This is a genomic window from Caballeronia sp. J97 (genome assembly GCF_905220305.1).
In the GTDB taxonomy this organism is placed as follows: Bacteria; Pseudomonadota; Gammaproteobacteria; order Burkholderiales; family Burkholderiaceae; genus Caballeronia.
Window position 1 is genome coordinate 1 of record NZ_CAJMZL010000018.1, and the last position, 57,671, is coordinate 57,671.

Annotated in this window: 48 protein-coding genes and 1 pseudogene; 22 read left to right on the plus strand and 27 right to left on the minus strand. The window is 62.7% G+C overall.

What is annotated here, in order from left to right:
* The first annotated feature begins 4 nt into the window (after positions 1 to 4).
* The 4 genes from U4Y90_RS21765 to citF all read left to right on the plus strand — a co-directional run bounded on the left by U4Y90_RS21765 (position 5) and on the right by citF (position 4,883).
* Positions 5 to 847 (plus strand): FAS1-like dehydratase domain-containing protein, encoded by an 843-nt coding sequence (locus tag U4Y90_RS21765; protein ID WP_321797817.1) that lies wholly within the window; start codon positions 5 to 7, stop codon positions 845 to 847.
* Positions 848 to 868: 21 nt separating this feature from the next.
* Entirely contained in the window at positions 869 to 2,032 is a 1,164-nt protein-coding gene (locus U4Y90_RS21770) for an acyl-CoA dehydrogenase family protein (protein ID WP_321797625.1), read from the plus strand.
* 12 nt (positions 2,033 to 2,044) lie between these two features.
* Complete coding sequence (locus U4Y90_RS21775) at positions 2,045 to 3,223, plus strand: CaiB/BaiF CoA-transferase family protein (RefSeq protein WP_321797627.1); 1,179 nt, start codon at positions 2,045 to 2,047, stop codon at positions 3,221 to 3,223.
* A 130-nt stretch (positions 3,224 to 3,353) separates the two neighbouring features.
* Positions 3,354 to 4,883, plus strand: coding sequence for a citrate lyase subunit alpha (citF, locus tag U4Y90_RS21780; RefSeq protein WP_321797629.1), 1,530 nt, complete (start codon positions 3,354 to 3,356; stop codon positions 4,881 to 4,883).
* On the opposite strand, the gene U4Y90_RS21785 is transcribed toward citF, so the two are convergent.
* The 5 genes from U4Y90_RS21785 to aspT (U4Y90_RS21805) all read right to left on the minus strand — a co-directional run bounded on the left by U4Y90_RS21785 (position 4,877) and on the right by aspT (U4Y90_RS21805) (position 13,495).
* Positions 4,877 to 5,827, minus strand: a complete 951-nt coding sequence (locus tag U4Y90_RS21785) for a LysR substrate-binding domain-containing protein (protein ID WP_321797631.1) — start codon at positions 5,825 to 5,827, stop codon at positions 4,877 to 4,879. The two genes, citF and U4Y90_RS21785, sit on opposite strands and share 7 nt — an antisense overlap.
* Before the next feature lie 241 nt (positions 5,828 to 6,068).
* On the minus strand, positions 6,069 to 7,427 hold the full coding sequence (locus tag U4Y90_RS21790) for an MFS family transporter (protein ID WP_321797633.1): 1,359 nt from the start codon (positions 7,425 to 7,427) through the stop codon (positions 6,069 to 6,071).
* Between the two features lie 789 nt (positions 7,428 to 8,216).
* Entirely contained in the window at positions 8,217 to 9,878 is a 1,662-nt protein-coding gene (locus tag U4Y90_RS21795; RefSeq protein WP_321797634.1) for a bifunctional aspartate transaminase/aspartate 4-decarboxylase, read from the minus strand.
* 112 nt (positions 9,879 to 9,990) lie between these two features.
* A complete protein-coding gene (aspT, locus tag U4Y90_RS21800) occupies positions 9,991 to 11,676 on the minus strand; it encodes an aspartate-alanine antiporter (protein WP_321797636.1) in 1,686 nt (561 codons plus the stop codon).
* 127 nt (positions 11,677 to 11,803) lie between these two features.
* Positions 11,804 to 13,495 (minus strand): aspartate-alanine antiporter, encoded by a 1,692-nt coding sequence (gene aspT / locus U4Y90_RS21805; protein WP_321797637.1) that lies wholly within the window; start codon positions 13,493 to 13,495, stop codon positions 11,804 to 11,806.
* A 931-nt stretch (positions 13,496 to 14,426) separates the two neighbouring features.
* On the opposite strand from aspT (U4Y90_RS21805), the gene U4Y90_RS21810 reads away from it, so the two are divergent.
* The 3 genes from U4Y90_RS21810 to U4Y90_RS21820 are packed head-to-tail and all read left to right on the plus strand — an operon-like array spanning position 14,427 to position 16,648.
* A complete protein-coding gene (locus U4Y90_RS21810; RefSeq protein ID WP_321797639.1) occupies positions 14,427 to 14,939 on the plus strand; it encodes a hypothetical protein in 513 nt (170 codons plus the stop codon).
* A gap of 12 nt (positions 14,940 to 14,951) precedes the next feature.
* Entirely contained in the window at positions 14,952 to 15,257 is a 306-nt protein-coding gene (locus U4Y90_RS21815; RefSeq protein WP_321797640.1) for a hypothetical protein, read from the plus strand.
* Positions 15,236 to 16,648: a DUF2252 domain-containing protein gene (locus tag U4Y90_RS21820; protein ID WP_321797641.1), complete on the plus strand. Its 1,413-nt coding sequence runs from the start codon at positions 15,236 to 15,238 to the stop codon at positions 16,646 to 16,648. The genes U4Y90_RS21815 and U4Y90_RS21820 overlap by 22 nt, the downstream gene beginning before the upstream one ends.
* Before the next feature lie 69 nt (positions 16,649 to 16,717).
* On the opposite strand, the gene U4Y90_RS21825 is transcribed toward U4Y90_RS21820, so the two are convergent.
* The gene (locus tag U4Y90_RS21825; RefSeq protein ID WP_321797643.1) at positions 16,718 to 17,566 is read right to left on the minus strand and encodes an IclR family transcriptional regulator; all 849 of its coding nucleotides are present in this window, start codon (positions 17,564 to 17,566) and stop codon (positions 16,718 to 16,720) included.
* A gap of 145 nt (positions 17,567 to 17,711) precedes the next feature.
* Between U4Y90_RS21825 and U4Y90_RS21830 the strand changes: the two genes are divergently transcribed.
* From U4Y90_RS21830 to U4Y90_RS21840, 3 genes are all read left to right on the plus strand, one after another.
* Positions 17,712 to 18,908, plus strand: a complete 1,197-nt coding sequence (locus U4Y90_RS21830) for an acyl-CoA dehydrogenase family protein (protein WP_321797645.1) — start codon at positions 17,712 to 17,714, stop codon at positions 18,906 to 18,908.
* 8 nt (positions 18,909 to 18,916) lie between these two features.
* Entirely contained in the window at positions 18,917 to 21,115 is a 2,199-nt protein-coding gene (locus tag U4Y90_RS21835) for an acetate--CoA ligase family protein (RefSeq protein ID WP_321797647.1), read from the plus strand.
* Positions 21,116 to 21,200: 85 nt separating this feature from the next.
* Positions 21,201 to 22,544 (plus strand): MFS transporter, encoded by a 1,344-nt coding sequence (locus U4Y90_RS21840; RefSeq protein ID WP_321797648.1) that lies wholly within the window; start codon positions 21,201 to 21,203, stop codon positions 22,542 to 22,544.
* 184 nt (positions 22,545 to 22,728) lie between these two features.
* On the opposite strand, the gene U4Y90_RS21845 is transcribed toward U4Y90_RS21840, so the two are convergent.
* The 14 genes from U4Y90_RS21845 to U4Y90_RS21910 form a co-directional block, all read right to left on the minus strand.
* Positions 22,729 to 23,799 carry an ABC transporter ATP-binding protein gene (locus tag U4Y90_RS21845; RefSeq protein WP_321797649.1) on the minus strand — a complete coding sequence of 357 codons (1,071 nt, stop codon included), beginning with the start codon at positions 23,797 to 23,799 and terminating at the stop codon, positions 22,729 to 22,731.
* Positions 23,800 to 23,818: 19 nt separating this feature from the next.
* Positions 23,819 to 24,610 (minus strand): ABC transporter permease, encoded by a 792-nt coding sequence (locus U4Y90_RS21850; RefSeq protein WP_321797650.1) that lies wholly within the window; start codon positions 24,608 to 24,610, stop codon positions 23,819 to 23,821.
* Positions 24,607 to 25,545 (minus strand): ABC transporter permease subunit, encoded by a 939-nt coding sequence (locus U4Y90_RS21855; RefSeq protein ID WP_321797651.1) that lies wholly within the window; start codon positions 25,543 to 25,545, stop codon positions 24,607 to 24,609. The genes U4Y90_RS21850 and U4Y90_RS21855 overlap by 4 nt, the downstream gene beginning before the upstream one ends.
* 18 nt (positions 25,546 to 25,563) lie before the next feature.
* The gene (locus U4Y90_RS21860; protein ID WP_321797653.1) at positions 25,564 to 26,682 is read right to left on the minus strand and encodes an ABC transporter substrate-binding protein; all 1,119 of its coding nucleotides are present in this window, start codon (positions 26,680 to 26,682) and stop codon (positions 25,564 to 25,566) included.
* 189 nt (positions 26,683 to 26,871) lie between these two features.
* Positions 26,872 to 27,906 carry a branched-chain amino acid ABC transporter permease gene (locus tag U4Y90_RS21865; RefSeq protein WP_321797655.1) on the minus strand — a complete coding sequence of 345 codons (1,035 nt, stop codon included), beginning with the start codon at positions 27,904 to 27,906 and terminating at the stop codon, positions 26,872 to 26,874.
* Positions 27,907 to 27,914: 8 nt separating this feature from the next.
* Positions 27,915 to 28,799, minus strand: a complete 885-nt coding sequence (locus tag U4Y90_RS21870) for a branched-chain amino acid ABC transporter permease (protein ID WP_321797658.1) — start codon at positions 28,797 to 28,799, stop codon at positions 27,915 to 27,917.
* 14 nt (positions 28,800 to 28,813) lie between these two features.
* A complete protein-coding gene (locus U4Y90_RS21875) occupies positions 28,814 to 29,578 on the minus strand; it encodes an ABC transporter ATP-binding protein (RefSeq protein ID WP_321797659.1) in 765 nt (254 codons plus the stop codon).
* Positions 29,559 to 30,329 (minus strand): ABC transporter ATP-binding protein, encoded by a 771-nt coding sequence (locus U4Y90_RS21880; protein ID WP_321797661.1) that lies wholly within the window; start codon positions 30,327 to 30,329, stop codon positions 29,559 to 29,561. Before U4Y90_RS21880 ends, U4Y90_RS21875 begins: the two co-directional genes overlap by 20 nt.
* A gap of 49 nt (positions 30,330 to 30,378) precedes the next feature.
* Complete coding sequence (locus U4Y90_RS21885; protein WP_321797663.1) at positions 30,379 to 31,068, minus strand: DUF2848 domain-containing protein; 690 nt, start codon at positions 31,066 to 31,068, stop codon at positions 30,379 to 30,381.
* A gap of 11 nt (positions 31,069 to 31,079) precedes the next feature.
* Positions 31,080 to 32,303 carry an ABC transporter substrate-binding protein gene (locus U4Y90_RS21890; RefSeq protein ID WP_321797664.1) on the minus strand — a complete coding sequence of 408 codons (1,224 nt, stop codon included), beginning with the start codon at positions 32,301 to 32,303 and terminating at the stop codon, positions 31,080 to 31,082.
* Positions 32,304 to 32,339: 36 nt separating this feature from the next.
* The gene (locus tag U4Y90_RS21895) at positions 32,340 to 33,683 is read right to left on the minus strand and encodes an amidase (protein WP_321797666.1); all 1,344 of its coding nucleotides are present in this window, start codon (positions 33,681 to 33,683) and stop codon (positions 32,340 to 32,342) included.
* A 2-nt stretch (positions 33,684 to 33,685) separates the two neighbouring features.
* Entirely contained in the window at positions 33,686 to 34,072 is a 387-nt protein-coding gene (locus U4Y90_RS21900) for a cupin (RefSeq protein ID WP_321797668.1), read from the minus strand.
* A 42-nt stretch (positions 34,073 to 34,114) separates the two neighbouring features.
* Positions 34,115 to 35,596, minus strand: coding sequence for a 4-hydroxyphenylacetate 3-hydroxylase family protein (locus tag U4Y90_RS21905; RefSeq protein WP_321797669.1), 1,482 nt, complete (start codon positions 35,594 to 35,596; stop codon positions 34,115 to 34,117).
* 32 nt (positions 35,597 to 35,628) lie between these two features.
* Entirely contained in the window at positions 35,629 to 36,159 is a 531-nt protein-coding gene (locus tag U4Y90_RS21910) for a flavin reductase family protein (protein WP_321797671.1), read from the minus strand.
* A gap of 271 nt (positions 36,160 to 36,430) precedes the next feature.
* Here U4Y90_RS21910 and U4Y90_RS21915 point away from each other — a divergent pair, with 271 nt between their 5' ends.
* Positions 36,431 to 37,642 (plus strand): IscS subfamily cysteine desulfurase, encoded by a 1,212-nt coding sequence (locus tag U4Y90_RS21915; RefSeq protein WP_321797672.1) that lies wholly within the window; start codon positions 36,431 to 36,433, stop codon positions 37,640 to 37,642.
* A gap of 20 nt (positions 37,643 to 37,662) precedes the next feature.
* Here the strand turns inward: U4Y90_RS21915 and U4Y90_RS21920 are convergent, their stop codons facing one another.
* Positions 37,663 to 38,205, minus strand: a complete 543-nt coding sequence (locus U4Y90_RS21920) for a MarR family winged helix-turn-helix transcriptional regulator (protein WP_321797674.1) — start codon at positions 38,203 to 38,205, stop codon at positions 37,663 to 37,665.
* Between the two features lie 80 nt (positions 38,206 to 38,285).
* On the opposite strand from U4Y90_RS21920, the gene U4Y90_RS21925 reads away from it, so the two are divergent.
* Positions 38,286 to 38,861, plus strand: coding sequence for a nuclear transport factor 2 family protein (locus U4Y90_RS21925; protein ID WP_321797676.1), 576 nt, complete (start codon positions 38,286 to 38,288; stop codon positions 38,859 to 38,861).
* Positions 38,862 to 38,919: 58 nt separating this feature from the next.
* Here the strand turns inward: U4Y90_RS21925 and U4Y90_RS21930 are convergent, their stop codons facing one another.
* Positions 38,920 to 39,684, minus strand: a complete 765-nt coding sequence (locus U4Y90_RS21930) for a Fic family protein (protein WP_321797677.1) — start codon at positions 39,682 to 39,684, stop codon at positions 38,920 to 38,922.
* Between the two features lie 170 nt (positions 39,685 to 39,854).
* Here U4Y90_RS21930 and U4Y90_RS21935 point away from each other — a divergent pair.
* Positions 39,855 to 40,076, plus strand: a pseudogene (locus tag U4Y90_RS21935) (YbhB/YbcL family Raf kinase inhibitor-like protein); the annotation flags it as partial.
* Between the two features lie 108 nt (positions 40,077 to 40,184).
* On the opposite strand, the gene U4Y90_RS21940 reads toward U4Y90_RS21935, so the two are convergent.
* Positions 40,185 to 41,765: an isocitrate lyase gene (locus tag U4Y90_RS21940; protein ID WP_321797679.1), complete on the minus strand. Its 1,581-nt coding sequence runs from the start codon at positions 41,763 to 41,765 to the stop codon at positions 40,185 to 40,187.
* 422 nt (positions 41,766 to 42,187) lie between these two features.
* On the opposite strand from U4Y90_RS21940, the gene U4Y90_RS21945 reads away from it, so the two are divergent.
* Positions 42,188 to 43,315 carry an aminotransferase class V-fold PLP-dependent enzyme gene (locus tag U4Y90_RS21945; RefSeq protein WP_321797819.1) on the plus strand — a complete coding sequence of 376 codons (1,128 nt, stop codon included), beginning with the start codon at positions 42,188 to 42,190 and terminating at the stop codon, positions 43,313 to 43,315.
* A gap of 77 nt (positions 43,316 to 43,392) precedes the next feature.
* On the opposite strand, the gene U4Y90_RS21950 is transcribed toward U4Y90_RS21945, so the two are convergent.
* The gene (locus tag U4Y90_RS21950) at positions 43,393 to 44,685 is read right to left on the minus strand and encodes an MFS transporter (protein WP_321797821.1); all 1,293 of its coding nucleotides are present in this window, start codon (positions 44,683 to 44,685) and stop codon (positions 43,393 to 43,395) included.
* A gap of 302 nt (positions 44,686 to 44,987) precedes the next feature.
* On the opposite strand from U4Y90_RS21950, the gene U4Y90_RS21955 reads away from it, so the two are divergent.
* Positions 44,988 to 46,025 carry a LacI family DNA-binding transcriptional regulator gene (locus tag U4Y90_RS21955; protein ID WP_321797681.1) on the plus strand — a complete coding sequence of 346 codons (1,038 nt, stop codon included), beginning with the start codon at positions 44,988 to 44,990 and terminating at the stop codon, positions 46,023 to 46,025.
* On the opposite strand, the gene U4Y90_RS21960 is transcribed toward U4Y90_RS21955, so the two are convergent.
* Complete coding sequence (locus tag U4Y90_RS21960; protein ID WP_321797682.1) at positions 46,003 to 46,980, minus strand: LysR family transcriptional regulator; 978 nt, start codon at positions 46,978 to 46,980, stop codon at positions 46,003 to 46,005. The two genes, U4Y90_RS21955 and U4Y90_RS21960, sit on opposite strands and share 23 nt — an antisense overlap.
* Positions 46,981 to 47,127: 147 nt before the next feature.
* Here U4Y90_RS21960 and U4Y90_RS21965 point away from each other — a divergent pair, with 147 nt between their 5' ends.
* The 5 genes from U4Y90_RS21965 to U4Y90_RS21985 all read left to right on the plus strand — a co-directional run bounded on the left by U4Y90_RS21965 (position 47,128) and on the right by U4Y90_RS21985 (position 54,023).
* Positions 47,128 to 48,069, plus strand: coding sequence for a hydroxymethylglutaryl-CoA lyase (locus tag U4Y90_RS21965; RefSeq protein WP_321797684.1), 942 nt, complete (start codon positions 47,128 to 47,130; stop codon positions 48,067 to 48,069).
* Between the two features lie 7 nt (positions 48,070 to 48,076).
* Positions 48,077 to 49,228: a CaiB/BaiF CoA-transferase family protein gene (locus tag U4Y90_RS21970; protein WP_321797686.1), complete on the plus strand. Its 1,152-nt coding sequence runs from the start codon at positions 48,077 to 48,079 to the stop codon at positions 49,226 to 49,228.
* 54 nt (positions 49,229 to 49,282) lie between these two features.
* Positions 49,283 to 50,359 carry a 4-hydroxyphenylpyruvate dioxygenase gene (gene hppD, locus U4Y90_RS21975; RefSeq protein WP_321797687.1) on the plus strand — a complete coding sequence of 359 codons (1,077 nt, stop codon included), beginning with the start codon at positions 49,283 to 49,285 and terminating at the stop codon, positions 50,357 to 50,359.
* A gap of 84 nt (positions 50,360 to 50,443) precedes the next feature.
* Entirely contained in the window at positions 50,444 to 51,883 is a 1,440-nt protein-coding gene (locus U4Y90_RS21980; RefSeq protein ID WP_321797688.1) for an MFS transporter, read from the plus strand.
* Positions 51,884 to 52,118: 235 nt separating this feature from the next.
* Positions 52,119 to 54,023, plus strand: coding sequence for a tetratricopeptide repeat protein (locus tag U4Y90_RS21985; protein WP_321797690.1), 1,905 nt, complete (start codon positions 52,119 to 52,121; stop codon positions 54,021 to 54,023).
* On the opposite strand, the gene U4Y90_RS21990 is transcribed toward U4Y90_RS21985, so the two are convergent.
* Positions 54,020 to 54,817, minus strand: coding sequence for a glycosyltransferase family 2 protein (locus U4Y90_RS21990; RefSeq protein ID WP_321797692.1), 798 nt, complete (start codon positions 54,815 to 54,817; stop codon positions 54,020 to 54,022). The genes U4Y90_RS21985 and U4Y90_RS21990 overlap by 4 nt on opposite strands.
* Before the next feature lie 337 nt (positions 54,818 to 55,154).
* On the opposite strand from U4Y90_RS21990, the gene U4Y90_RS21995 reads away from it, so the two are divergent.
* Positions 55,155 to 55,361, plus strand: a complete 207-nt coding sequence (locus tag U4Y90_RS21995) for a hypothetical protein (RefSeq protein ID WP_321797694.1) — start codon at positions 55,155 to 55,157, stop codon at positions 55,359 to 55,361.
* Positions 55,362 to 55,569: 208 nt separating this feature from the next.
* Here the strand turns inward: U4Y90_RS21995 and U4Y90_RS36180 are convergent, their stop codons facing one another.
* A complete protein-coding gene (locus U4Y90_RS36180) occupies positions 55,570 to 55,965 on the minus strand; it encodes a hypothetical protein (RefSeq protein WP_415749398.1) in 396 nt (131 codons plus the stop codon).
* A gap of 400 nt (positions 55,966 to 56,365) precedes the next feature.
* Between U4Y90_RS36180 and U4Y90_RS22000 the strand changes: the two genes are divergently transcribed.
* On the plus strand, positions 56,366 to 57,661 hold the full coding sequence (locus tag U4Y90_RS22000) for a sugar efflux transporter (protein WP_321797695.1): 1,296 nt from the start codon (positions 56,366 to 56,368) through the stop codon (positions 57,659 to 57,661).
* The last annotated feature ends 10 nt before the right edge of the window (positions 57,662 to 57,671 follow it).

Consider the following 57,671-nt stretch of genomic DNA (forward strand, 5'->3'; position numbering starts at 1 on the left):
AAGCATGAACAGCCGGTCCGACGCCGATCAGGAACGTACCGAAACCGCCGCAGATTTCGCGGCGCCCGCACACGCAGCGGGGCTCAGCGCCACGCTCGATTACCCGACGCCGCCGCTCGACGGCGAAGCCCTTCCGCCCTTGTGGCACTGGATTTTCTTCCGTCCGCTCGTCGCGCAGTCGCTGATCGCGGAGGACGGTCATCCGCGCAAGGGCGATTTCCTTCCTGATCTGGGCCTGCCGCGCCGAATGTGGGCAGGCGGACGGCTTCGCTTCAAATCGCCGATCGTCGTCGGCAAGCCGATCGTGCGCGAGTCGCGCATTCTCGATGTTACGGAGAAGCAAGGAAGAACCGGCAGGCTCGGTTTCGTGACGGTCGCGCATCACATTGCCTGCGACGGCGTGCCTTGCATCGAAGAAGAGCACGATATCGTCTATCGCGAGCCGGCCGCGCCCGGCGCACCTGCACCCGCGCCGACGGCCGCGCCAGATGACGCCGAGTGGCAACGAACCGTCGTACCCGACGAGGTGCTGCTCTTTCGCTACTCCGCCCTGACGTTCAACGGTCATCGCATCCACTACGACAAACCGTATGTCACCGGGGTCGAAGGCTATCCCGGTCTCGTCGTGCACGGCCCGCTGATCGCAACGCTCCTTCTCGATCTCGTGCGCAGGCAGCGTCCCGATGGCCGCATCATCGAATTTGCCTTCAAGGCCATGCGCCCGTGCTTCGCCGGAAACGCCCTTCATCTTTGTGGCAAACCCTCAGCCGATGGAAAGACGGTCGAGTTGTGGTCGATGGACCACGAAGGGTGGATCGGCATGACCGCCCGCGCCACGCTTGCCTGACACGCCCTGGAAGATTTCATCATGTTCAATACCTCCGCCGACGCTTATCAGGACATTCGCGATGCCGTGCGCGATCTCTGTCAGCAATTTCCATCCGAATACTTTCGCAAGGTCGATGAAGAACGCGCCTATCCGGAAGCCTTCGTCGATGCGCTCACTCAAGCCGGCTGGCTCGCCGCACTGATTCCGCAGGAATACGGAGGCTCGGGCCTCGGCCTGACGGAAGCGTCGGTCATCATGGAAGAAATCAACCGTTCCGGCGGCAACTCGGGCGCATGCCACGGTCAGATGTACAACATGGGAACGTTGCTCCGGCATGGCTCGAAAGCGCAAAAGGAACGCTATCTGCCGAAGATCGCTTCGGGCGCATTGCGCCTGCAATCGATGGGCGTGACAGAGCCGACGACAGGCACCGACACGACGAAGATCAAGACGACCGCACAACGCAAGGGCGACCGATACGTCATCAACGGCCAGAAGGTCTGGATCTCGCGCATCCAGCATTCAGACCTGATGATTCTGCTTGCACGCACCACGCCGCTCTCCGACGTCAAGAAGAAGAGTGAAGGCATGTCGATCTTCCTCGTCGATCTGCACGAAGCGATCGGTCACGGCATGACGGTTCGGCCGATCCCGAACATGGTCAATCACGAGACCAACGAGCTGTTCTTCGATAACCTGGAGATTCCGGCCGAAAACCTGATCGGCGAGGAAGGCATGGGTTTCAAGTACATCCTCGACGGCCTCAATGCGGAGCGCACGCTGATCGCGGCGGAATGCATCGGCGATGGTTACTGGTTCATCGACAAGGTCTCGCAGTACGTCAAGGAACGCGTCGTCTTCGGTCGGCCGATCGGTCAGAACCAGGGCGTTCAATTCCCGATCGCACGGGCGCTGGTCAACGTCGAAGCGGCGAATCTGATGCGCTATAAAGCATGCGAGCTTTTCGACGCGCATCAGCACTGCGGCGCTCAGGCGAACATGGCGAAGCTGCTTGCTGCCGATGCGTCCTGGGAAGCCGCGAACGCGTGTCTGCAATTTCACGGCGGTTTTGGATTCGCGTCCGAATACGATGTCGAACGCAAGTTCCGCGAAACGCGTCTCTACCAGGTGGCGCCGATTTCGACGAATCTCATCTTGTCCTACGTCGCCGAGCACATCCTCGGTCTGCCGCGTTCCTTCTGACGAGGTACTGACATGCGTCCGCTTCAAGGCATCAAGGTCGTCACATTCGAGCATGCGATCGCCGCCCCGTTTTGCACGCGCCAGCTCGCGGATCTGGGCGCGCGCGTCATCAAGGTCGAGCGGCCTGGAACGGGAGACTTCGCGCGCAACTACGACGAGCGCGTTTCAGGCCTCGCGTCGCACTTCGTCTGGACGAACCGCTCGAAGGAAAGCATCACGCTGGACGTGAAGCAGGCAGCCGCGATCGAAGTCGTCCATGCGCTGCTCGCCGACGCGGACGTGTTCGTTCAGAACCTTGCTCCCGGCGCGACGCAACGTCTCGGGCTCGACTTCGAGACATTGAGCAAGCGGTATCCGCGCCTGATCGTGTGCGACATATCCGGTTATGGTCTCGACGGTCCGTATCGGGACAAGAAGGCGTATGACTTGCTCATCCAGAGCGAATCGGGATTCCTGAGCATCACAGGCTCGAAGGGCCAACCTGCGAAAGCAGGATGCTCGATCGCGGACATTGCCGCGGGCATGTACGGCTACACGAACATTCTCGCCGCACTGATCGAACGTGGCCGAACAGGGCTCGGCAAGCACATCGACATATCGATGCTCGAAAGCATGGTCGAGTGGATGAGCTATCCGCTCTATTACTCGATCGACGACCAGCCCGCGCCGGCACTCGCAGGCGCGTCTCATGCGACGATCTTCCCATACGGCCCCTTCCCTGCCGGCGATGGCAAAACCGTGATGCTCGGCCTGCAGAACGAGCGCGAATGGAAGAGCTTCTGCACTATCGTAATCGCGCGCCCCGAGCTTGCGGAAGACGAGCGCTTCTCGTCGAATAGCCGACGCACGAAGAACCGCGATGCGCTCACGCAGATCATCGTCGATGCGTTCTCGATTTGCTCGGCGGAAGTCGTCATCGCGCGGCTCGAAGAAGCGAGCATCGCCAATGCGCGTATGAATGACATGCACGCTGTCTGGAAGCATCCGCAACTCGATGCCCGGAGCCGTTGGACGCGCGTGAAAACCGCGGCGGGCGATATGCCCGCGCTCTATCCGCCGGGCGTCTCCGCGAAGGATGGGCCGCGCATGGACGCAGTGCCCGCTTTGGGCGAGCACACGGTCTCGATCCTGAACGAACTCGGATTCGACGGCCGCGCGATAGCGCAAATGCGGAGCGCCGCCGCGATCTGAGGTCCATCACTCCGGGGCGACGAATCAAGGTGTAACTTCTCGAGCGGCCAAGAGAGAATGGTCGTATCGTTGCACAACCTTCCGGTAAGGCGCGCAATCCCGCGTCTCATGCCCGCAACGGAGACGCAATATGCGCAATGTGCCTGGACGCGAGCTTCCGAATTTCATCGACGGAATCGGTGACCTGCGCCCATACGGCTCACCGTCGATGGCGCGCGGCGGCGGTAGCAAATCGGCGAGCGACGGCAATCCGAAACGGCTCGCCGACATTCGCGGCGCGCTTGCCGCATGCGATGTTCGCGATGGCGCGACGCTGTCATTCCATCACCATCTGCGCAACGGCGATCATGTGATGAACCTCGTTCTGACCGAGGCCGCGCGCATGGGCCTTCGCGATCTTCGGATCGCGCCAAGCTCGATCTTTCCGGTGCATGAGCCGCTCGTCGCGCTCATCGAAGCCGGCGTCATTCGGAGCATTCACACCGCTTACGTGTCGGGGCCGGTCGCCGACGCCATCGGCCGGGGCTCGCTGTGCGTGCCCGCCGTGCTGCAAACGCACGGGGGGCGGGCCCGTGCCATCGAGAGCGGCGAGCTTGCGATCGACGTTGCGTTCATCGCGGCCCCGGCTTCCGACGACCGCGGCAACATCAACGGCGTTTCAGGGCCGAACGCGTGCGGCACGCTCGGTTACGCGATGGTCGATGCTCGCCATGCCAAACGGGTTGTCGCCGTAACCGACCATCTGGTGAAGTATCCTGCCTGCCCCATCGACATCGCCCAAGATTGCGTGGATTTCGTCGTCACGGTGGAGAGCATCGGCGACGCGGCGCGCATCGTTTCGGGCACGACGCGCATTACGGAAGATCCCGTCGGCCTCGATATCGCGAAGTCCGCTGCGCGAGTCATCGAAGCTGCGGGCTTGCTCGACGACGGCTTTTCGTTCCAGACAGGCGCGGGAGGCGTTTCGTTGGCGGTGGCCAGGTTCGTCGAGGACGGCATGCGCCGCCGCCGTGTAAAGGGAAGCTTCGCATCGGGCGGCATCACCGGGCAAATCGTCGGGATGCTGGAAGCCGGGCTTTTCGATGCCCTGTTCGACGTACAGTGCTTCGATCTGCGCGCGGTCGAGTCTTATCGCAGGAATCACAGACACCAGGCGATGTCGGCTTCGATGTATGCGAGCCCTTCGACGCGCGGTTCGGTCTCTGAAAGCCTCGACGCGATGATTCTCGGCGCCGCGCAAGTCGATCTCGACTTCAACGTGAATGTCACGACGACCGCTGACGGACGCATCATCGGCGGTTCCGGCGGGCACAGCGACACCGCCGCGGGCGCCAGGCTCGCCATCGTCACGACGCGTCTTCGCGCGGGCGTCAATCCGAAAATCGTCGAGTCGGTGCGTACGATAACGACGCCGGGCGCATCGGTCGATGTCGTCGTGACCGAGGCGGGCATCGCGGTCAATCCGGCGCGCGACGATCTTGCAGACATGCTGAAAAGCGCCGGGATCGATACGGTATCGATCGCGCGTCTTCACGATCTGGCGATCGAAGCCAGCGGCGAAGACAGACGGCCCACGCGTGCAATCGACGATGCGCCTGTCATAGCACTTCAGCAATATCGCGATGGATCGATCATCGACATAGTGCGCCGCACTTACTGAGCGTTGCCCTGAACGCGCAGCGACACTCCCTTCCACGCCTCATCTCGCGTTACCAGCTCGGCGATCAGTTCGAGCAAGGTCTGCCGCACGGCGACCGTGGCGGCATGCATCGGCATGCTGTTCGGCCAGCAGATACTGGCCGGCCGGCGAATGATCGGATCGACTATCTTGCGCATGCGCGGCAGACGCGATGAATCGAGCTGCGCGACGGCGGAAGCCGGCAAGATCGTGCACGCTTTCCCCGACTGTGCAATGAGCAGCAGGGACGGCAAGGAGTCGATATCCGCGATGATGTTCAACTCGACGTTCTCGCTGGAGAACGTGCGCTCGAGCAACAGGCGCAATCCGTTCGCGACGCCAGGTGCGACCAGCTTGACGCCCGCGAGCCGCGCCAGCGGACATGTGCTGGAACGCGGCGGAAGATCGATGTCCGGCTCTCCCAGCAAGTACAGCGTTTCGTCCAGAACAGGCAGCGCGCCGATACCCGGCGTGTCCGACTCGCGAAAAAGTATGCAGAGATCGAGTCTGCCGTTTGCGAGCAACTCATTGAGGTAGCCGCTCATGCTCTCGAAGAACTGCAGACGGATGCCGGGATACTTGTCCTGCACTCTCTCGAAGAGCGGCACGGCGAGAACGGAAACCATCGTGGTAGGCAGACCGAGCGCGACAGTGCCCGACTCCGGCCCGCCACCTTTGCTTACTTCTTGTTTGAGCTGCTCCATCTGGCGCAAAACGAGCCGTGCGTGCCGATAGAGCGAGTTGCCTTCCGCAGTCGGCGTGACGCCATGATTGCTGCGCAGCAGAAGCGGAACGCCGAGTTCCTCTTCGAGGCGCGCCATTTGCTGGCTCAACGAAGGCTGGGCGACGTATAACTTCTCCGCGGCCCTGCCGAGGCTGCCGTAATCGACGATGTTGACGAAATAGCGCAGCTGGCGGACGTCCATAAGCTATAAGGCTGATCAGTCAGCGCCTCGGCCGTTGAAATGAAAGGCATTGTACGCCGCGGACATTGGTCTGTGGCCTGCTACGTGGTCGGATAATTCGGCCCGCCGCAGCCTTCCGGATGGACGATCGGCTTGCACTGCGACGCCGGTGCCAACATCTCGTGATCCTATCCAGCACGCCGCATTGCGAAGGCCGACTCTGTCCTGATTCACGTTGTCCGATGCGGACCTTCGCCGCTTGTTAGCGTTGTTTCCTCATCCCGGTGTTGGCCTCGATCTCTCCGTTACCATCCAGATAACCGTGCTTGCCAAGGTCCGGCATCAGCATCGAGGCCACGAAGGTGATTGCCGTGAGCGCCGCGACATAATAGAAAAAAGTCGATTCGGCGTTCACCGAGCGCAAGGTGAGCGCCACATACTCGGCCGTTCCTCCAAAAGTCGCATTTGCCAGCGCATAGGGGAATCCGACACCGAGCGCCCGCACCGTCGGCGGAAAAAGGTCGGCTTTCACGAGGCCGGAAATCGGCGTGTAAAACGATGCGATCAACAAGCCCGCTGCAACGAGCATGAAGGCGACATAGGGGCTCGTGACCGACTTCAACGCGAACAGGATCGGCACAACCAGTAAAGTCGCGAGCCCTGAGAAAAGCAGCATATGCGTTTTGACTCCGATCCTGTCTGCAACCAAACCGAGAATCGGCTGGCAAATCATGAAGCAGATGAGCGAGCCAGTCATGACAAAGCTGACGACCTGTGGCGACATGCCGGCTGAAACAACCAGGAATTTTTGCATGTAGGTCGTGAACGTATAGAAATACAGCGAGCCGCCTCCGGTGAACGCAAGCACAAGAAGCACGGCGCGTTTGTGCTGCAGCAATCCGGAAAGGGAGCCTGCTTCCTTACGCTTCATATCCTGCCTCGATGCGGTCTCCACCATTGAGCGCCGAAGATAGACAACCACAATCGAACTTGCCGCGCCCAGGAAAAACGGGATTCGCCATCCCCACTCCTTCAATTCCGCAAGCGAGAGGGTGTGCTGAAGAATGGCGATCGTGAGCAAGGCAAGCAACTGCCCAAAGATGATCGTGAAATACTGGAAAGAACCGAAGAAGCCCCGGCGCCCGGTAACAGACGCCTCACTGAGATATGTCGCTCCAGTCCCGTACTCCGCACCCACGGACAAGCCCTGGATCAGACGGGCCACCACGAGGAGCACCGGTGCGGCAAATCCGATCGTCTGATAGGTCGGCAATAGAGCGATCAGCAACGAGCCGCCGCACATCATGAAGACGGAGATGATCATCGACACTTTTCGGCCTTTGGTATCCGCAATCCATCCGAATATCCAGCCTCCAAGCGGCCTCATGAAAAATCCCACGGCAAACACACCGGCAGTCGCCAGAAGTTGACTCACCTGGTTGCCGGACGGGAAAAATGCAGCGGCGAAATAGATTGATGTGTACGCGTAGACGAAGAAGTCGAACCATTCGACGAGGTTACCGGAGCAGGCTCCGATGATTCCCCTCACTCGAATGGAAAACGGAGTGGACGCGACCGACGAATCGCTTTTGATTCCAATATGGCCTAAATCCTTTTGCATTCGTGTCTCCTGAAATTCTAATTAGACGGCGGATCCATTTTTTAAGGATCGTCCGCCCCATGCATCTCAGAGCAAGCTCTACCGCTCGCGCGTCCGAACCGATTCGAATCGGATTTTTTAAAACACCGGATGACTTATTTGATTGACGTTGTCACCGTGTCGACTTGCTCGACACGCACGCGCCAGCGGCGTCGAAGTCGTCGCCGGGCATCAGGCGAAGACAGACGACGCGTTCCTCGGGTCGTTAGCCGACGGGACAGCGCGCCAGTCGCTGCGGTGAATTGAGCAAACAGGACCCCGTTCCGAGGTTCTCGCGCCTGCCCTGCCGGATGTCGCTCACTGATGCCTCCACTTTGCCCGACCCGCAAATGGCTTCGGGTTACGTGGACTCTATTGGAAAGCGCGGCACGGCGGAAATACGAGTTTCATTTGACGCACATAGGTCGAACCTATGCCCGGAAACTCTCTTACTGGTAAACCCGTCTGAGTTTGCTCGCGAGCGCCTGAAGGCGCGCGAGCGCGAACGGTCTCGACGACCGCGATGGGATGGTGACGCGGCGGCTATTGCATGCGGCGGATTGCACGGTCAGCCCGTGTGCATGGCATTTTCGCACCGCATAGCGACGACAGGAGGCGACGCACTCGCCTATCGCGTGCCCGACGCTCCGGCCGCGCAAACCACATTCAACACATTGCGCGGCCTTTCGCATACTTGACCGTTAGCGTCCCGCCGCTCGCGGCGAATGCCGGAGCAGTGGGACGTCCTTCATTCGATAGCGCACTGCGCGCTCACTTGACCTCCTTTCTCTCGATCTTCTTGCCAGTCTCCTTGTTGTAGCGCGCGACATACTCGTCGGTGAGCTTGCGGATCGCACGCCCGATCGTCCGATAGTCCGACTCGTTCAGATTCGCGAGCGACACGCGCCCGGAAGGATGCTTCGTGCCGAATCCCATGCCCGGCAGCAGCACGACGCGCGCCTCCGCCGCGAGCCGGAACAGCAGCTCCGACGACTTGGTGTGCTTCAGCAACCAGTCGACGAACTCGCGACCATACGCGCGCTCACCGAAATACTCCATGTCGATGATCGTGTAGTAGTCGACCTGGTTCGCATCCTTCTCGTCGAACGCGATGCCGATTTCCTCGAACAGCGCGCGCTTGCGATTGCGGATCAGACGCTTCAGCGCATCCTTGTATGCATCGGGCGTGTCCATCAGCGAGAAGAGCGAGAACAGCACCATCTGCACCTGTTGCGGCGTCGACAGGCCTGCCGTGTGATTCAGCGCGACGGTGCGGCTGTCCGCGACCAGCCGGTCGATGAACTTGAGCTTGTCCGGCTCCGTCGTGATCGACTCGTAGCGCTTGTGCAGAATCTTCTTCACGTCCTTCGGCAGCTCGGCGATCAGCTTGTCGAGAATATTGTCCTTGTGCGTCGCGATCGTGCCGAGACGCCAGCCGGTCGCGCCGAAATACTTCGAATACGAGTACACGAGAATCGTGTTCTTCGGCGCGAGCGCGAACAGCGATACGAAATCGTCGGCGAATGTGCCGTACACGTCGTCCGTCAGCAGGATCAGATCGGGCCGCTCCTTCACGATCTCGGCGATATATTCGAGGCTCTCGTCGCTGATCTTCACGGAAGGCGGATTGCTCGGATTCACGAGAAAGAACGCCTTCACCTTCGGATCGCGCAGCTTGTCGAGCTCCGCCTTCGAGTATTGCCAGTTGTTCTCGACATCGGCATCCAGGTTGACGACGTTCAATTCGTAGTCGTTGAGCGTCGGAATCTCGATATACGGCGTGAAGATCGGGCGGCCGAGCGCGATGGTATCGCCTGCATTGATCAAGTGATTCTGCTTCATCGTGTTGAAGATGTACGTCATCGCGGCGGTGCCGCCTTCGACGGCGAAGATGTCGAACTCGCCGACGAACGGATATTTGCCGATCATCTCGCGCCGCAGATACTGCCCGACGATGACTTCCGACAGCTTCAACATCCGGTCCGGCACCGGATAGTTCGACGCGAGAATGCCTTCGCACATTTCGTAGAGGAAGTCGGTACCCGATAGTCCCAGCTGATCGCGCACATACGAGACCGCGCCCGCGAGGAATGCGATGCCGGGCACGCCCTTGTTCTCGCGCAGGAACAACTCGAAGCGCTCGGTCAGCCCTTCGCGCTTCGGAAAGCCGCCGACACCTTCGGGCATATACGCGAACGAGCGCTCCGACTCGCGCATCGCGAAGAGCCCGAGCTGCCAGAAGCCATGACGCGGAATCGTCGCCAGGAAGTTCGGATTGCCGCGCCCTGCGTTCAGCATCGAAACGTTCGCAGGCCGCTCGACGGCGCCACCGCCCGCGGCCTTGATCAGTTCGTCCTTCAGTTCGAACGGGCTCAGCGTCTGCAGTGCCGACTTGTCGCCGCCTTGTCCGTTGCCCTGTTTTTCCTTTGCCATGATGCGTTCTCCAGTGAAAGAGGGATGCCCGGGCGCGGGCACGTTCATGCGAGCTGCCCGGCGGACGCCCCGGTTTTTGGTCCTTGCGCGCGCTGCCGTTGCATCGGCGGTTTCAGACCAGCCCGACGACGAGCGGTCCCAGCAACGTCAGCAGCACGTTTGCAATCGCATAGGTGATCGCGAACGGCACGGTCGGCACGGCGCTTTCGGCCTTGTCCAGCACGCCGCCGAATGCGGGATTCGCACTGCGCGAGCCGGACAGCGCGCCCGCCAGAATCGCCGCGTTGTCGTAACGCAGCACGTAGCGGCCGAACAGCATCGTGAGCAGCAGCGGCACCATCGTCACGACCACGCCGAGCAGGAAGATCGTGAGACCGAGCTCCTTGATCGTCGTGACCGCCTGCAGTCCCGAATTCAAGCCGACCACCGCGACGAACGCCGCCAGCCCGAAGTCCTGCAACAGGCGCGACGCGGCGGGCGGCATGACGCCGTACATCGGGTGCTTGCCGCGCATCCAGCCGAACACGAGACCCGCGAGCAGGCAGCCGCCGCCCGAGCCGAGGGTGAGCGGCACGCCGCCGACATTGACCACGATCAGCCCGATCAGGAGGCCGACGACCATGCCGACGCCCATATAGATGAAGTCGGTCTTGATCGAGTACGGCAGCTCGTAGCCCGTTGCCTCCACCGCGCGCTTCGTGTCCTTCGCGGAGCCGAAATAGGTGAGCACGTCGCCGTGTTCGAGCTGGGTTTCGGGCAGGATCGGCACCGGCTGCCCCACACGCGTGATGCTTTCGAGGAAGACGCCGTGGCGCAGATCGCGGTCGACGGTCTCGCGCACTTTCTGGATCGTCGTGTGATTCAGGCCCTTCGCCGTGAAGACGGCCTGGCGCGTCTGCATGACCGCGCTGACATCGGTCACGTCGGAAATCTCGATGCCGATTTTCGGCGCGACGGGCACCATGCCTTCGCGCCGTCCGACCACGAGCACGACGTCGTCGGCCGCGAGCACGACGTCCGGCCCCGGCTCGATCTCCTTGCCGGCACGCCGGATCTTCTCGACCGACACGAAATCCTGCGCCGACATTTCGATTTCGGAGACCTTGCGCCCCGCCGCCGGCCCGACCCTGAACGCTCGCCCGACCAGTTCCGGCAGCGCCGCCAGTTGCCCCGGCGCGCGCGACGGCGTGCCGCCCGCGAGCTTCGCCTCGGCATCGAGCGCGGCCGAGCGCAGGTCGCGCCCCATGAACTTCGGCAGGATGTTTACGCATACGATGATCGCCCCGAGCGAGCCGAACACGTAGGTCACCGCATACGCAATCGCGACATCCGACTGCAGCGACTTGACCTGCTCGGGCGGCAGCCCGAGACGCGCGATCGCATCGCCCGCCGTGCCGATGATCGCCGACTGCGTGAGCGCCCCGCCCGCGAGGCCGGCGGCCAGCCCCTTGTTCAAATGGAAGATCTTCGCGCAGATGATGACGGTCACGAGCGCCGACACCGCGAGAAACACCGCCATCGCGATTTCCCGCAGCGTCCTGCGATTCAGCGAGTTGAAGAAGCCCGGCCCCGAGTCGTAGCCGACCGCGTAGATGAACACGGCGAACATCACGGCTTTCACGCCGTTGTCGATCGATACGCCCGCCTGGCTGATCACCACGGCCGCCAGCAGCGAGCCGCCGACGCCGCCCAGCTGGAACTTGCCGAAATTGATCTGGCCGACGTAATAGCCCACGGCCAGCGACAGAAACAACGCTATCTCGGGTGACTTGTGAAAGATGTTGTGTATCCAGTCCATCGTGCCCTCTCGATGAAAACGCGCGGATCTCCCGCGACGAAACGCGGCGGACGAGGTGGCACTACCGTCCGCAGCCCCTGCCCTCGTGACTCTTTCCGGCTCACGCGGTCATTCGATGCTGATTCCTTCATCGCCCGGAAAACTGCGCCGCCAGTCCGACGACCACGGGACCCATCAGCGGCAACAGGATGTTCGACAGCGCGTAGGTAATCGTGTAGCCGATGACGGGCGTCGAATTGCCCGTCACCCCGACGAGCGCGCTGATCGCGGGCGTGCTGCACTGCTGGCCGGCGATCGCGCCGAGCAGCATCGGCGGGTCGAGCTTCAGGAACATCCGGCCGATCCATAGCGACAGCAGGCCCGGCACCAGCACCATCAGAATGCCGGCGACCGGCAGCGCGAGACCGTACTGGTGCACGAGCTTGATCGCGTCCGGCCCGGCCGAGAGGCCGACGGCGGCGATGAAGGTCGCGAGCCCGAAGTCCTTGAGGATTTGCGCCGCTGCCGGTGGCAGCGAACCGACCATCGGATGGAATGAGCGCGCCCAGCCGAACAGCAGGCCCGACAACAGGCATCCGCCGCCGGTGCCGAGCGCGAGCGTGACGCCGCCGAACGTGCCCGAGAGCCGGCCGATCGCCATGCCGGCCAGCACGCCGAGACCGAGATAGACGAAGTCGGTCTTCAAAGTGGCCGGCAGCAGGTAGCCGAGCCGCTGCGCACCGCGCAGCACGTCGGCCTTCGCACCGACCAGCGTCAGCACGTCGCCGCGATTGAGCTCGGTGCCGGGCAGCGCGGGCACGCGGTTCTCCAGCCGCGTCACGGCCGCGATGTAGATGCCGCGTCCCTGCACGGGATCGGCGCGTTCGCGCAACTGACGGATCGTTGCGCCGTGGGCGTCCTTGCGCGTGAGCACAACGTCGACCGTGTCGGCGAGCGCCGTCGAAAAATGGCGGCCCGACGCGACTTCCTCGCCGAGCGCGGGCGCGGCCTCGATCAGCGCCTCGCGCCGCCCGTTTATCAACACGAGATCGCCCGCGGCGAGGGTCAGGCCGGGCGCGACGGCGAGCGGCGCGCCGTCGCGCTCGATCTGCTCGATGGTCAGGTTCTGGCCGTAGCGCGCCTCGAATGCGCCGACGCTCACGCCCGCCGCCTCGCGGACACGGAACGCGCGCCCCACCAGCGCGGGCGCGGCGAGCCGCTCGCCTTCGCCCAGCGAATCGCCGCCGCCGAGTTTGCGCCACACGCGCTCGGCTTCTTCGCGCAGATTCACGCGCATGAGCAGCGCCGCGAACTGGCTCGTGAAAAGTACGATGGTGATAAGCCCGAACAGATAGCTGACGCTGTACGCGGTGACGATGTTCGCTTGCAGGCGCAACGTGTCGGCGTCGGACAGGCCAAGCTTCGCCACGGCTTCGGACGCCGTGCCGATCACGGCCGATTCCGTCGCCGCGCCCGCGAGCAGCCCGGCCGCCGTGCCCGGATCGAGATGCAGCACCGCGACGGCGAGCAATACGAGCGCGAGCACCGAAACGATTTCGACCACCGACAGCAAGCCATAGCGCCAGCCGCGTCCGACATTGGCGAAGAACTGCGGGCCGCCTGTGAAGCCGAGCGCGAAGATGAAGAGCGCAAACGCGATGTTCTTGAGATCGGGCGCCAGGCGCGCGCCCGTCTGCCCGAGCAGCAGCGACACGATCAGCGTGCCGCACACGCCGCCGAGCTGGATCGGACCGATCTTGAAGGAACCAATCAGATATCCGAGTGCAAGACTCGCGAACAGCGCAATCTCCGGTTGAGACTTGAGCAACTCGGTGATCATTTAGGGATGGTCCTTGTTGATTGCGTCCTTACTCGTACTTTGCGTCGTTCCGCGCGCGCGGGTCCCGGACACAATGCGAACCTGTGCCAGTTCCTCGCAGATGGCATTGCTCGCTCCGCGTCGACCATCGGCCATTACTCGAGGGAGTTCATCAGTCTTGTCGGATCATCAGGAGCGGCGCGAATGATTCGGTCCCACGGACTGTCGATGTCCGCGTCGAATGCGAGTGACAGCGCGATGATGATCGCCCGATACCTCTGTTCCCCCCGTGAAGAGGACGTCGTCCATTCAACTCGCGCAGAAATGGAACCAGAAAATCGGCGCGATGCTTCGAGGCTTCGAAGCGCATCGCAACAGACTTCGCTCTATGCCTTGCGTGTCGGATATTCATGTACGTCTGCGTTTTCACCCCCGGATGTCGACTGACGCAGGCGCCTTGAAAGCCTGCAATCACATCGATTGGAATCGATATCGAAAAAGCTCGGGCTTTGCTTTGGCAAGTAGTCGAATCGATATAGATTTCGGCGGCGCTTGGCAAGAAGTTTTTGACGAAACAATCCGAGCCAGAAGCCGCTCCCACACGCGACGGCGACATGGACCGCGAGCACTGTTGCGGCGGCGTGATGCTCCGCTACCAGCGCATTGCGCGCAACGCCGCGAATAGCCCTATCGTGACTCGGCGCGAAACGCGTAATCAGCTCAGCTGCAGAGTCGCAGTCGCCTATGCTTTCCGCTAGCCGGGCGTCGCGCAAGACATGTAAAGTGTTCGAACGCGGAAATTCATGCTCGACGGAAAACGAAGGCCCGCGCAACTATTACTACAGCGCTTCTTCATTCCCTGGAGATGCAGCATGAAGATAAAGGCATTCGCCGCTGCCACGCTCGCCGGAGCGTTGATCGCAACAGACGCGCAACACGGGAGTCTCACATCATGAGCACGATCCCAGCAAAGCTCAAACACGAACTCATGAAGGCGCTTCCGCCTACGATCTTCTTCTTCGTGATCCTGCATATCGTCGCGCTGATTCGTGCGCTGATGATCCGCGGCACCGGAGTTTCGGTCGAGTCGTCGGCGTCGGTTCTGATTGCGTCGCTCATTCTTGGCAAATCGGTGCTGGTCGCCGACATGCTTCCGTTCATCAATCGTTTCCCGGACAAGCCGCTGATCTGGAACGTCGCCTGGAAGACGTTGATGTATGCGCTCGTCGCACTTTTCGTCCATTTTCTGGAGCGGCTTTACGACTACTGGAAAGAAGCGCCGAGTGTTATCGCGGCGAATCACGCACTGTGGACCGAAATCAATTGGCCGCGCTTCTGGGCCGTGCAGATTCTGCTCGTCACCCTGATATTCAACTATTGCGTGATCGCCGAACTGGCCCGCGTGATCGGCCGCGGGAAACTCAAGGCGATATTCTTCGGACCGCTTCCGCCCCCGCGCGATTGACCCGATGCTGCAATGCGGCTCGACGATCCGAAGAATATTCGAGCCTGGCTGTTCACGCCGGCCACGCCGATCGTCGTCGCGCGCGTGCTCCGGCAAAGGGATATCGACGGCATGTCGAGCTTCGCGCCGATACTCAATGTCATTCGTCGGCGGGCTGAAAACAAGCAAAGAGTGCATGGCAGCATGAAACCCATGTCCTGGACTGAGTTCGAACTGACACTCGAGAAAGTCCAGTCCGATGTCATGCAGCATGGCTCTCACGCGTCAACGCAGCCAATCACAGAAGGTGCGCAGAAATGGCAGTTGTCCAGAGCTTGAAGGAGCGGCAGGCGGCGGGCCGCGATGCCCGGCGGCACGCGAAGCGATCGCTGCACGCGGCCATCGGCAATACCGACCGCGATCCTGTGCAGCTCCTGCAAGAGAACAGCAAAGGACGCGTGGAAGCGCTGGTTCCCTTGCGTTACGGCCGCATGTCCGTGTCGCCCTTCACGTTCTATCGCGGCAGCGCGATTCTTCAGGCTCACGATCTGGCCGGTACGGTGAACAGCGGCATCGCGTTTCCTGTCTGCGGCGACGCTCATCTCTTGAATTTCGGAGGCTTCGCGACGCCAGAACGGCAACTCGTGTTCGACCTCAACGATTTCGACGAAGTCGCGACCGGCCCGTGGGAATGGGACGTCAAACGGCTGGCGGCCAGCTTTGCGATAGCCGGCGAGCATATGGGATTCAACCGCGGCGCTCTGGCGGATATCGTCGCGACGGCCTTGCACGAGTATCGGGACCGCATGAGCCAGTACGCTGAATACAGCGCACTCGAACTCTGGCACGAGATTGTCACTTTCGAGCGGATGATCGAGGCCGCGGTGACCGCCGAAGGCCGACAGCACATCAACCGGACGATGGAAAAGGCAGCGAGCCGCACGCACGAAAGCCTGCTGGGCAAGATGGCCACGCTGACCGACGGCCGCTGGATCATTCGGGATGCGCCGCCGGCGTTGTTTCATCCCGGCGGCCCGAATTCGCTGCTCGGCCACGAGCAGAAATGGTCCGACACCGACGAATGGAAAGGCAAGCTCTCCGCCGCGTTCGACAACTACCTTCGGACGCTGTCCTCCGAGCGCCGCAAACTGATCGCGCAGTACGCGCTGCATGACGTCGCATTCAAGGTGGTGGGCGTCGGAAGTGTCGGCACTTTCTGTCTGGTGATGCTTTTCATCGACAGCCACGGCAAGCCGCTATTCCTTCAGGTCAAGGAAGCGCGTCAGTCGGTGATATCGCGCTTCTTTCACGGCGAAGGTACGCCTCATCAGGGGGATCGCGTCGTGAGCGGACAACGCCTGCTCCAGGCCGCGAGCGATTCGTTCCTCGGCTGGACGACCGGGCCCGCCGGGCGGCAGTTTTACTTCCGCCAGTTGCGCGACATGAAAGTGTCGGCGGACGTCGAGCGCATGAGCAGCACGATCCTGCGCGGCTATGCGCGCATCTGTGGTTGGGCGCTGGCGCGCGCCCACGCGAAAGCCAGCGGCAAAGCGGTGGAGATCGCGGCCTATCTCGGCAACGGCAACCGCTTCGCGGACGCGCTCACGGAATACGCGTTCGCCTATGCGGAGCAAAACCAGAAGGACTACGACACGTTCATCCGCGCGTGCCGCTCGGGCACGCTCGAGGCGCGCAGCGACGAGGACATGGCGGCCGATTTCCGCGTCTGATGGCCACGATCGCTCTGGCCGCTGGCTGCCGGTGCTGCTTTGCATCGCCTGCCCGATAACGCCACTTGCTCAGACGACGCCCATCGCGCCTTCGAGCGCACGGACCATCGCGACGAGCCGCGGCCCGATCTCGCCTTCCAGTTGCCCGTCTCTCAGCAGATAGGAAGGCACGCCGCAGTTGAAGACCAGAATCTCGCCGTCCGCGGCGGGCTTCATGGGCACCGCCACGGCATGCACTTCGCGGCGCAAGTCGCCGAACGAGGCGCAAAAGCCGCGTTCATGAAAATAGTCGATGCCGCTCATCACGCGCTCGCGGAAGGTCTCCCACTCATCGGGCGTCTTGACGGAAATTTCGTTCAGCACCGCCTCGCGCCGGTCGCGCGGCATGGCCGCGAGCAGCGCGCGGCCCATCGCCGTGCGCACGATCGGGTAACTCAGCCCGATGTCGGCGGGCAATCCGAGCGGCGTCACGCTGCGGCTGCTTTCCAGGTACACCACGTTCAGCCGGTCGCGCATGCCGAGCGACACCGAGCCGCGCACCTGATTGGCCAGTTCGCGCATGGACGGCCGCGCGATCTGCCGGACCATCAGGCTCGCGAGCAACGGATAGCCCAGCGAGAGCACCGCCGAGCCGAGCTGAAACTTGTTGTTGAGCCGGTTCACGCGCAGATAGCCGAGCCGCGTGAGCGTGTAGGTGAAACGCGAGATGGTCGCCTTGGTCATGCCGGTGCGCGCCGCCAGTTCCGCGTTGCCCAGTTGCGACTCGCGCGGCGTGAAGCATTGCAGGATATCGAGCCCGCGAGCCAGCGTGGTGGCGAACTGGCGATCGCCTTCGAAATCCTCCGGCACGTAGCGCACCTTCGAATCTGCGTAGTCGCTCGCAGGTGGCTCGGTTCCAGTCGGATGTCGCGAAGTCATAGGGTTTCTCCTCACATTTCTGGTCATTTTGCGTAAAACGTTCCGCATATCCAAACTCTGTTCAGCATAGTCGAACAAGCGATCGCCTGTCTTCGAACCTGACCGATAGTGTCCTCACATATCGATCAATCAGGCGGAGACAGGCATGACCCAGACCGACCCGGCATTCGATGCCATGCTTTCAGGAGTCGCACGATTCGTCCGCGAAGAGGCGATCCCGCGCGAAAACGAAGTCGAAAAGACCAATGAAGTGCCGCCCGATCTCGTCGAGCGCATGCGCGAGCTCGGCTATTTCGGCTGGAGCATCCCGCGCGAATACGGCGGTTCCGGCTTCACGACGGAGCAGCTCGTGCGCGGCGCGATCGAACTCTCGCAGGCGTCGGTCGCGTTTCGCGCGCGGGTCGGCACGAACACGGGCATCGGCTCGGAAGCGCTCGTCGCCGACGGCACGCCCGAGCAGAAGCGCCGCTATCTGCCCGGCCTCGCGGCGGGCGCGATCACGGGCGCCTTCGCGCTCACCGAACCCGGCGCAGGTTCAGATGCCACCGCGCTCTCGACCGTTGCACGCCGCGAAGGCGACGAGTACGTTCTCGACGGCAGCAAGTGCTTCATCACGAACGCGCCCATTGCCGACCTGTTCACGGTGCTGGCGCGCACGGACCCGTCGAAGCCGGGCGCCTCCGGCATTTCGGCGTTCCTCGTCGAACGTTCGATGCCGGGCCTCTCCACGAGCGAGCCCTACGAAAAGATGGGGCAGTCGGGCTCGCCGGTCGGCGACGTCCATTTGCGCGGCTGCCGCGTGCCGGCCGCGAACCTCATCGGCGGGATGGAAGGGCAAGGTTTCCGCACGGCGATGAAGGTGCTCAACAAGCAGCGCATCCATCTCGCGGCGCTCTGCACCGGACCGGCCGTTCGCATGCTGGAAGAAGCCGTCGCCTACACGATGCAGCGCGAGCAGTTCGGCAGGCCCGTTGCGGAGTTTCAACTGATTCAGGCGCTGATCGCCGAATCGCAGACGGAGATATTCGCCGCCCGCTCGATGATCCTCGCCGCCGCGCGCAAACGCGACGCCGGCCACGACGTCACGATGGAAGCGTCAATGTGCAAGATGTTCGCATCGGAGATGTGCGGCCGGGTCGCGGACCGCTCGGTGCAAATGCTCGGCGGACGCGGCTATCTCTCGGGCAATGCCGTCGAGCGCTTCTATCGCGACGTGCGCGCCTTTCGCATCTATGAGGGCACGACGCAGATCCATCAGTTGAACATCGCGAAGATCACGCTGCGGCGCGCAGCGGAGATGAAGGCACGACGCGTCGCCGGCGAAGCCGCCTGCGCCGCATGAGGTTCGCCATGAATACTGCTTCCACACTTCGCCTCGACGCGCTCGTGAATCCGCGCTCGATCGCAATCGTCGGCGCATCGGTCGATGGGACGTCGATCAGCGGCCAGCCCATGCGCTTTCTCACGCAGCACGGGTATCGCGGCGCGCTTTACCCGGTCAATCCGAAATACCGCGAGATTGCGGGCGTCGCGTGTTACGACAGCATCGCCGCATTGCCGGAGACGCCCGACCTCGCGCTCATCCTCGTGGCCGCGCGGCGCGTGCCGCAGATGCTGCGTGAATGCGGCGAGCGCGGCATCCGTCATGCGATCGTCTATGGCTCGGGGTTCGCGGAGAGCGGCGCGGCGGGCGCGGCGCTGCAACGCGAGTGCGCGGAGATCGCGCGCGCGCATCGCATGCGTGTGATCGGCCCCAACTGCCAGGGCATGGTGAGCACGGCAAGCCGCGTCTACGCGGGATTCGGCGCGCCGTTCGGCGTCGGGTATCGCAGCGGCACGCTCTCGCTGATCTCGCAGAGCGGCGGCTTCGGCTGTGCGCTCCTGCTCGCGGCCGACGAACTCGGCATCGGGTTGCGGCACTTCATCACCACCGGCAACGAGGCCGATGTGAGCCTGCTCGAACTCGTCGACGCCTGCATCGACGATCCGGGGACATCGCTCGTCGCCGCGTATATCGAAGGCCTGAAAGATGCGCGGCGGCTCGTCGACGTGGCCCGGCGCGCACTCGATGCGGGTAAGCCGATTCTCGCCTGGAAGGTCGGCAACACCGTGGACGGCGCGCGGGCCGCGGCCTCGCATACGGCGAATCTCGGCGGCGCGTCGGCGCTCTATCGCACCGCGTTCCGCCAGGCGGGCGTGATCGAGGTGAGCGACGTGGCCGATCTCGGCGACTACGCGAACGCCTTCGGCATGGCGCGGCTGCCGCGCGGCGAGCGCGTCGCCGTGGTGACGCTTTCGGGTGGCGCGGGCATTCTCGCGACCGATGTCTGCGCTCAGAACGGCATGTCGACGCCGCCGCTCGCGCCGGAGACGATCGAACGTCTCGTGCCGCTCGTGCCGGCATTCGCGTCGCTGAACAATCCGGTCGATCTGACCGCCGGCATTCTCGCCGACCCGCGCATCTTCGCGGATACGCTGCAGATCATTGCCGACGATCCGAACATCGATGCGGTCACGATCATGGCCGCGGCGGCGAGCGGCGAAGTCGCGCGCGCGATGGCGGACGCGATCGCGCGGGTGTTCGCCGCCACCGACAAGCCGATGATGGTCGCCTGGAACGCGCGCCGCGACATGGCGCGCGAAGCGTACGCGTTGCTGGAGGAAGCGAAGGTGCCGCTGTTCCCGACACCGGTGCGCTGCGCCCGCGCGCTCGCGGCGTTGTCGCTCCACGCACGCGCCCGGCGCGCGCGTGCGCAATCGCGCCTCGCGAAGCCGCTCGCGCCGCGCCACGCGCCGCACGCGCGGACGCTCATCGAACGAGGCCAGGGCGATCTCACCGAGCACGCGGCGCAAGGGCTGCTGCGCGCGTACGGCATCGATACGCCGAAAAGCGTGCTCGTGCGCGACCGCGATCACGCGCCTGAAGCCGCGCATGCGATCGGCTTTCCGCTGGTCGTCAAGGTTCAGTCGCCGGACATCGCGCACAAGACCGAAGCCGGCGCGGTGCGCACCGGCATCCGCGACGCGGCCACGCTCGCCCAGGCCTGCGATGAAATCCTCGCGAACGCGCGCCGTCACGCGCCCGGCGCGCGCATCGACGGCGTGTTGCTGCAGGAGGAGATACGCGATGCGGTGGAGATCATCGTCGGGATCGAGAACGATCCGTCGTTCGGTCCGGCCGTCATGTGCGGGCTCGGCGGCATCTATGCCGAAGTGCTCAAGGACGTCACGTTCCGCCTCGCGCCCGTCACGCACGACGAAGCGCACGCGATGATCCGCGAGCTGCGCGCCCACGCGATTCTCACGGGCGCGCGCGGCAAACCCGCCGCGGACATCGATGCGCTCGCCGGGACCCTCGTCGCGCTCTCGCAGATGGCGCTCGACCTGCAGACGAGCCTCAAGGAACTCGACATCAACCCGCTGTTCGTGCTGCCACAGGGCCAGGGGGTGCGCGCGGGCGACGCGCTCGCGCGCGCCATCGCGCTGCCGCCTTCGCCGGAAGGGGTTCACGAAACCGGCTATTGCGAAAGCACCGTGATGGACGGATAGTGAGGCCACGCCTCGCCTTCTCAGGACGCGCCCGCAGCGGGCGCGCGCCATCGATCCAGGCCTTTTTTCGCGAGACGATCAGACCATGAACAGCCCTGCCGCACCCGAGCGCTCCGCCGCCGATGTCGAGCGGACCTACCGGAAGATCTTCTTCCGGCTGATTCCCCTGCTCTTTCTTTGTTATGTCGTGAGCTATGTCGACCGCGTCAACATCAGCTTCGCGAAGCTGCAGTTCATGCACGACCTCGGCTTCTCCGAGGCGACCTACGGCCTCGGCGCCGGACTGTTCTTCGTCGGATACGTGCTGTTCGAGGTGCCGAGCAATCTGCTGATGCAGCGCATCGGCGCGCGCCGCACGCTGTTGCGCATCATGGTGGCGTGGGGCGTGGTGTCGAGCCTCATGATGTTCGTGCGCACGCCCACGCAGTTCTACGCGATGCGCCTTCTGCTCGGCGTGACGGAAGCCGGGTTCTTTCCCGGCATCATTTTCTACCTCGCCTGCTGGTTTCCGAGCGAGCGCCGCGCCCGCGTCACCGCCTTCTTCATGATGGCGACCGCGGTGGCCGGCATCGTGGGCGGCCCCGTATCGGGCTTCATCATGACGCGCCTCGCGGGCGTGGCCGGTCTTCCTGGATGGCAATGGCTGTTCCTGCTCGAAGGCGTGCCGGCGGTGCTGCTCGGCTTCGTCGTGTATTTCACGCTCGGCGATGCGCCGTCGCAGGTGCGCTGGCTCAGCGATTCCGAGAAAGCGCTCGTGCAGGAGGATCTGCTCGCGGAAGAAAAAACGAAACACACCGGTCATCTCGACGGGTTGCGCGGCGCGCTCGGCAATCCGCGCGTCTATCTGGCGGCGCTGGTGTATTTCGCCGTGATGATGCCGTTCAACGCCATCGGCTTCTGGGCGCCGACCGTGATTCGCGACCTGGGCGTCGCCAGCCTGCTCGATGTCGGCCTGCTTACCGCGCTCGTCTTCGTCGCGGCCGCGCTCGGCACGTATGTGGTCGGCTCGCATTCGGACCGCACGATGGAGCGCCGCTGGCATATCGCCGTCAGCGGCGCGGTCACGGCGCTTGCCTTCGCGCTGCTGCCGGTGGTGGGCAGCAACGTGCCGCTGGGCGTCGGTCTGCTCGCGCTCGCGGCGGCCGCGTCCTATGGCGGCTTCGTCGTCTTCTGGACCATTCCGCAGACGTTCCTCTCTCGCTCCTCGGTGGCTGGCGGTATCGCGATGATCACCAGTCTCGGCGGAACGGGCGGCTTCGTGAGTCCGGCGTTCGTCGGATGGGTCAAGAGCCGGACAGGCAGTGCCGAATACGGCCTGATCGGACTCGGCATCGTGCTGCTCATCGGCGTTGCGCTTTTGCTCGTGGCGTTTCCGAATCACCGGGGCCAATCCGAATCCGCCAACCGTTCCGATCGCGTTCCTGCCTGAACGGCGGCCGCCCGCGCACGTCGGCCTTGCGTCGTGGTCAGTCAGTGCGACGCAAGCCGATACTCGCCCCGGGTCGCCGTCGCAATTTGCTCGGTGATCGCAAGGAACCTCGCCATGTCGCCCGGTCCGTGGCACTGCAATGGCGACACACGCACGGCGCCATCGAGATCGAACGATTCATGAACTAGTGCACGTTTTCATCGAGCACGAGCAGGTTGTCGTGCGAAAAGCCGAGGGCCACGGGCTGCCCTCGTTCGGGCAGGATTCGATTGGGATCGTTGAATACGTCGAGGGAAACGACCGCATTGCCGACCCGTGCGCGAATACGCACCACGGCACCGAGGAAGCTGATTTGTTCGACGGTCGCCGCGAGCGAATTCCGGCCGCCCGAAGGCGGCTCCAGAAGGATCGCCTCGGGACGCAGCGCCAGCAGGCGCTCCTTGCCGGCATCATCGGGCGGCAACGGCCGCGATGTCACCAGTTCCTGACCGTGCACCGCGATGCGCCCAGTCCCGGGATCGATCACACGGCCAGTGAGAACGTTGAGCGTTCCCACAAAGGACGCGACAAAACGCGTGCGCGGAAAGTTGTAGATATCGAGCGGCGTACCGACTTGCTCGACGCGGCCGTCGTTCATCACGACGATACGGTCGGAGATCGACAGCGCCTCTTCCTGATCGTGCGTGACGAAGATCGATGTAATGCCGAGCTCGCGCTGCAACGCCCGAATGTCCTCGCGCAGCGACACGCGAATTTTTGCATCGAGCGCGGAAAGCGGTTCGTCGAGCAACAACACCTGTGGCTTGCTCGCAAGCGCCCGCGCCAGAGCCACGCGCTGTTGCTGTCCGCCGGACAATTGCCAGGGATAGCGCGCGGCGAGATGCGGCAGCTTGATGAGTTCGAGCATCTCGGCCACGCGCGCATCCATCTCCTTTTGCGAGCGCTTCGCCACCTTCAATGCGAAGCCGATGTTCTGTGCCACCGTCATGTTCGGAAACAGCGCATACGACTGGAACACCATGCCGACGGCGCGATCGCGCGTGCGCACGCGCGTGACGTCGCGCCCGCCGAGACGGATCGTGCCGCGCGTGGGCGTCTCGAATCCTGCGATCATGCGCAGCACCGTGGTCTTCCCGCAGCCGGACGGCCCGAGAAAGGTGATGAATTCTCCCTGCTCGATCTTCATGTCGAAGCGATGCAGCGCGACGTTCGGCCCGAACGCTTTATGAAGGTCGTCGATCTCGAGAAATGGCATGGGTCGCGGCCTCGTCGGCTCAGGTTTTATGGCCGGCCAGCGCGCGCGCCGATCCGAACACCTGGATCAGGCCCATCGATGCCCACGTGACGATGAAGGCGATGATCGCCAGCGCGGAGGGCTCGTAAGCGCGATTTGCGCCGATCAGTTGCAGGTAAGGCCCGAACGCCGGGCGATCCAGCAGGCTCGCGATCGTGAATTCGCCGATCACGACGGCAAACGTCAGGAACGCGCCGGACAGAATCCCCGAGCGCACGTTCGGGAAGATCACGCGAAAAAGAATCGTCGTCCAGCCCGCACCGAGACACTCGGCGGCCTCGGTGAGCGAGCGGATGTCCACGGCGCGCATGCCCGCATCGACGGCGCGGTACATGTAGGGCAGCGACAGCGTGACATAGCCGAACACGAGCAGCAGATCGGTCGCGCGCTCGTTGCTCGTGAGCGGCAGGATCGAACTGCTGTTATAGATGCGCAGGTAGCCGAAGACGATCACGATGGCCGGTATCACGAGCGGCAGCAAGGTGATGAACTCGACGACGGGCCGCAGCCTGGGCAAGCGCAGTTGCACCCAATACGCGGTGGGCACGACGAGCAGCACGCCGATCACGATGGTGAGCAAGCCCATCAAAACCGAATAGCCGAACGAGGCCTGGAAATGGGGATCGCCGAGAACGACGCGATACGCTTCGAAGCTGTATTCGCCGCGACGCATGCGCAGGCTGAATTCGAAGGTCGCGGCGAGCGGAATCAGGAAGTACAGGGTGCCGACGATCATCGCGATCCAGGCGCCGGCGCGCGATTGCGCTTTCATCGGCGTCCCCTTTCGGCGCGCGCCCGCAACCAGATGTAGCCGCCGTTCGACAGTCCCGTCACCACGATCATGCCGAGCGCGAGCGCGTAACCGAGGTTCTGGTTATGCAGCACGTCGCCGCGAATCTGCGCGTACAGCAGGATCGGAACGATGTTGAGCGAGCTGCCGGTCAACGCGTAGGCCGTGGCCACCGCGCCGAACGCGTTGGCGAACAGCAGCAGGGTCGCGCCGAGCAGACTCGGCCAGAGGACCGGCAAGCCGACGTATCGCCAGTATTGCGCCGCCGTGCCGCCGAGGCAGTCGCACGCTTCGCGCCATTCGCGCTTCAGACCGTCGAGCGCGGGCGTGATGATGAGCACCATCAACGGAATCTGGAAGTACAGGTAGGTGATGGTCAGCCCGAGGAAGCTGAGAATGCTGAATCCGGTGGAATACAGATTGAAGCCGAGGTATTTGCGCGCCAGCACGGTCACGAGGCCCACGCGCCCCAATGTGCAGATGAACGCAAACGCGAGCGGCACGCCCGCGAAGTTGGACGCGACGCCGGAAAAGGTCATCAACGTCGGACGAATCCACGGGGGCAGCCGGCCGTGCACCGCGGCCCAGGCGAGCAGCGCGCCGAAGATCGCCCCGCCGGCGGCGGACGCCACGCTGACCTTCACGCTGATCCAGTAGGCATCGAGCACGGCGGGCTGGAAGAGTTCGCGAAGATTCGCGAGCGTGAAGTGCCCCTGCGCATCCTGAAACGCGCCGATCATCAGAAAAGCCGTGGGCAGCAACAGAAACAGCAGCGCGAAAGCAAAGAACGGCGCGACGCCCGCATAGGTCAGCCAGCCCGCGCCACCGCCTGCGCGCGTGGGGCCGGACTGCGGCGCGGGCGTGACCGGCGTCAGGAGATCCGGGCCGGGCGCGCCTGGCTGCGGCGATGCGCTCATCCCTGCGGTCTCGCGCGGCTACTTGACGTTCGCGCCGACGACCTGATCCCAACCCTTGGTCACGGCCTCTTTCGTGGCGTTTTGCTGATCGAGTGTCGGGAAGACGGCGTTGCCGTAAGCCGAAGCCGGCGGCAGCTTCGCGAGCAGCGCCTGCGGCACCTTCTTCTGTGCGACGAGCTCGTTATAGCGCATCGGATGACAGTAGCCGGCGAGCCAGCCGAGTTGCCCTTCGTCGGAGTAAAGGAATTCCATCCACAGCTTCGCGGCGTTCGGATGAGGCGCATAGGCGCTGATCGCCTGCACATAGACGCCCGCGACCACGCCTGTCTTCGGCACGATCACCTGCACTTTCGGATTGCCTTTGAGCGTGTCCCGATCGGCAAGCGCGTTGTAATCCCAGCGCACGATGATCGGCGTCGTGCCCTGTGCGAGCGATGCGGCCTTGCCGATCACCGGCACGAAATTGCCGCTCTTGTTCAGATCGGCGAAAAACTTCAGGCCCGCCTGGTCGGCCTTGGTCGCATCGCCCTTGCTTTGCGAAAGGCCCGCCGCATACACCGCCTGAATGGCCTGATTGGCGGAGCGCGGGTCGCCCGCGAGCGAGACCGCGTTGCGATAGTCCGATTTGAGCAGATCGCCCCAGTCGGCCGGCGCCTTGTCGATCATGTCCGCATTGACTTCGAACGCGAGCACGCCGTAATAGTCGCCGTACCAGTAGCCTTCTGCATCCTTGGACGCAGCCGGGATCGAATCCCACGTCGATACCTTGTAAGGCTGCAACAAGCCTTCCTTCTTCGCGGACGGACCGAACGACAGGCCGACATCGATCACATCGGGCGCTTGCGGTCCCTTGTTGCCTTTGTTCGCCTTGATGGCTTCGATCTCGTCGCCCGAACCTGCATCGGGATTGAGTTCGTTGACGTGGATGCCGTACTTGGTCTGGAACGCCGCGATCAGCGCGCCATATCCGCACCAGTCATGCGGCAGTGCAATCGTCGTCAACTGCCCTTCCTGTTTGGCGGCGGCCACGAGCGCGTCGGACGGCGCAGCCGACGCCGGAACGATGCCGCCCCCCGTCAGTCCCGCAGCCGCGCAGAGACAAAGGACACGGCCCATCCAGCTACGCTTCATCGTCATCGCTGCTCCCGTCAGGAAGGTAGTGCGTCGAAGAGATCCGCCGATTGCTGATGCAGGCTAGATTCAAATCCTCAAATTTGCAAGCTGCCAAAAACGTATGACTATGGCTTTTGTCGGATGCTTGCGCAGGCGTGCGTCATGCGACACGCCCGCCGTTCGCAGGCATACATCCGACGCAGGTTCGGCGCGCTATGGCGCCTGAACCGGCCTTACGCCATCGTGAGGCGCGAGACTTCCCGGCACCCTGCTCCCGTCACGGCCTCGGCGCCCGAGCCACTGCGCGATTTCGCCGACGATGCCGCGTCGAAACAGCAGCACGCAGGCGACGAACATGACGCCGGTTACGATGCTGACCGATTCGCCCAGATCCTGGAACCACGCGATATGCGTAAGCTCCGCGAGCCACGTGCCGAACGCGGCGAGCTTCGTCTCCAGACCGACGACGATCACCGCGCCCACCGCCGGCCCGAGGCGCGTGCCGAGGCCGCCGAGCAGCGTCATGAGAATGACGGTGCCCGACATCGTCCAGTGCACGTCGGACAGCGTCGCGAAGCCGAGCACGAGCGTCTTCATCGCACCGGCGAGACCCGCGCACGCAGCCGACATGACGAACGCCAGCAGCTTGAAGCGATCGACGTCGTAGCCCAGCGAAATCGTGCGCGCCTCGTTTTCCTTCAATGCGCCGAGAATCCGTCCGAACGGCGAATCGATCACGCGGCCGATGAACGCGAACGCGATCGCACTGATGATTAGCATGACGTAGTAAATAGCGAGATCGTCGTCGAGCGAGAGCACACCGAACAGCCGCCCGCGCGGCACGCCCTGCATGCCATCCTCGCCACCCGTGAACGGCGCTTGGACGCAGAAGAAATAGACCATCTGCGCGAGCGCGAGCGTGACCATCGCGAAGTAGATGCCTTTGCGGCGTATCGCCAGCAACCCCATCACGAAGCCGAGCGCCGCGCCGACGCCCGCGCCGAGCAGCAACGCGATTTCCGGCGGCAAGCCGTGATCGCGCACCGCGCTGCCCGCGACGTAGGCCGCCACCCCGAAGAACGCCGCATGACCGAACGACAGCAGACCGACATAGCCGAGCAGCAGATTCAGCGAGGTGGCGAACAGCGCGAAACACATCAGTTTCATCAGAAAGACCGGATACGCACCCACCCACGGCGCGGCCGCGAGCACGGCCAATACGGCGAAGAATGCAAAGCGGTTATGCATGAGACACCTCACTTCGATTGACCGAACAGCCCGGCGGGACGCACGAGCAGAACCAGCGCCATGACGGCGAACACGACCGTCGCGGACGCTTCCGGATAGAACAGCTTCGTCAGGCTTTCGAGCACGCCGAGGGCCAGGCTCGTCAGCACCGATCCGGCGATCGAACCCATCCCGCCGATCACCACGATCGCGAACACGGTGATGATCATGCTCTGCCCCATCAGCGGCGACACCTGCATGACCGGCGCGGCGAGCACGCCCGCGAAGGCGGCGATCGCGACGCCGAAGCCGTAACTCAGCGAGACCATGCGCGGCACATCGACGCCGAACGCCGCGACGAGCCGCGGATTCTCAGTCGCCGCGCGCAGCAGCGCGCCGAGTTGCGTGCGCTCGATCGCCCACCACGCCGCTGCGCAGACCGCGAGCGACGCGACCACGACCCATGCGCGATACGCCGGCAGCATCATGAAGCCGAGGTCGACGGCGCGCGCAAGGCTGTCGGGCGCGGCGTAGGACATGCCCGAGACGCCATAGACGGAACGCGACGTTCCTTCGAAGATCAGCGTGACGCCGAGCGTAAGCAAGAGACCGTAAAGATGATCGAGCTTGTAGAGCCGACGCAGCATCGAACGCTCCACCAGCATGCCGAGCGCACCCACGGCCATCGGCGCGATGACGAGCATCAGCCAGTAGTCGAAGCCGAAATAGTTCGTGCCCATCCAGGCGAACAGCGCGCCGAGCATGAAGAACGCGCCGTGCGTGAAATTGATCACGTTCAACAGGCCGAAGATGAGCGACAGTCCAAGACTCAGCACGGCATAGAAGCAGCCGTTCATCAGTCCGAGCACGAGCTGACCCGATACCGCCTGCGGCGGCATACCGAAGATTTCCATGACGTTGGCTCCGATCAGATATTGAGCAGCGCGTGCAGCGTGGCCGTTTTTTCCGCAAGACGGGCCGACTCGAAGGCATCGACGATGCGACCGTGCTCCATCACGTAGAAGCGATCGGCGAGCGGCGCGGCGAAGCGGAAGTTCTGCTCGACGAGCAAAATCGTGAAGCCGCGCGCTTTGAGCAGCCGGATGACGCGCGCTAGTGTCTGCACGATCACGGGCGCGAGCCCTTCGGAGATTTCATCGAGCAGAAGCAGACTGGCGCCGGTGCGAAGAATGCGCGCGATCGCCAGCATCTGCTGCTCGCCGCCCGACAGCCGCGTGCCCTGACTGGCGCGACGCTCGGCGAGGTTCGGGAACATTGCGTAGATATCTTCGAGCGACATCGGCGTGCCTTTCGCATCGTGCAGACGCGGCGGCAGCATCAGATTCTCCTCGCACGACAGCCCCGCGAAGATGCCGCGCTCCTCCGGGCAATATCCGACGCCGAGGCGCGCCACGCCCTGCGGCTCCATGCCGATCGTCTCCCGGCCGTCGATGCGGACCGAACCAATGCGGCGACCGGTGAGTCCCATGATCGCCTTGAGCGTCGTGCTGCGGCCCGAGCCGTTGCGCCCGAGCAGCGTGACCACTTCGCCGCGAGCCGCACGAAGATCCACGCCGTGCAGGATGTGAGATTCGCCGTACCACGCTTCGAGGCCCGTGACCCGAAGTGCGTCTTCGCATGCCACGGCGACGTTGCCCTCGTGATGCAGGTCGTCAATGTGCGGACGATTCATTCTCGGTCCCCATGTATGCTTCCCTCACTTGCGGGTTCGCGGAGACGGACGCGTAATCGCCTTCCGCCAGAATCTCGCCGCGCTGAAGCACGGTGATCGTGTCCGCGATGCTCGACACCATCTTCATGTTGTGCTCGACCATCAGGATCGTCCGTCCGTTCGATACGCGCTCGATGAGCGCGGTCACGCGATCGACATCTTCATGTCCCATGCCTTGCGTCGGCTCGTCGAGCAGCATGAGCACAGGGTCCATCGCGAGCGTCGTCGCGATTTCGAGCGCGCGCTTATGGCCGTATGACAACTCGGCGGTTTTCAGATCGGCGTAGGCGGCGAGGCCGACTTCATCGAGCAGTTCGAGTGCGCGCTCGCGCAGGCGTGCGAGCAACGCGCCGCTTTGCCAAAACCTGAACGACACGCGCAGCGGCCGCTGCAACGCGATGGTCACGTTCTCGACGGGCGTCAGATGCGCAAACACCGCCGAGATCTGGAACGAACGGATCACGCCTCGTCGTGCGATCGCCGCGGGCGCGGCACGCGTGATCTCGCGGCCATCGAAGAAAATCTGTCCCGCGCTCGGCGTGAGGAACTTCGTCAACAGGTTGAAGCAGGTGGTCTTGCCGGCGCCGTTCGGTCCGATCAACGCGTGGATCGTGCCTCGCCGCACGCGCAAATCGATGCCGTTGACGGCCGTGAAGCCGTTGAATTGCCGGGTCAAACCTTTTGTCTCCAGAATCATGTCTGCATGCGTCATCGCGGCTCTCCTTGCCAGATTCGATGCGGGATTCGTTATTGCGATCGCATCAGCCGACCACCGGCAATGTCTCGATCGCATACGCGTGCCGCAACGTGCGCCCGAGAACCGGGTCTTCGAGCACGGTCTCGAAGCGCTGCGCCGGACGAATGCCGCCGATGGCCGCGAGCGTGCCGCACAGCATCGCGGTGCCGTCGACGAACTCGCCGCCGCGTTGCGCGAACTGGTCGAGCAGGTCTTGCGGCGAGCGCATCGCGGTCACCTTGCCTTCCTGATAAAGCACGCGCTCGCCGTCGATCGTCGCGTAGGAACGCAGCAGCAACGCGTCCCAGTGACCGGCAACTTCGCTCAGGCGCCATAGCGTGTTCGCGCATGGCTTGTCGCACATCTGCTTCGACACGGTGATGCCGTACGCCTCGACCTGTCGATCCGTGTGATCCGATGCAACGCCGACATACGTCTCGCCGCCGTCCTTCACCAGCACGAACTCGGCTTCGCCGCTGCTTTCTTCGCCCGTGACCTGCATCGACGAAGCCGGACCCAGGCGATCCGCCGCGACGCGATAGAACACCGGTGTATACGCGGGCCGCTTGATGCCCAGTTCTTCGAGCTCGCGGATATGCTTCTCCATGGCTTCGGTGTCGCGTCCCGTCCAGCCCGCGATGACGAGCGTGTCGATTGAAATGGCGCGCTCGATGCTGCCGGCGCGATCCTCGATGGTGAATGTGATGGCTTTCATGTCTGACTCCCTTATTTTCCGGCGACTTTCCCCGCGACGAGCGGGCAATGGCTCGCGCCGAGCGGCGCGTAAGCGTCCTGCGCGGAGATGGTCTGCTTGATCGTGTAGTAATCCCAAGGCTTCTTCGATTGCTCCGGGCTCTTGACCTCGGCGATGTACATGTCGTGCACCATCAAACCGTCGGCGCGAATCACGCCGTTCTTCGCGAAGAAATCGTTCACGGGCGTCGTGCGCATTTGCGCGAGCACCGCGTCGGATGCATCGGTGCCGCTCGCCTGCACGGCCTTCAGGTAATGCAGCGTCGACGAATACACGCCTGCCTGGATGAACGTCGGCATGCGGCCCGTCTTCGCATGGAAGCGCTGCGACCATGCGCGGCTCGCGTCGTCGCGGTCCCAGTAAAAGGGCGTCGTCAGCATCATTCCCTGCGCGGACTTGAGGCCGAGACTGTGGACATCGCTGATGAACATCTGCAGGCCGGCGATCTTTTGCTTGCCCGGCGCGTTGATGCCGAACTCGCGCGCCGTCTTGATCGCGTTGACGGTATCCGCGCCCGCGTTGGCGAGGCCGATCACCTTGGCGTGCGACGCCTGCGCCTGCAACAGATTCGATGACAGGTCCGCTGCATGCATCGGATGCTTCGATTCGCCGAGCACCCTGCCGCCCGCCGCGTTCAAAGCGGCCGCCGAATCGTTCTTCAGCGACGCGCCGAGCGCGTAGTCGACGGTCAGGAAGTACCACGAGTTGTCGCCCGCGCGCGCCATCGCCTTGACGAGGCTCGTCGTCAGCGCAAACGTGTCGTACGAGTATTGGATCGTGTACGGCGAGCACGCTTCATTGCTGAGCTTGGTCGTGCCCGCGCCGCTCGCAATGGCGATGCGATGCTTCTCCTTCGCCACGTTCGACACCGCGAGCGCAACCGACGACGGCAACAGGTCCTGCACCATATCGACCTGCTGGTTGTCGAACCATTCGCGCGCGACGGTCGCGGCGACATCCGTCTTGTTCTGATGATCCGCGCTGATCACCTTGATCGGCGCGCCGAGCACCTTGCCGCCGAAGTCGTCGACAGCCATCTGCGCCGCGACGACCGATCCTTTACCGCCGATGTCGGAGAAGATCGATGACATGTCGGTGAGTACGCCGATCTTCACCACGCCGTCGCTGATATCGGCCGCGCTCGCCGTCATCGCAAGGGAGGCGGATAACGCGGTGCAAGCGAGTTGCCTGAACATGGAAGTCTCCTTGATAGGTATTGGGTATGTGCCGCATCAACGCGAGCACACGACTGCCTCGACACCGACGCCCATTGCGAGCAACCGGCGATCGCTCATGTGCCGGCCCGTCAGCATCAGGCCCACGGGCGCGTCGCCATTCGCGTGACACGGGATCGATACCGAGCACAAGTCGAGCATGTTGGCGATCGACGGATTGCGCAGCAGCAAGCGATTCGTCGACGTGTATGCCGCCTCTTCGTCGAGATCGGCGATGCGCGGCGCGACGATCGGCACCGTCGGGCAGACGATCGCGTCGAAGGGACGCAACTCGTCGTCGGCTTGCCGGCATAGCGCTGCACGCAGCGCGCGATTGCGCAGATACTCGGCGGTGCTGTGCCCGCTGCCGAGCCTGATGCGAGAAAGCACGCGCGGGTCGTAGTCGTCGGCATGACGCTTGATCAAGCCGACGTGCCACGCCCACGCTTCCGCCGCGACGAGACCGCCATGCTGACCGAGCGTCGCGAGCTGCTGCCAGCTCTCGAAAGCGACTTCCTGCACGATCGCTCCGGCCGCCGTCAAACGAGCGACGGCACGTTCGAACGCCGCGGCGACGTGCGCATCCATGTCGTCGAGCACGATGTGCTTCGGCATCGCGAGCCGCAGCCCGCGCAAAGGCAGCGCCACGACGGAAGCCGGTTCCGTGTCGCCAGCCATGATCGAATCGAGCGCGGCACAGCACGCCACGCTGCGCGCGATCGAACCGATCGAGTCATAGCTCGACGACAGCGGCGACGCGCCGTCCAGCGGAATGCGCGCGGCTGTCGGCTTGAATCCCGCCAGTCCGCACAACGCGGCGGGAATGCGGCACGAACCGCCGGTATCCGAGCCGATCGCCGCGGCGGCCATGCCATCCGTCACCGACACCGCGGCGCCCGACGACGAGCCGCCCGGAATGCGCAATGCGTGCCTGTCGAACGCGTTCGCGGGCGTGCCGTAATGCGGATTGATGCCAAGGCCCGAGTATGCGAACTCCGTCATGTTGGTGCGGCCGACGAACACGGCGCCCGCCGCCCGCAATCTGCCGATCGCGAGCGCGTCGCGGGTTGCGGCTCGCTCCGGCAAGATCCGGCTGCCGGCGCGCGTGATCTCTCCTTGCACGTCGAAGAGATCCTTCACCGAGACCGGAATGCCCGCGAGCGGACCGGCGACGCCATGACGGCGCAGCGCATCGCTTGCCGCTGCCTGTGCCTTCGCCGCCGCGCTCACGCCGTTTGGAAAGACGCGCGGACCTTCGCCCGAGGCTTCGCCGATCCGTCCGATGCACGACGCGAGGAGCGACGTTGCATCGAGACGCCCGTCGGCAAGTTGGGCGCGCAATGTTTCGAGAGCGGGCAGCATGATCAGGCCGGATCGTAGTAATGCACTTCGAGGAGCACGCAGCCGCCGTTCGACTTGAACGGCCCGTGCCACGCGCCCGGCGGACGCACCGCATACGTGTAGCCTTCGAACGGCTTGCCGCCCTCGCCTTTGGCGTCATTGCCGACGGTGAGATCGCCTTCGACGAGAAACACTTCCTCCCAGTAGTCGTGAACGAAAGGCTCGGTCGTGTACATCCCCGCGGGCAGGCGCAGAAGACGCGTGCGGCTGCCGCGCTTGTTGCCGGTGTCGAGCGCGCCGGAGAGGATCAATTCCTGTGCGCCGGAACCGGGCGCATAACCTTCCGGCAACTGCCAGCCGTCGGCCATGTCGAGTCCGTGGAACTCGTCGTGAAGTTTGTTGATAGCCATGTGCTTCTCCTTCTGGAAATCGTGGATTGGGCGAGAACGGTCTCAGGCGGCCTGGCGCGTCTTCGCCAGTTCGGCATCGAGCGAATAGCTGGACAGCATGTTGTCGACGAGACCGGTCGCGCGGCGCCAGTCGTAGCTGCGATACGCATGCCCCTTGGTGACGAACGACGCGCCCGCATAGAACAGTTCGTACTGGTTGTGACGCGACGCGAACTCCGAGCCGACCGCGTCCCACGCGAGCTTGAAGAACTTCACGCGCTCTTCGGCGCTGCAGACGGGCGACTTCTGCGTCTTCTCGATGATGCGTGCGAGGTCGGGGTTCTCGAAGTCGTGCACGCTCGACGGCAGCATGATCATTCCGCCGCCCGCGAGTTCGCGCAGCGTGGTGAGGATCTTCGAATAGAGCTGCTGCGTGAGCACTTGCGAGCTATAGAGCATGTTGCGATCGGGCACGTAGTAACCGTTGACGATGCTGCCCTTCGCTTCCATGCCGTACACATAGGCCTCGACCATCGATGCTTCCGAGGCGAGCTGGCCCAGCGTCTCGCGCACTTGCGGAAACGCATTCGTGCCGTTGACTTCGGATATCTTGAGGCCGAGGCCGACGAGGAAGCGCAGCTTCGTCATCAGGCGCACCTGGCACTGGTAGTTCTGGTAGACGTGCGCGGGCGTCGCATGAAACTGCTTCGCGCACATCGAGACATCGCCCGCGACGAAGATCCGCTCCCACGGCACCTTGACGTCGTCGAAATACAGCACTGCGTCGTTCTCGTCGTAGCGGCTCGACAGCGGATTGTCGAACACCGACTGCGCGTGCGCCTCGTATGACTTGCGCGACATCACCTTCATGCCCTTCGCATTCATCGGAATCGCGAACGACAGCGCATACATCTCGTCGCCTTCACGCAGCGGCTGAATGCAACTGCAGAAGACTTCGTTCGCCATGATGCCGCTCGTCGCGAGCATCTTCGCGCCACGCACCGTGATGCCTTCCGCATCCTGATCGACGATGCCCACCGCGAGATACTTGTCCTCCTGCTCGTGCGCCGACTTCGACTGATTCGCCTGCGGATTCACGATCACGTAGGTGAGGAACAGATCGTTGTCGCGGGCATATCTGTAATAGTCGCGCAGCGCACCGGCGCGCGCCGGATCGTACTGCTCGAACAGATCGATGCCCATGAACATGCCCGAGATGCACGACGCGACGTGATCCGGCGAGCGGCCCATGAAGCCGAAATGCAACTCCGTCCATGCTTCGAGCGCCGAGCGCCGCTCGACCAGTTGCTCGTACGACGTCGGCAGTTCCCAGATGCGGCTCACGCGATTGCCCGAATCCGGCGAAACGAATGTCATCTTCTCGACGTTTTCCGGACGCGCCTGGTAGTCGTAAAGGCTCGCGTAGCTGCGAATCGAATTGCGGAATGCAGGGTGCGCGGTGACGTCGCCGACCGCCTTGCCGTCGAGATAGACCTGACGTCCGTCGCGCAGTGACGCAATGTGTTGAGTGCCGTTCTTGATCATGATGTTCTCCAGGAATGAGTTCGTCCGCCGTTTCAGGCCGACGCTGCGGGTACGCCGTTGAGCGTGTGATAGCGGCCGCCGAAGAAGATGAGCGGACGTCCTTGCGAGCGCGTCTGGTGACGCGTCACGCGGCCGACGAAGATCACGTGGTCGCCGCCGTCGTATTGCGCGTAGGGTTCGCATTCGAAGGTCGCGAGGGTGTCCGGAAGCAGGACCGGCGCGTCGCACGCGTCGGTTGCCGGATCGCGCCAGCTCCATTTGTCGCCGTTGGCCTTCGCGAAACGGTTCGACATGTCCTGCTGCGATTCTTCGAGCACGTTGACCGCGTAACCGCCGGCCACGCACAGATCGGCGAGGCTCAAACTGCGCCGGTCCACCGAAAACAGAATCAGCGGCGGATCGAGCGACACCGAATTGAACGACGCGACCGTCATGCCGATCGGCGCTCCTTCGCGCCTCGGCGCCGTGATGACCGCGACACCCGTCGCGAACATGGACAATGCTGAGCGGAACCGACGCTGCACTTCCGGATCGCCGCTCGCCACTACGATGCTGTCTTTCATCTCGTTCTCCTTCGCGCCGCGCTGCCGGCGACGCCTTCGTCAGAACACATTTGGATTGTTATTTAGCTTTGTTTCTTAGCTTTTATTAAATGGCAAAAGATTGTCTTGTTCAAGCTATCGTTTACCCTCGGTAAAAAAGCTTTGTATAAAAGACAACCCTACTCGACGAATGGGTGTTGGCCAGAACGAGCAAGTGTCCGGGCTACACTGCGGCCAACTTCCGTTACGAGACTTCTCGCTTTGAAGAAGGCGTTGCACTGGAGCACGATCAATGACCTCACGCCCCATCTACATGGACTACAGCGCGACGACGCCCGTCGATCCGCGCGTCGTCGAAAAAATGGTTCCGTTTCTTTACGAGCGCTTCGGCAATCCGGCATCGCGCAGCCACGCCTACGGCTGGGAAACCGAGGAAGCGGTGGATATGGCGCGCCGCCATGTCGCCGGTCTGCTGCACGCGGATCCGCGCGAAATCATCTGGACGTCGGGCGCTACCGAAGGCAACAATCTCGCGCTCAAGGGCGCGGCGAACTTCTACAAGGGACGGGGCCGTCACATCGTGACGGTGAAAACAGAGCACAAGGCGGTGCTGGATACGTGCCGCGAACTGGAGCGGCAAGGATTCGCCGTCACGTATCTCGACGTCGGCCAGGATGGATTGCTCGACATCGCCACGTTGCGCGCGGCACTACGCGCCGATACGGTGCTCGTGTCCGTCATGATGGTCAACAACGAAACCGGCGTGGTGCAGCCGATCGCCGAGATCGGCGCGATATGCCGTGAGCAAGGCATCGTGTTTCATTGCGACGCGGTGCAGGCAGCAGGCAAGATCAGCATCGATGTCGGCGCGCTCAATGTCGATCTGCTGACGGTCACCGCGCACAAGGTCTACGGCCCGAAAGGCATCGGCGCGCTGTACGTGCGGCGCAAACCACGCGTGCGCATCGAAGCGCAGATGCACGGCGGAGGTCACGAACGCGGCATGCGCTCGGGCACCTTGCCGACGCATCAGATCGTCGGCATGGGCGAAGCGTTTCGGCTCGCAAAAGAAGAGATGGAAGGCGAAAGCCGGCGAGTCGGTGCGTTGCGCGACCGGTTGCTCGCGGGCCTCATGGATCTCGACGAGGTCTATGTCAACGGCGACCTGACGCGGCGCATCGCGCATAACCTGAACGTCAGCTTCAACTTCGTCGAAGGTGAATCGCTCATCATGGGCATCAAGGGTGTCGCGGTGTCGTCGGGATCGGCGTGCACGTCGGCATCGCTCGAACCGTCATACGTATTGCGCGCGCTCGGTCGCAGCGATGAACTGGCGCACAGCTCGATCCGCTTTACGCTCGGCCGATTCACGACCGAAGCGGAAGTCGACGAAGTGATCCGCCAGGTTCAGGAAACCGTGATCAGGTTGCGCACGCTGAGCCCGCTGTGGGACATGCATCTGGAAGGCATCGACCCGAACACCATTCAGTGGGCCGCGCACTGATCACGCAGCGCGCGGCGCGGTCACGACTTCTCCTGCCGTGCGATCAGATGCGAGAGATCGAGCGTCGCGCGGTCGCCATTGGCAACAAGCCGGTCGACGACCGAGCACAGCGCCTTGAACTCGGTCTTCGTCACGCCTTCGAACAGCACGTTGTTGATGCGTTGCTGCGTCGCGGCCAGTTCCCGAAGCAGCTTCAGCCCGGCCGACGTCACCGTGAGACGCATCTTGCGTTTGTCGTCGGGGTCCGAGCGTTTATCGATGAAGCCGAGCTTCTTGAGCTTGCCGGTTTCGATCGTGACGAAAGCGCCGCTCAGATGCAGATGGTCGGCGAGCCGATTCACCGTCACCGCCTCGCCGTGCGAAAGATGCGCGACGGAGACGAGCAGCGAATACTGGATTCCGGTGAGCCCGATGAGCGTCCCGAAGCCGTCGCGCACGGACAGGAGCCGTGCCGCGAACGGCAGGAGACCGTTGATCAGATGGCGGAATTCCGTGTCCGTCCCGTCGACGAGGCACGCTGGATTCGTAATGGTCAGAGCGGATTCGTCGATCTGCTTCGGCATGACACTCAAGCTCCCGGATGCTAATGTAGTTACCTTTTAAAAATAATTATACGTCAAAGCTTAAAACGGAGATTCCAAACATGAACCCTGCAATCTCGATCACGTCCGTCCGGTCGCTGCTCGAATGTTATATCCGCGCGAAGGATCGGAACCAGCCCGAACTGATTTTCGCGTGCTTCGCCGCCGATGCCGCGCTGACGTTCGACATCGCGACCGATGCCATCGACTTTCCCCGAAGCGTGTCGGGCGCTTCCGCGATCGCCAAAACGCTCGTCTCGGATTTCGGCGAGCGGTTCGATCGTTGCCGCACTTATTACATGTGCGCCGCGCCGGAAGTGAACGCGGATGGCGTCTGCACGATGCCGTGGTTCGTCGTGATGCGGCAGAAGGACAACGAGGCGCTGCGGCTCGGCAAGGGCACGTATCGATGGCGCATCGCGCGTATGGACGATGGGTCCGACAGAATCGCCGGCTTGCATATCGCTATCGAGCGTATGGATGGGTTCGAAGATCCCGGCGCCGACAAGCTTCGGGCACTGCAGGCGTTGCTGCCTTATCCCTGGCTGCAGCGATCGGACATCCATCGGTCGATGGAACCACTTCTGACGATGAATCCGGACACCGCCTTCGCGACTGCGCTCACACATTTTGTTTGACCTTGCATGACCGGCGAGAACGCCGTCCGACCGGACATCGAGCGCGCGCGGCGGCTCATCAAGAACCCTCGACACGCAATCCAAGTGCGTCGAGGTAGATGTCGAATGACCGCTGCACCGATCCGGCGATCAGGCGCACGATGCCCGTATAGTCATTGCTCACGCAAGCGTCATCCAGCGAGTCGCAATACGTCGCGCGATCTTCGCTCCGAATATCGGCCGGAGGATAACCGGATTTCATCAACTCGACATTCAAAAGCAGCCGCGCTGTCCTGCCGTTTCCGTCGACGAAAGGATGAATCCTGACGAACCGCGTATGGAGTTCCGCGGCCCGCTCAACGGGATGCATGTTCCCGGCGTCCGCATGCCATTCGACGAGGGCGGCCAGTTCGGCCGGCAGATCCAGGAAGTCCGGCGGCGTGGTACGCGCGCCGGCAATCGCCACATTCACATGGCGATACCGGCATGCTTCCTCACCGACGCGCCCTTTCAGCACGATGTTATGGATGTTGCGGATCTGCCATGCAGACAGGCGCTCGTTCTTCGCGACAAGCTCCTCCAGATAGCGCATCGCGTCGCGATGGCCCATGCTCTCGCAATGCTGCCGCAGCGACTTGCCGTCCATCGTCATGTTGTCGAGCACGACCTGAGTCTCGCGCAGTAAGCGAGTGCGTTGCCCGATCGCATTCGCGTGAGGCGTCCATTCCAGCCTGAGCCTTTCCCGCAACGCAGCCAGTGCCGGAGGCGATAGCGGACGCATCGCGTCCAGTTTCGCCTTGTCGGCATCGATTGCTTCAAGCATCCGTCGCAGAGACGAGTCCATGGCTCCGAACTCCGTATCGCCTGTGTGCCTGCCTGGCCAGCCAGGACGATTCCAGTCATGGTAGCGCGCGGCGCGCTTATTGAATTCGGCCTCGCCCTGAACTAGCTTTTCAATGTCGCCACGATAAGGATGGAGCACGACGATGCGCGGTTGCGCGGCATCCCGACCCGGCCGCGCTTCCGGCAGGCACGCTGCAGGGCACCAACGACGTCCAGCGTGCCGCATATAACGGCCCTTGCCCGCCGGTCGGCCGTCATCGCTATGTCCATAAGCTGTACGCGCTCGACACGGTGCTGCCCGATCTGCACCATCCCACCAAGGCAGCGCTGGAGCAAGCGATGAAAGGCCATGTAGTAACGCACGCCGAATTGCTCGGTACATTCGAGCACTGATGCATCGAACTCGATGCCGGCTGGCCGGCGGCCCGCGAGCCATCGCGCCAGATAAAAAACGCCGACCCTGTCCGGGTCGGCGTTTTCTCGTTGCTACTACTGCAGGTATCAGAACTGATTCATGGTGTTGTCTTTACCCGCCGCTTTCAGGGCCGCTTCGCCGCTGAAATACTCCTTGTGGTCGTCGCCGATGTCCGAGCCGGACATGTTCTGATGCTTGACGCACGCGATGCCCTGACGGATTTCCTTGCGCTGCACGCCAGCCACATAGCCCAGCATGCCCTGGTCGCCGAAATATTCCTTGGCCAGATTGTCGGTCGACAGTGCGGCAGTGTGGTACGTCGGCAGCGTGATCAGATGATGGAAGATGCCGGCTTCGCGCGACGCGTCGGCCTGGAAGGTCCGGATCTTCTCGTCGGCGAGTTGCGCCAGTTCGGTCTGATCGTATTCCACGCTCATCAACTGGGCGCGGTCGTATGCCGACACATCCTTGCCCGCAGCCTTCATCGCATCATAGGCCTGCTGACGGAAATTCAGCGTCCAGTTGAACGACGGGCTGTTGTTGTACACCAGCTTCGCGTTCGGGATGACCTTGCGAATCTCGCTGACCATGCCGCCGATCTGCGCGATGTGCGGCTTTTCGGTTTCGATCCACAGCAGGTCCGCGCCGTTTTGCAGTGCGGTGACGCAATCCAGCACGCAGCGCGCTTCGCCCGTGCCGGCGCGGAACTGGAACAGGTTGCTCGGCAGGCGCTTGGGGCGCAGCAGCTTGCCGTCGCGCTTGATGATCACGTCGCCATTGCCCAGTTCGTCGGCGGACAACTCTTCGCAATCGAGGAAGGAATTGTATTGATCGCCCAGGTCGCCCGGCGTGTGGGTCACGGCGATCTGCTTGGTCAGGCCCGCGCCCAGCGAGTCGGTACGGCACACGATGATGCCGTCGTCCACGCCCAGTTCCAGGAAGGCGTAGCGAATCGCGCGGACCTTGGCGAGGAAGTCCTCGTGCGGCACGGTGACCTTGCCGTCCTGGTGGCCGCACTGCTTCTCGTCGGACACCTGGTTTTCGATCTGGATACAGCACGCGCCCGCTTCGATGAACTGCTTGGCCAGCAGATACGTTGCTTCTGCGTTGCCGAAGCCCGCGTCGATGTCGGCGATGATCGGCACGACGTGCGTCACATGGTTGTCGATCTTTTCCTGAATCGCAGCCTTCGCAGCGCCCTCTGCGGCATCCAACTGGCGGAACAGGCCGCCCAGCTCACGGGCGTCGGCCTGGCGCAGGAAGGTGTACAGCTCGCGGATCAGCGCGCTGACGGAAGTCTTTTCGTGCATCGACTGGTCGGGCAGCGGGCCGAACTCGGAACGCAGCGCGGCCACCATCCAGCCGGACAGGTAAAGGTAACGGCGCTCGGTGCTGTTGAAGTGCTTCTTGATGGAGATCATCTTCTGCTGGCCGATGAAGCCGTGCCAGCAGCCGAGCGACTGGGTGTACTTCGACGGGTCGGCGTCGTAGGCAGCCATGTCGGCGCGCATGATCTTCGCGGTGTACTTGGCGATGTCCAGACCCGTCGTGAACCTGTTCTGGGCACGCATGCGCGCGGCGTACTCGGGGTTGATCGCATTCCAGGCGCTGCCGTGAGTCTCTTTCAAACGAGCAACTGCCTTGATGTCGTCTTGATATTGGGCCATGTGACTCTCCTGAGAGCAAAGCGCGTTTGACTAGATGGGTCAGCGTGTCGCTACGTTTGTCGCAGCGAACTGCATGACTCAATAGTACCGCCGTTTGATGGCTCCGGGCGAAGTCTTATATAAGACATAAGACGCGATTTACGCTTATTTTTCAACGACATACACAATCATTTTTGCAATGCAAAACATGTTTTCAAGCGACGAAAAAAGAATGCTGCGAAAATTCGACGAGCTTCCCGCGATGTGAAACGCGCTTTCGGTTCTTGGAGGCAAGGCAAGTTCGGAGAGAGGACAAGCGCGGATATCTCGATCACGATTACTATCGGGGTGAGTTCGCGGCGTGAATTCGCGCACGTCTGTCCAGACAGACCGCAGTTGCGATGCGCGATCAAATAACTATTCGTTCAATACTGGAGGCGAACGTGCCGGGATTACTTCCTGATGTCGACCGCGAGGGACTCCTCGAATACTCGGTCGTCTACACCGACCGATCGGTCAATCACATGTCGCGGCTCTTTCAGGGCGTCATGCGCGACATATCCGATGTCCTGAAAAAGGTCTACAACGCGCATTCAGCCGTGATCGTCCCGGGCAGCGGCACGTTCGGCATGGAAGCCGTTGCCCGGCAGTTCGCGACGAACAGAAAGTGTCTGGTCATTCGCAATGGCTGGTTCAGCTTCCGCTGGTCGCAGATTTTCGACATGGGCAGCATTCCGTCGGAGTCTTTGGTGCTGAAAGCGCGCCCGGTCGAACAAGGGAGACAGGCCGCCTATGCACCGCCTCCGATCGAAGAAGTGGTCGCCGCGATCAAGGAAAACAAGCCCGATCTGGTTTTTGCGCCGCACGTCGAAACCGCATCGGGAATGATGTTGCCCGATGCCTATCTGCGCGCGGTGTCCGACGCCGTTCATGCCGTCGGCGGCATGTTCGTGCTGGATTGCATCGCCTCCGGGACGATCTGGGTGGACATGCAAGCCAGTGGCGTCGATGTGCTGATCAGCGCGCCGCAAAAGGGATGGAGCGCGTCGCCCTGCTGCGCGATGGTCATGCTCAGCCCGCTCGCCCGCGAACGAATCGACTCGACAACCAGCACCAGTTTCGCTTGCGATCTTCGCAAATGGCTGCAGATCATGGCGTCCTACGAGGACGGCGGGTTCGCGTACCACGCCACGATGCCGACGGACAGTCTAGCGACGCTGCGCGACGTCATGAAGGAAACCGAGTCGTACGGGTTAGACAAAGTCAGAGCGGAGCAACTCGAACTCGGTTCGCGCATTCGCTCGCTCTTGACTGCCGCAGGGTTCAGAAGCGTGGCGGCCGAAGGATTTCAGGCTCCGGGCGTCGTGGTCTGCTACACGGACGACGACGGCATACGATCCGGGAAGAAATTTGCCGATGCCGGCTTGCAGATCGCGGCCGGCGTTCCCCTTCAGTGCGACGAGCCTGAGGACTTCAAGACCTTCCGCATCGGGCTATTCGGGCTGGACAAACTGCATGATGTCGAAGGCACGGTCGCGCGGTTCGCCAGGGCGCTGGATAGCATCGTTTAGCAGGCTGTTGAAACATCCTTCGTCGACAGCCTGCCAGCCGGGCGTTTGCGCGCCCGCGAAGCGGGTCGCCATCGCCTTCATTCAGCCAGCTCGAAACGCTCGATCTTGCCGACGACGAACAGATAGCAAACGATCGCGACCAACGCATTGGCGCTCACGAAAACGAGCGCCGCCGCGAACGACCCCGTTCCCTGCACCAGATAGCCGATGACGATCGGCGTCGTGATGCCGGCCGTGTTGCCGAACGTATTGAAGAGCGCCGCGCACAGCCCGCTCGCCTGCTTGGGGGCGGTATCCGAGACCACGGCCCAGCCCAGCGCACCGATGCCCTTGCCGAAGAACGCCGCCGCCATGATGCCGATCACGAGCCACTGGTTGTCGACGTAGTTGCACGCGATCATGCACGTCGACAGCAGCAAGCCGACGACGATCGGCACCTTGCGCGCAGTACTCGTCGAGAAGCCGTGCTTCATCAGTCGATCGGACACCACACCGCCGAGCACGCCACCGAGAAAGCCCGCAATCGCCGGGATCGATGCAACGAAGCCCGCCTTCAGGATCGACATATGCCGCTCCTGTACGAGGTAGATCGGAAACCAGGTCAGGAAGAAATACGTGAGCGTGGTGATGCAGTACTGCGCGATGAAGACGCCGAGCATCATGCGGCTCTTCAGCAGTTGCGCGAGTGCATGGCGACCGTGCCGGTTCTTTGCATGTACTTGCGCGGCACGGCGTTCCTTCGCGACTTGCTGGTCTTCAAGGTCGACCATCGCGCCGTTGTCGGCGATGTAGCGCACCTCTGCGTCGTTCGCGAGCGGATGCTGGCGCGGCGCATAGATGGTCTTGAGCCACAGTCCGGCGACGAGGATGCCGAGGCCGCCCATTGCATAGAAGACCTGAGGCCAGCCATAGGTGTGGGTGATCCAGCCCATGATCGGCGAGAACAGCACGGTGGCGAAGTACTGCGCCGAGTTGAAGATCGCCGATGCCGTGCCGCGCTCCGCGGTCGGGAACCAGGAGGCGGTCAGACGAGCGTTGCCGGGAAACGCCGGCGCCTCTGCTGCCCCGACGAGAAAGCGCATCAGGAAAAGCGTCGCGAAGGCGACACCGACCGGCAACGCCGCCACGAAGCCCTGAACCGCGGTGAGAATCGACCAGAAGAAGATACTGAACGCGTAGACGCGCCTCGATCCGAAGCGATCGAGCAGCCAGCCGCTTGGAATCTGCGCGATCACGTACGCCCATGCAAACGACGAAAAGATATATCCCATCTCGACCGGCGAGATGTGCAATGCCTTCTGGATGGACGAACCGGTAATCGATATGGTCGCGCGGTCCGCGTAGTTGATCGTCGTGACGAGGAACAACATGAACACGATCAGAAACCGCGCTTTGCTGCGTCCGGCGTAGCTTCCCGCGTGACCGTCCGAACTCGCCACCGAGTCACGAACATTCTCGCGGGCCGTCGAGGTTGCTGCCCGTTGCACGCCATTCTCCATCATCGTCTCCGGAATGTTGTGTGATGTCTCATGGGTAAAGAGGATATGTTAGCGCCAACATTCGGTGAATTCGGGTTTTCCCCTTCGATTAGAAATACGATGTCATATCTGTTAGCTTCGTTTTGGAGGTCCGCGACGGTATCTATACAATCGAGCGTGACCACGGAGCAGAAATGGAAGCGAGTTACGCGCCGGCAACCGGCCAGACACCTCAGACAAATGACAGTGTGACGCTGGAAGATGTCGCCCGCCTGGCGGGCGTCACCGCAATGACGGTGTCGCGCACGCTCAAGCGGCCCGAACTCGTCCGCGAGGAAACGCGGCAGCGCGTGATGGACGCCGTGCGAGCCACCGGCTACGTGCCGAACATGCTCGCGGGGGCACTGGCCACGAACAAAAGCCATCTGATCGCTCTGCTGTTGCCGACGATCGCCACGTCCATTTTCACGGACCTGGTGCAGACCATGATGTCGACGCTTGCCGAGGCCGGTTATCAGACGTTGCTCGGCTTGACGGACTACCTGCGGGAGCGCGAGGAGCAACTCGTCGAAACATTGCTCGGGCGGCGGCCGGACGCCATCGTCCTGACCGGCACCGACCATTCGCCGCTCACGCGCGAGAGACTACGCAGAACCAGGGTGCCCATCGTCGAGATATGGGATCTCACCGACGATCCGATCGACATGCTGATCGGCTTTTCGCATGAGGCGGTCGGCATTGCGGTTGCGCGTCATTTGCTGCTGAAGGACTACCGGCGGTTCGCGGTCTTGTCGGCCGACGACCCGCGTGGCTTGCGGCGAAGCATGAGCTTCATCGACGAGTTGAAGCGCCAGGGCATCGACGAAGTACCGATCGAAGTGCTGCCCGCGCCCGCGACACTGCAGATCGGGCGCGAAGGCTTTGCCCGCCTGTTCGAAAAGGGCTTGCCCGACGTCATCGCGTGCAGCACGGATACGCTCGCGCAAGGGATCCTCGCCGAGGCGGCGAAGCGCGGGATCGGAATTCCTGACGATGTGGCCGTGATGGGATTCGGCGATCTGAGCACCGCGGCGCACGTACACCCTTCGCTTTCGACGGTGCGGATCGACGGTGCATCGATCGGAAGACTCGCCGCCGAGGCGCTCGTGAGCAGGCTCGACGCGAAGCAGCCATCCGTTCCGGCGCTGCGCGTCGACACGGGGTTCAAAATTATCGATCGCGAGAGCGCCTGAGCGACGAACGCCGTCCTCCCGGCTGCGGCGATTCGGCATTTGCGGACACCGGCTCGGCGCTTGCACGGCTCGTCAGATGCTCGACCATTCGTTGCGCGGCCGGTTGCAGCATGTCGAAGCGCTTGAAACACACGATAAAGCGCCGACGTGCCCATGCATCCGTCAACGGAACGATGCGGACGCCGACCTGAGGACCATAGGCCGCCGATACTTCCATCGGCACCACGCTGATTCCCAGACCGGCCGCGACGACCCTGAACGCAGCGTCGAAGCTCGAGACGATCACCCTGTACGCGATCGTGCGCCCCGCCCTGGCTGCGGCGCGCTGCATCATCGTGTGAACGGCGGTCGCGGGCGGCAAGCCGACATGCTCGTAATCGAGCGTCTCATGAAAACCGATGGTCGTATGCCGGGCGAGAGGATGGTCCGGATGAACGGCCAATGCCAGCTGGTCATGCCGATACGGACGATGCTCCAGTCCGTGCAATTCGACGTTGTCCCAGCACACGCCCACTGCAGCGGCGCCTTCGCGCAGTTGCCTCACGAGGTCCAGCGACAACCGCTCCTCGATATCGACCTTGATGTTCTTGTTGGCCGGTTGGCGCATGAAGGTCGCAATGTCGTCCAGCAATTTTTCCGCGATGGCCGATGCCGACGCGCAGATGCTCACGCTCCCCTTCAAGCCTTCTCCGAACGACGCGATGTCGTTTGCGATGCGGTCCATCGTGAAGAGCACGCTCCTCGCGTGTTCCAGCAACGCGATCCCCGCCGGCGTCGGTTCGACGCCGCGACGCGAGCGCGATAGCACCGGCACGCCGAGATCGGCTTCCAGTTGCGCGATGCGCTTGCTGATAGCAGACGGTTCGATGTGTGCTTCCTGCGCGGCCCGCGCGATATTGCGCTGATCGCAAACGACCACGAAGAGCCGCAACGTCTTCAGATCGATTTCTCGCAAGCTCGTCTTCTCCGCTCGTGCAAACAGACATTCCATTTCGGAAGCGCCGCGCTTCCAAAACACCGCTTTACGAATTTTCGGGAATCTCTAAAGTGATGTCAAACGCCGGCAACCTCATGACCGGCATCGATATACGGAGACAGCAACATGCCCTTGTTCCCTGAAAACGTCGTGATCCGGGAGGTCGGCTTGCGTGATGGCTTGCAAAGCATCCAGCGCATTCTTCCTACCGAACGCAAGATGGAATGGATCGGCGCCGCCTACGCTGCGGGGCAACGCGAAATCGAAGTCGGCTCGTTCGTGCCCGCGCGTCTGTTGCCGCAACTCGCCGACACCGGGGCACTCGTCGCCTACGCGAAGACGCTGCCGGGCCTGCTCGTCTCGGTGCTCGTGCCGAATCTCAAGGGCGCCGAGCGCGCCATCGAAACGCAGGCGGATCTGATGCTCGTGCCGCTTTCCGCGAGCCGCGAGCACAGTCTCGCGAACCTGCGCAAAACACCCGAGGACGTCGTCGCGGAAGTCGCCCGCATGCGCGCCGCGCGCGATGCCGCCGGCTCGAAGACCCTGATCGAGGGCGGGATCGGCACCGCGTTCGGCTGCACGATGCAAGGCCGGGTCGATCAGCAAGACGTGCTGCGCTACATGCAGGCGCTGCTCGATGCGGGCGCTGACCGCGTGAGCATCGCCGATACGGTCGGCTACGCCGGTCCCGCCGCCGTGCGCGCGCTCTTCGAGAAGGCGCGCAGGATCGCGGGCGAGCGTTTCTGGTGCGGCCACTTCCACGACACGCGCGGCCTCGCGCTCGCCAACGTGTATGCCGCGCTCGAAACCGGCGTCGCGCGCTTCGATGCGACGCTCGCGGGCATCGGCGGATGTCCGCACGCGCCGGGCGCGAGCGGCAACGCATCGAGCGAAGACCTCGCCTTCATGCTCGCCGATATGGGCATCGAGACTGGCATCGACATTTCCGCCTTGCTGATGCTGCGCGCGACGGTTGCGCGATGGCTGGAAGGCGAAACCCTGCACGGCGCGTTGTGGCTCGCCGGCCTGCCCAAAACCTTCGCCGCTTCGGCTGCGCTCAACGCTTGAGGTCCTCATGCCCAATAACGCAAGACTCCCGCTCGACGGCATTCGCGTCATCGAATTCACGCACATGGTCATGGGGCCGACCTGCGGCATGATCCTCGCCGATCTCGGCGCGGAGGTCATCAAGATCGAGCCGCCCGGCGGCGACAAGACCCGCAAGCTGCCGGGACTCGGCATCGGCTTCTTCCGCTCGTTCAACCGCAACAAGAAGAGCGTCGTGCTCGACATCAACACGTCCGAAGGCAAGGAAGCCGCCATCGACCTGATCGGCACCTGCGATGTGATGCTCGAAAACTTCCGTCCCGGTCTGATGGCGAAGCTCGGCCTCGACTACCAAACGCTATCGGCGCGCTATCCGTCGCTCATCTATGTCTCGCACAAGGGTTTCCTGCCCGGGCCGTATGAAAAGCGTCTCGCGCTCGACGAGGTCGTGCAGATGATGGGCGGACTCTCCTACATGACCGGACCGGTCGGACGCCCGTTGCGCGCGGGAACGTCGGTGAACGACATCATGGGCGGCATGTTCGGCGCGATCGGCGTGCTCGCAGCCCTGCGCGAGCGCGACGATACGGGTCTCGGTCAGGAAGTGCAAAGCGCGCTCTTCGAGAACTGCGTGTTCCTCTCCGCGCAGCACATGCAGCAGTACTCGATGACCCGCGAGCCGCCCCCGCCGATGCCCGCGCGCGTCTCGGCGTGGAGCGTGTACGACGTGTTCACGCTGGCCGAGGGCGAGCAGTTGTTCATCGGCGCGGTCAGCGACAAGCAGTTCGTCACGTTGTGCGATGTTCTGGAGCGCCCCGACCTCGCGGCCGACCCGAAGTTTGCCGACAACGCATCGCGCGTGGCCGTGCGTCCCGAACTGCTCGAACGGCTGGGCAAGATCCTCGCGAATCATCGCGCGGACGAACTCGCGCCCCGACTGGAGGCAGCCGGCATCCCGTATGCGCCGATCGTGCGTCCCGAGCAACTGCTCGACGACCCGCATCTGAAGGCGAGCGGCGGCCTCGCGCCGATGCAGACGGATGACGGCGGCACGACCGACGTCGTGCTGTTGCCGATCACGATGGGTGGACGCCGCCCCGGCGTGCGCCATGCGCTGGCCCGCGTCGGCGAGCACACACAGGAAGTGCTCTCGCGTCTGAAGAGCCGGGTGAGCGCATGAATATCTCCTGTATCGGCGTGAGCCGGATCGAATCGCATGGAAGGATCGACGCACATGACAGATCTCTTTGAAAACCCGATGGGCCTCGCGGGCTTCGAATTCGTCGAATTCGCTTCGCCCGCGCCGAACCTCATCGAGCCGCTCTTCGAGAAGATGGGCTTTGCGCTCGTCGCGCATCATCGCTCGAAAGATGTCGTGCTGTATCGCCAGGGCGATATCAATTTCATCGTCAATCGTGAGCCGGGGAGCCCCGCCGCCTACTTCGCGGCCGAGCACGGCCCTTCGGCCTGCGGTCTCGCGTTCCGCGTCGAGGACGCCCATGCCGCCTATGCCCGCGCGCTGGCGCTCGGCGCGCAACCGCTCGACATGCCCACCGGTCCGATGGAACTGCGTCTGCCCGCCATCAAGGGCATCGGCGGCGCGCCGCTCTATTTGATCGACCGATTCGAAGATGGCGAATCGATCTACGACATCGACTTCAGGTTCATCGAAGGCGTCGACCGGCGTCCCGCAGGATTCGGCCTCAAGCTCGTCGATCACCTGACGCACAACGTCTATCGCGGCCGCATGGTGTTCTGGGCCGGTTTCTACGAGAAGCTCTTCAACTTCCGCGAGATTCGTTACTTCGATATCTCCGGTGAATACACCGGCCTGACTTCGAAGGCGATGACCGCGCCTGACGGCAAGATCCGCATTCCGCTGAACGAGGAATCGTCGAAGGGCGCCGGACAGATCGAAGAGTTCCTCATGAAGTTCAACGGCGAAGGCATCCAGCACGTCGCGCTGCTGACGGACAGCCTCATCGACACGATCGACCAGTTGGCGATGGCGGGTGTCCCGCTGATGAGCCGGCCCGGCGAGACGTACTACGAAATGCTCGAGGAGCGTCTGCCCGGACACGGCCAGCCGGTCGCGGAACTGCGGACGCGCGGAATTCTGCTCGACGGCAACACGAACGGCGAGACTCCGCGCCTGCTGCTGCAAATCTTCTCCGACGCCCTGCTCGGCCCGGTCTTCTTCGAGTTCATTCAGCGACAGGGCGACGATGGCTTCGGCGAAGGCAATTTCAAGGCGCTGTTCCAGTCGATCGAGCGCGATCAGATTCGCCGGGGCGTGGTCGGACAAACGTGATCCGTCATGCCGGGATGCAGGACCAGCGACAGGCAACGCGAAAAAGAGTGCCGTCGTACCAGTCGATGTAATCAGGAGACAAATATGCAACCCATCGTGATCGCGGATCCGCGTCCGCTCGCTTCGCCGAACATCGATGTCGGCGTCACACCCGGCGCGGAGATTTCCGCGCGCATGGATCGCCTGCCCCTCGCCCGTCATCTATGGGTGCTCGTGTTGCTGATCTCGCTCGGCGGCTTCTTCGAGATCTACGATCTGATCTTCACCGGCTACATCGCCCCCGGCATGGCGAAGAGCGGTCTGCTGCAGACCACGACCCATGCGTTCTTCGGCTTCACCGGCATCGCGGGCTTCATCGCCGCGACGTTCGCCGGCCTGTTCGCAGGCACGTTCGGCCTTGGCTGGATGCCGGACCGATATGGCCGCCGGGCCGTCTTCACCGTCTCGCTGCTGTGGTACTCGATCGGCTCCGCGATCATGGCCTTCCAGACGACGCCCGAAGGCGTGATCCTCTGGCGCTTCATCACGGGCATCGGCGTCGGTGTCGAGATCATCACCATCGACAGCTATGTGACCGAGCTCGTCCCGCAGCACATGCGCGGCCGCGCGATGGCGTTCAATCAGATGGTCATGTTCGCGGCGGCGCCCGTTGCCGCGCTGCTGTCCTACTGGCTCGTGCCGACGACCGCGTTCGGTCTCGACGGCTGGCGCGTCGTGGTGCTCGCGGGCTCGGCCGGCGCGATCGTCGTGTGGATCATTCGCCGTGCGGTCCCGGAGTCTCCGCGCTGGCTCGCAACCCATGGCGAAGTCGACCAGGCGGACCGGATCGTGCAGAAGATCGAGGCCGTGGTCGAACGGCAGACGGGCCGTCCGCTGCCGCCGCCGCTTCCTGTGATCGCGCAACCCGTGCATCGGCGCGCCTCGCTTTCCGAACTGCTGCAGGCTCCGTACCGCTCGCGCCTCATCCTGCTGATCGTCTTCAATTTCTGCCAGGCCATCGGCTATTACGGCTTTGCCAACTGGGTGCCGACGCTGCTGATCGGCCAGGGCATCACGGTGACGAAGAGCCTGCTCTATTCGTTCGTGATCGCATTCGCGTTGCCGGTCGGACCGATGATCGCGATGCTGTTCGCCGACAAGATTCAGCGCAAATATCTGATCGTCGGGGGCGCGCTCGCCGTGATCGTCTGCGGTCTCGCGTTCGCGCAGATGAAATCGGTCGGGTCGCTCATCGTGTTCGGCGTGCTGATCAGTCTCGCCGGACAGCTCATCTCGGTCTGCTATCACGCTTATCAGGCGGAGCTGTTCCCGACAGCGGTGCGTTGCCGCGCCAATGGCATCGTCTACTCCGCGAGCAGGGTCGGGGCGATGATGTCAGGATTTCTGATCGCTTTCCTGCTTCGCGACTTCGGCGTATCCGGCGTGTTCACCGGGATCACGGCGACGATGCTGGTCGTGGCGGTGTCGATCGGCGTGTTCGGTCCGCGAACGAACGGCTTGCGGCTGGAGGAGATCAATCAGTGAAGTTCTATCAACGAGAAACGGGCCGGTCTTGCAGGGTTCGATGCGGGGCCGGTCGAAAAAAAGTCACCGCCAACGAGGGCTCAGTCGAGCGCGTGACGCATGGGCATGGACCCGTGCGCTGGAAACTGCAGTTGGCTCGATTCATGACAAGTTCGAAAGATTGCCGTGGCAAAATATCGGGGCCGAAATCGACAAGCAGGAATCGCCGTGCTTGCCACCATAAGACCGAACAAAAATGCGTGCTTTTGAGGATTACTACCACACGGCAATTGAACAATACCAGGACCGTCGATTCGAGGATGCGCTTCGAACGCTCATATCAACGCTGGAACAATTTCCTGCCGAAGCCGAAGCGCTCAATCTCGCAGCGGTCTGCGCCTTCAATCTACAACGATACGACGACGCAAAAGCATTCTGGCAACGGGCGATCGAGATCAATCCGCGCAACACGGCCCTCCATGTGAACCTCGGAAATCTGCTGGCGCAACTCGAGACGTATGAGGAGGCGCACGCGGCCTTTCAGCAAGCCTCGGAACTCGACGACTCCGTCAGCGAGGCCCGATTCAAGTCTGCGCTCCTGCTTGCGGGTCGCCAGCGCCGCCACGCAGGGGATGTCGAATTGCGGCGTGCACTCGCGCTTCGCGGCGACGGAGCCGAGGCATACCTCTCAGCCGGAAACACGTTCGAGGCGCAAGGACGCCCCGCGGAGGCCGCTGTTTGCTATGAGCACGCGAGCCGACTCGATCCGGAGAGCACGCCGGCATTTTTACAATGGGGCAACGTCGAGATGTCGCTGGAGCGCTGGAACAGGGCCGAGACGGCCTTCCGCGCCGCGATCGAACGGCTTCCGGATGCCGGCTGGCTAAGGTTCAAGCTCGGTCTGATCCTGCAGCACCAGCACAAGCTGGACGCTGCCGAAGTGGTTTATCGCGAAGCAATTGCGCTGAACCCTCATCTGGCTGAGGCGCACAACAATCTCGGCAACTTGTACCTGAGACGGCGCAGTGTGCAGGACGCGATCGGATCATTGAGAGAAGCAGATCGGCTGCGTCCGCATGACGCCACGGTGCTGTGCAATCTGGCGAACGCATTGACCAATCTGGAACAGCCTGGCGAAGCAGAAGCGCTGTATCAACAGGCACTTGTTTTCGATCCGGACCACGCGAACACGAAGTTTCACCTGTCGCTCATGTTACTTGGTCAGGGACGTTACGCCGAAGCATGGCCTCTGCATGAGGCACGTCTCGACCCACGTTTGCCGGATCAGGACACCTTTGCGCCGGACGTGGCATATCCGCAGTGGCAAGGCGAATCGTTGCAAGGCAAATCGATCGTCGTGCTCGTCGAACAGGGTTTCGGCGACGGCATTCAGTTCAGCCGATATTTCCCGCTCGTCAAGAAGCGCGGCGCGGCCACGCTCACTGTGGTCTGCTCAAGTGCCCTCACACGTCTGTTTCAAGATCTCGAAGGTGTCAACCAGTGCATCGAAGCACGGGAGTTGCATCGTCTGCCGGCTCCGGATTTTTGGTGCTTCGCGATGAGCCTGCCGCTCCGGTTCCAGACCACGGTGGACACCATTCCGTGTGAAATGCCCTATCTGCGACCGCCGGTGCGAGAGATTGAAGGGTGGAGGCGTCGCTTGCCACTCGGCAAGCCCAAAGTCGGCCTCGTATGGGCCGGAGATCCGCGACCTCAAGCCCCCCATTTGAACGAGGTCGATCGGCGCCGCTCGGTCAGTGCGCAGACCTTTCTGCCGCTGTTGAACATACCGGGCGTCACGTTCGTCAGTCTCCAGAAGAGCGAGGAAAGCCGCGCGCAGACGGCGAATTTGCCCGGCCATCTGCGTCCATTCGACCCGATGAGCGACGTGTACGACTTCGCGGACACGGCTGCGATCATCGCTTCGCTCGATCTCGTCATTGCTGTCGACACGTCCGTCGCGCATCTTGCGGGCGCACTGAACAAGCCTGTGTGGATCCTGTCGCGCTTCGACGCATGCTGGCGCTGGCTGCAAGATCGTAACGATTCGCCATGGTATCCGTCAGCGCGGCTCTTCCGGCAGAAAAACGCTGGTGACTGGAACGAGGTGATCGAACGCGTAGCGCATGAGTTGCTCGACTGGACAATCGAGCATAGTTAGTCTCTCTGGCCTGGCGCAGTGCGGCTCGTTTCGTTGATGTGCGCTTGCCAGGCGTCGCGTGCACGCGCGACGAAACACTCAACTGCGTTGCCCAGTTGCTGTACTGCCTCGGCCGGACTGTCGAGCTCGCCCATCATGCGGCGCAAATAGAGCGCGACGTGGCTACCCGCATGATAGTGATTACGCACGTTCTTGTTGCCCACCATTCGAAGGTATCCGAACAACACCATGATCGCCGACTGAAGAGTGCCGTCTTCACCGCCGTAACGGCGATACACGTCGTCTTCGGGAAATCCACCGAGAGCCTCAAAGGTAGTCCGACGCATGACGAGACTGCTGGTCACCATGTCATTCATGATCTCGGCATGGTGTACAAATCCGGAAAAGGCCACGATGTCAGGGGGATAGTCGACGAACGCCACGTTGAGCCGAACGACGTGACGTTCCGGGGCAGCCCGAAGCGCCTCTACTGCGCCCCTCAGACCGCCGGGCAAGTATTCGTCGTCGCTGTCGAGGAAGGCCAGAAGCGGCTGAGTCGCGTGCTTCGCGCCGAGGTTTCGGGCGCGTGCGGCTCCGCCGTTTTCCGGGGTTCGTATGAGTTCGACACGCCTGTCAGTGAGCGCAATGCTCTGCGCTATATTCATCGACGCATCATCGGAACCGTCATCAACGACGATGATTTGAGCCGCTTCCCGTTGCGCGAGGCAACTGTTCAACGCGCGGGCGAGCGTTGCGGCAGCGTTGAAGCAAGGGACGATGATGGAGACCTGAGGAGACGGAAGTCTTGATTGCATGACGCGAAACTAAGGTGCGGGCCAAGAATATGGCACGTAGAGAGACTTGGTTAATCTGGCAATACAAAAACTTGCAATCTGCACGAGCCGTTTCTCACCACGACAGGTCGTCGAACAAAAAACTACACAATTCCCTGCTCCGTCAATGAAAATAGTCTGACTATTAACGAAAAAACCCGGTTCGAATCAATGGCTGCATCGAAGGCGGCGGTCGAGCCGCCGTTTCGTCGATCACGATGTGTCGATATTTCGCAATCTTAACTAATAGAAAATTAGTTTGTGTATATTCGAACTGGAATTCAGCCGCGCGCAGGCAAGAAAACTATCGGAGACCTTCATGTCACTAAATTCCGATAAAAATTTAAACGATGTCGATGCGGGATTAGCCGCCCTTGTCGTCATCGCAAGATTCCACGGCATAGCCGCCGACGCTGTTCAACTCAAACATGTCGTCGCGGCAGGTACGGAATGGCTGTCCGAAAATGATCTGGTCCGATCGGCGCGGCATTGGCCTCAAGGCGAGGATCGTTTCGTCTGGTCGTGAGTCTCCTACCAAAGCGCCGCTGCCCGGCGGCGCCCTGTATCAACTGTCCGGTGATGTGGTGATGTGAATACGAAAATGGACAACTCGATTTTCTCTTCTTCGCGGTCGGTGTATACATCATCGAGTTCGCTCGCGCTGGATAGCGACTGAATCATCGTTGTAACCGGTAGTGTCAAGTCGGGCGCCATCACGCTGAGCTCGAACTCGCTCACCTCCGCCGCACATACGCGGACGAATCAACTCGTTGCCGCGATGGCGTCGTATGCGACGGGCGATTCGGGGGTGGGCGCAGCACTCGTTGCGTCGCAGGTAAGCAATGACTCGCAGCATATGCTTGCGGCGTCGCTTCACTAAGGGCTGAATGGTCGAAGGGCAGAGGCATGAATGAATGCGCTTCGATCTTCACCAAGTTGGGCAGTGCGGCTCTGCATAAAGCGGAGTCGCACTTGACGCCAGCGTCGAAGTCTTTCATGCCGAGATGACTGAGGAAGCATCGATCGGTCATATTGGTCGTTTTCACAACTCGCTGTCTCCATCGACGGTTGCGCACTCGCCTCGCAGTGGCGGCCCCCGAAGGCAATGGATGTGTATTGGACGAGTTCAACAGGTCGTCGTCACACTAGCTTGTTGAACAGATTCTAGACACCATCCAGAGCTTCGGATGGAATCCTCCGATCGAGCATTTCGCCTGGTCTGAAGTTCAGCCTATTGGCAACTGCCTGAATCTCTCCTGCGCGCCATTGAAAAAGTCTCGATCGCGAATCAGTTCAGGCCCATGAGCCGGCTTCGTTCCCGCTAGCCCGGCACAGCCGATGCACCAATTTGCGCGGACGCCCGTAGTATCGAACAACACCCTCATCGACGAAACCGCAGCAACCGCGACTATGATCGGCTGCACAAATGTCACGATGACCTCCCCCCGAATGCGCGACAATTCATGACGCTCCGCAGAACCTGGCGTGATCCGCCTCACCGGCTGATCGCACAAGCCAGAACTTTCCCCGATGAACACACGCCTGCTCAGTCTCACGCGCATCCCTTTCTTTTTGCCGCTTTCCGGCGCAACCCTGATGCTCGGCGTCGCGATGTCGTTCACCGCGCCGTATCTGTCGCTCTTCAGCGTCGAGCAGGCGGACATGAGCCCTTTGAAGCTCGGCGTCTTCATGACGGTCATCGCGGCGAGCGGCGTGGTGGCCAGCGCCCTCGCCGGCAAATGGTCGGACAGGCACGGACATCATCGGGAGTTGCTGCTCGCGGCGCTCATCGCGTCGTCGCTCGGTTTTCTGCTGCTTTGCCTCGTGCGGAACTACGCCGCGCTCGTCGCGATCGGCATCGCGTTTCTCGGCGCCGGCGGCTCCGCGATGTCGCTCGTGTTTTCTTTCGCGCGCGCCGCGCTGCCCGTCGATGACGAAGCCGAGCGGGCGCTCGCGCTCGCGACACTGAGAACCGTTCTCTCGATGGCCTGGGTATTCGGCCCTTCCGTCGGCGCGCTGGTTCTGGCCGGCGTGGGCTTCTACGGCCTGTTTCTGTTCGCGGCGGCCTGTTTCATCGCATGCGGCGCGATCGTCTGGCGCATGCACGATTCGCCCAAGGGCGATCCGCACAGCGCACCCGCGCACTATGCGGGCGATCCGACCTCGCTGCTCGAAGTGACCGCGCCCGACACCGAGGAACTCGTGCCGCCGCACGCCGGCGCGTTGCACTCGCGCGCCGAAATCTGGCGCGCCACCGTCGCGATGACGCTCATCGGGCTGGCCGCGAGCGCGACCATGATCGTGCTGCCGCTATACGTCGTGCACGGCATGCATGGCACGCGCATCGACGTGTCGATCATGCTCGGGCTCGGCGCGCTCCTCGAAATTCCGATGATGCTGGCACTCGGCGCACGCGCTTCGCGCCTCGACAAGCAACGATGGCTCGCGTCGTGCGCGGTCGTGCATCTGATCTATTTCATTGCGGTGGCGGCCTCTCCCAACGTCCACTTCCTGATTCCGATGCAGGCCTTCAACGCGTTCGTCGTTTCAGTGACATCATGTCTCGGCATGACCTACATGCAGGATCTGATGCCGCAAAGCCCGGGATCGGCGACGGCGCTGTTCTTCAACGCGTCGCGCGTCGGCTCGATCCTTTCGGGTGTGTTGTCCGGCGCGCTCGTCGCGGCGCTCGGCTATCGCGGCACGTTTCTCGTCTGCGGCTGCATCGCGCTGGGCGCGGCCGTGCTGTTCGCCAATCCGCCATTCGCGCTCATCGCGCGGCGCATCATCGACTGGTGGAAGGCACGGCGGCAGCCCGCGCGCTGAACTCGCGCGC

Excerpts from the sequence above, each read along its gene's own strand:
- U4Y90_RS21825 (WP_321797643.1), bottom strand. The coding sequence starts at position 17,566 with ATGACTTCGCGACATCCGACTGGAACCGAGCCACCTGCGAGCGACTAC.
- U4Y90_RS21985 (WP_321797690.1), top strand. The coding sequence starts at position 52,119 with ATGCGTGCTTTTGAGGATTACTACCACACGGCAATTGAACAATACCAG.
- hppD (WP_321797687.1), top strand. The coding sequence starts at position 49,283 with ATGACAGATCTCTTTGAAAACCCGATGGGCCTCGCGGGCTTCGAATTC.
- U4Y90_RS21855 (WP_321797651.1), bottom strand. The coding sequence starts at position 25,545 with ATGAGCGCATCGCCGCAGCCAGGCGCGCCCGGCCCGGATCTCCTGACG.
- U4Y90_RS21870 (WP_321797658.1), bottom strand. The coding sequence starts at position 28,799 with ATGGAAATCTTCGGTATGCCGCCGCAGGCGGTATCGGGTCAGCTCGTG.
- U4Y90_RS21875 (WP_321797659.1), bottom strand. The coding sequence starts at position 29,578 with ATGAATCGTCCGCACATTGACGACCTGCATCACGAGGGCAACGTCGCC.
- U4Y90_RS21845 (WP_321797649.1), bottom strand. The coding sequence starts at position 23,799 with ATGCCATTTCTCGAGATCGACGACCTTCATAAAGCGTTCGGGCCGAAC.
- U4Y90_RS21765 (WP_321797817.1), top strand. The coding sequence starts at position 5 with ATGAACAGCCGGTCCGACGCCGATCAGGAACGTACCGAAACCGCCGCA.
- citF (WP_321797629.1), top strand. The coding sequence starts at position 3,354 with ATGCGCAATGTGCCTGGACGCGAGCTTCCGAATTTCATCGACGGAATC.
- U4Y90_RS22000 (WP_321797695.1), top strand. The coding sequence starts at position 56,366 with ATGAACACACGCCTGCTCAGTCTCACGCGCATCCCTTTCTTTTTGCCG.
- U4Y90_RS21895 (WP_321797666.1), bottom strand. The coding sequence starts at position 33,683 with ATGCTGCCCGCTCTCGAAACATTGCGCGCCCAACTTGCCGACGGGCGT.
- U4Y90_RS21955 (WP_321797681.1), top strand. The coding sequence starts at position 44,988 with ATGGAAGCGAGTTACGCGCCGGCAACCGGCCAGACACCTCAGACAAAT.
- U4Y90_RS21850 (WP_321797650.1), bottom strand. The coding sequence starts at position 24,610 with ATGAAAGCGCAATCGCGCGCCGGCGCCTGGATCGCGATGATCGTCGGC.
- U4Y90_RS21830 (WP_321797645.1), top strand. The coding sequence starts at position 17,712 with ATGACCCAGACCGACCCGGCATTCGATGCCATGCTTTCAGGAGTCGCA.
- U4Y90_RS21990 (WP_321797692.1), bottom strand. The coding sequence starts at position 54,817 with ATGCAATCAAGACTTCCGTCTCCTCAGGTCTCCATCATCGTCCCTTGC.
- U4Y90_RS21860 (WP_321797653.1), bottom strand. The coding sequence starts at position 26,682 with ATGACGATGAAGCGTAGCTGGATGGGCCGTGTCCTTTGTCTCTGCGCG.
- U4Y90_RS21810 (WP_321797639.1), top strand. The coding sequence starts at position 14,427 with ATGAGCACGATCCCAGCAAAGCTCAAACACGAACTCATGAAGGCGCTT.
- U4Y90_RS21775 (WP_321797627.1), top strand. The coding sequence starts at position 2,045 with ATGCGTCCGCTTCAAGGCATCAAGGTCGTCACATTCGAGCATGCGATC.
- U4Y90_RS21995 (WP_321797694.1), top strand. The coding sequence starts at position 55,155 with ATGTCACTAAATTCCGATAAAAATTTAAACGATGTCGATGCGGGATTA.
- U4Y90_RS21790 (WP_321797633.1), bottom strand. The coding sequence starts at position 7,427 with ATGCAAAAGGATTTAGGCCATATTGGAATCAAAAGCGATTCGTCGGTC.
- aspT (WP_321797637.1), bottom strand. The coding sequence starts at position 13,495 with ATGATCACCGAGTTGCTCAAGTCTCAACCGGAGATTGCGCTGTTCGCG.
- U4Y90_RS21840 (WP_321797648.1), top strand. The coding sequence starts at position 21,201 with ATGAACAGCCCTGCCGCACCCGAGCGCTCCGCCGCCGATGTCGAGCGG.
- aspT (WP_321797636.1), bottom strand. The coding sequence starts at position 11,676 with ATGGACTGGATACACAACATCTTTCACAAGTCACCCGAGATAGCGTTG.
- U4Y90_RS21915 (WP_321797672.1), top strand. The coding sequence starts at position 36,431 with ATGACCTCACGCCCCATCTACATGGACTACAGCGCGACGACGCCCGTC.
- U4Y90_RS21890 (WP_321797664.1), bottom strand. The coding sequence starts at position 32,303 with ATGTTCAGGCAACTCGCTTGCACCGCGTTATCCGCCTCCCTTGCGATG.
- U4Y90_RS21925 (WP_321797676.1), top strand. The coding sequence starts at position 38,286 with ATGAACCCTGCAATCTCGATCACGTCCGTCCGGTCGCTGCTCGAATGT.
- U4Y90_RS21900 (WP_321797668.1), bottom strand. The coding sequence starts at position 34,072 with ATGGCTATCAACAAACTTCACGACGAGTTCCACGGACTCGACATGGCC.
- U4Y90_RS21835 (WP_321797647.1), top strand. The coding sequence starts at position 18,917 with ATGAATACTGCTTCCACACTTCGCCTCGACGCGCTCGTGAATCCGCGC.
- U4Y90_RS21880 (WP_321797661.1), bottom strand. The coding sequence starts at position 30,329 with ATGACGCATGCAGACATGATTCTGGAGACAAAAGGTTTGACCCGGCAA.
- U4Y90_RS21940 (WP_321797679.1), bottom strand. The coding sequence starts at position 41,765 with ATGGCCCAATATCAAGACGACATCAAGGCAGTTGCTCGTTTGAAAGAG.
- U4Y90_RS21965 (WP_321797684.1), top strand. The coding sequence starts at position 47,128 with ATGCCCTTGTTCCCTGAAAACGTCGTGATCCGGGAGGTCGGCTTGCGT.
- U4Y90_RS21785 (WP_321797631.1), bottom strand. The coding sequence starts at position 5,827 with ATGGACGTCCGCCAGCTGCGCTATTTCGTCAACATCGTCGATTACGGC.
- U4Y90_RS21905 (WP_321797669.1), bottom strand. The coding sequence starts at position 35,596 with ATGATCAAGAACGGCACTCAACACATTGCGTCACTGCGCGACGGACGT.
- U4Y90_RS21950 (WP_321797821.1), bottom strand. The coding sequence starts at position 44,685 with ATGTTGTTCCTCGTCACGACGATCAACTACGCGGACCGCGCGACCATA.
- U4Y90_RS21910 (WP_321797671.1), bottom strand. The coding sequence starts at position 36,159 with ATGAAAGACAGCATCGTAGTGGCGAGCGGCGATCCGGAAGTGCAGCGT.
- U4Y90_RS21920 (WP_321797674.1), bottom strand. The coding sequence starts at position 38,205 with ATGCCGAAGCAGATCGACGAATCCGCTCTGACCATTACGAATCCAGCG.
- U4Y90_RS21770 (WP_321797625.1), top strand. The coding sequence starts at position 869 with ATGTTCAATACCTCCGCCGACGCTTATCAGGACATTCGCGATGCCGTG.
- U4Y90_RS21795 (WP_321797634.1), bottom strand. The coding sequence starts at position 9,878 with ATGGCAAAGGAAAAACAGGGCAACGGACAAGGCGGCGACAAGTCGGCA.
- U4Y90_RS21885 (WP_321797663.1), bottom strand. The coding sequence starts at position 31,068 with ATGAAAGCCATCACATTCACCATCGAGGATCGCGCCGGCAGCATCGAG.
- U4Y90_RS21820 (WP_321797641.1), top strand. The coding sequence starts at position 15,236 with ATGGCAGTTGTCCAGAGCTTGAAGGAGCGGCAGGCGGCGGGCCGCGAT.
- U4Y90_RS21930 (WP_321797677.1), bottom strand. The coding sequence starts at position 39,684 with ATGGACTCGTCTCTGCGACGGATGCTTGAAGCAATCGATGCCGACAAG.
- U4Y90_RS21970 (WP_321797686.1), top strand. The coding sequence starts at position 48,077 with ATGCCCAATAACGCAAGACTCCCGCTCGACGGCATTCGCGTCATCGAA.
- U4Y90_RS21865 (WP_321797655.1), bottom strand. The coding sequence starts at position 27,906 with ATGCATAACCGCTTTGCATTCTTCGCCGTATTGGCCGTGCTCGCGGCC.
- U4Y90_RS21815 (WP_321797640.1), top strand. The coding sequence starts at position 14,952 with ATGCGGCTCGACGATCCGAAGAATATTCGAGCCTGGCTGTTCACGCCG.
- U4Y90_RS21980 (WP_321797688.1), top strand. The coding sequence starts at position 50,444 with ATGCAACCCATCGTGATCGCGGATCCGCGTCCGCTCGCTTCGCCGAAC.